At 56.0% G+C, this 56,234-nt stretch carries 57 protein-coding genes and 3 pseudogenes (2 of these 60 running past the window's edge); 34 read left to right on the top strand and 26 right to left on the bottom strand.

The window, feature by feature from the left end:
- A protein-coding gene (locus LOY52_RS08560; protein WP_258679064.1) for a hypothetical protein crosses the window boundary here: on the bottom strand, positions 1-14 show its start. It extends 577 nt beyond the left edge of the window; only the first 14 of its 591 coding nucleotides appear in the window; the start codon lies at positions 12-14; the stop codon falls past the left edge of the window.
- 253 nt (positions 15-267) lie between these two features.
- Positions 268-1,017, bottom strand: a complete 750-nt coding sequence (locus tag LOY52_RS08565; RefSeq protein ID WP_258679065.1) for an XRE family transcriptional regulator — start codon at positions 1,015-1,017, stop codon at positions 268-270.
- A gap of 100 nt (positions 1,018-1,117) precedes the next feature.
- Here LOY52_RS08565 and LOY52_RS08570 point away from each other — a divergent pair, with 100 nt between their 5' ends.
- The 7 genes from LOY52_RS08570 to LOY52_RS08600 all read left to right on the top strand — a co-directional run bounded on the left by LOY52_RS08570 (position 1,118) and on the right by LOY52_RS08600 (position 6,754).
- Positions 1,118-1,342, top strand: coding sequence for a helix-turn-helix transcriptional regulator (locus tag LOY52_RS08570; RefSeq protein WP_045123078.1), 225 nt, complete (start codon positions 1,118-1,120; stop codon positions 1,340-1,342).
- Between the two features lie 320 nt (positions 1,343-1,662).
- On the top strand, positions 1,663-2,181 hold the full coding sequence (locus LOY52_RS08575) for a phage regulatory CII family protein (protein WP_025112490.1): 519 nt from the start codon (positions 1,663-1,665) through the stop codon (positions 2,179-2,181).
- Positions 2,174-2,398 (top strand): TraR/DksA family transcriptional regulator, encoded by a 225-nt coding sequence (locus tag LOY52_RS08580; protein ID WP_008080171.1) that lies wholly within the window; start codon positions 2,174-2,176, stop codon positions 2,396-2,398. The genes LOY52_RS08575 and LOY52_RS08580 overlap by 8 nt, the downstream gene beginning before the upstream one ends.
- Complete coding sequence (locus LOY52_RS08585) at positions 2,388-4,607, top strand: VapE domain-containing protein (protein ID WP_258679066.1); 2,220 nt, start codon at positions 2,388-2,390, stop codon at positions 4,605-4,607. The genes LOY52_RS08580 and LOY52_RS08585 overlap by 11 nt, the downstream gene beginning before the upstream one ends.
- A complete protein-coding gene (locus LOY52_RS08590) occupies positions 4,600-4,959 on the top strand; it encodes a hypothetical protein (RefSeq protein WP_093099975.1) in 360 nt (119 codons plus the stop codon). Before LOY52_RS08585 ends, LOY52_RS08590 begins: the two co-directional genes overlap by 8 nt.
- Positions 4,960-5,488: 529 nt before the next feature.
- Positions 5,489-5,821 (top strand): phage holin family protein, encoded by a 333-nt coding sequence (locus tag LOY52_RS08595; protein WP_008080174.1) that lies wholly within the window; start codon positions 5,489-5,491, stop codon positions 5,819-5,821.
- Positions 5,822-6,151: 330 nt separating this feature from the next.
- On the top strand, positions 6,152-6,754 hold the full coding sequence (locus tag LOY52_RS08600; RefSeq protein WP_258679067.1) for a terminase small subunit: 603 nt from the start codon (positions 6,152-6,154) through the stop codon (positions 6,752-6,754).
- Between the two features lie 159 nt (positions 6,755-6,913).
- Here the strand turns inward: LOY52_RS08600 and LOY52_RS08605 are convergent, their stop codons facing one another.
- From LOY52_RS08605 to LOY52_RS08630, 6 genes are all read right to left on the bottom strand, one after another.
- Positions 6,914-7,276 (bottom strand): AraC family transcriptional regulator, encoded by a 363-nt coding sequence (locus tag LOY52_RS08605; protein WP_258679068.1) that lies wholly within the window; start codon positions 7,274-7,276, stop codon positions 6,914-6,916.
- The gene (locus tag LOY52_RS08610) at positions 7,273-7,743 is read right to left on the bottom strand and encodes an AraC family transcriptional regulator (RefSeq protein ID WP_258679069.1); all 471 of its coding nucleotides are present in this window, start codon (positions 7,741-7,743) and stop codon (positions 7,273-7,275) included. The genes LOY52_RS08605 and LOY52_RS08610 overlap by 4 nt, the downstream gene beginning before the upstream one ends.
- 313 nt (positions 7,744-8,056) lie before the next feature.
- Positions 8,057-8,452, bottom strand: coding sequence for a hypothetical protein (locus LOY52_RS08615; protein ID WP_258679070.1), 396 nt, complete (start codon positions 8,450-8,452; stop codon positions 8,057-8,059).
- 216 nt (positions 8,453-8,668) lie between these two features.
- The gene (locus LOY52_RS08620) at positions 8,669-11,137 is read right to left on the bottom strand and encodes a fimbria/pilus outer membrane usher protein (RefSeq protein ID WP_408980435.1); all 2,469 of its coding nucleotides are present in this window, start codon (positions 11,135-11,137) and stop codon (positions 8,669-8,671) included.
- A 197-nt stretch (positions 11,138-11,334) separates the two neighbouring features.
- The gene (locus tag LOY52_RS08625) at positions 11,335-12,084 is read right to left on the bottom strand and encodes a molecular chaperone (protein ID WP_258679837.1); all 750 of its coding nucleotides are present in this window, start codon (positions 12,082-12,084) and stop codon (positions 11,335-11,337) included.
- 68 nt (positions 12,085-12,152) lie between these two features.
- Positions 12,153-12,755, bottom strand: coding sequence for a fimbrial protein (locus LOY52_RS08630; RefSeq protein ID WP_258679071.1), 603 nt, complete (start codon positions 12,753-12,755; stop codon positions 12,153-12,155).
- Positions 12,756-13,078: 323 nt separating this feature from the next.
- On the opposite strand from LOY52_RS08630, the gene LOY52_RS08635 reads away from it, so the two are divergent.
- From LOY52_RS08635 to LOY52_RS08660, 6 genes are all read left to right on the top strand, one after another.
- Positions 13,079-14,299: an EAL domain-containing protein gene (locus LOY52_RS08635; protein WP_258679072.1), complete on the top strand. Its 1,221-nt coding sequence runs from the start codon at positions 13,079-13,081 to the stop codon at positions 14,297-14,299.
- 173 nt (positions 14,300-14,472) lie between these two features.
- Positions 14,473-15,180, top strand: coding sequence for a response regulator transcription factor (locus LOY52_RS08640; RefSeq protein WP_258679073.1), 708 nt, complete (start codon positions 14,473-14,475; stop codon positions 15,178-15,180).
- 7 nt (positions 15,181-15,187) lie between these two features.
- Positions 15,188-18,820 carry a transporter substrate-binding domain-containing protein gene (locus LOY52_RS08645; protein ID WP_258679074.1) on the top strand — a complete coding sequence of 1,211 codons (3,633 nt, stop codon included), beginning with the start codon at positions 15,188-15,190 and terminating at the stop codon, positions 18,818-18,820.
- A gap of 103 nt (positions 18,821-18,923) precedes the next feature.
- Positions 18,924-19,301: a type 1 fimbrial protein gene (locus LOY52_RS08650; protein ID WP_258679075.1), complete on the top strand. Its 378-nt coding sequence runs from the start codon at positions 18,924-18,926 to the stop codon at positions 19,299-19,301.
- 307 nt (positions 19,302-19,608) lie between these two features.
- Entirely contained in the window at positions 19,609-20,070 is a 462-nt protein-coding gene (locus LOY52_RS08655; protein WP_258679076.1) for a hypothetical protein, read from the top strand.
- A 95-nt stretch (positions 20,071-20,165) separates the two neighbouring features.
- The gene (locus tag LOY52_RS08660; RefSeq protein ID WP_258679077.1) at positions 20,166-21,794 is read left to right on the top strand and encodes a methyl-accepting chemotaxis protein; all 1,629 of its coding nucleotides are present in this window, start codon (positions 20,166-20,168) and stop codon (positions 21,792-21,794) included.
- 74 nt (positions 21,795-21,868) lie between these two features.
- Here the strand turns inward: LOY52_RS08660 and LOY52_RS08665 are convergent, their stop codons facing one another.
- Positions 21,869-22,408 carry a hypothetical protein gene (locus tag LOY52_RS08665; RefSeq protein ID WP_258679078.1) on the bottom strand — a complete coding sequence of 180 codons (540 nt, stop codon included), beginning with the start codon at positions 22,406-22,408 and terminating at the stop codon, positions 21,869-21,871.
- Between the two features lie 1,156 nt (positions 22,409-23,564).
- Between LOY52_RS08665 and LOY52_RS08670 the strand changes: the two are divergent.
- Positions 23,565-23,957, top strand: a pseudogene (locus LOY52_RS08670) (fimbrial protein); the annotation flags it as partial.
- A gap of 310 nt (positions 23,958-24,267) precedes the next feature.
- Here the strand turns inward: LOY52_RS08670 and LOY52_RS08675 are convergent.
- Entirely contained in the window at positions 24,268-24,657 is a 390-nt protein-coding gene (locus LOY52_RS08675; protein WP_258679079.1) for an AraC family transcriptional regulator, read from the bottom strand.
- A 194-nt stretch (positions 24,658-24,851) separates the two neighbouring features.
- Entirely contained in the window at positions 24,852-25,538 is a 687-nt protein-coding gene (locus tag LOY52_RS08680; RefSeq protein ID WP_095135423.1) for a hydrolase, read from the bottom strand.
- 275 nt (positions 25,539-25,813) lie between these two features.
- Here LOY52_RS08680 and LOY52_RS08685 point away from each other — a divergent pair, with 275 nt between their 5' ends.
- Positions 25,814-26,275 (top strand): Rid family hydrolase, encoded by a 462-nt coding sequence (locus LOY52_RS08685; protein ID WP_258679080.1) that lies wholly within the window; start codon positions 25,814-25,816, stop codon positions 26,273-26,275.
- A gap of 19 nt (positions 26,276-26,294) precedes the next feature.
- On the opposite strand, the gene LOY52_RS08690 is transcribed toward LOY52_RS08685, so the two are convergent.
- The 3 genes and pseudogenes from LOY52_RS08690 to LOY52_RS08700 all read right to left on the bottom strand — a co-directional run.
- Positions 26,295-27,272 carry a LysR family transcriptional regulator gene (locus LOY52_RS08690; protein WP_408980425.1) on the bottom strand — a complete coding sequence of 326 codons (978 nt, stop codon included), beginning with the start codon at positions 27,270-27,272 and terminating at the stop codon, positions 26,295-26,297.
- A 306-nt stretch (positions 27,273-27,578) separates the two neighbouring features.
- Positions 27,579-28,118: an AAA family ATPase gene (locus tag LOY52_RS08695; protein WP_258679081.1), complete on the bottom strand. Its 540-nt coding sequence runs from the start codon at positions 28,116-28,118 to the stop codon at positions 27,579-27,581.
- Between the two features lie 157 nt (positions 28,119-28,275).
- Positions 28,276-28,734, bottom strand: a pseudogene (locus LOY52_RS08700) (helix-turn-helix transcriptional regulator); the annotation flags it as partial.
- 314 nt (positions 28,735-29,048) lie between these two features.
- On the opposite strand from LOY52_RS08700, the gene LOY52_RS08705 reads away from it, so the two are divergent.
- The 3 genes and pseudogenes from LOY52_RS08705 (at position 29,049) to LOY52_RS08715 (ending at position 30,868) form a co-directional block, all read left to right on the top strand.
- Complete coding sequence (locus LOY52_RS08705; RefSeq protein ID WP_258679082.1) at positions 29,049-29,222, top strand: hypothetical protein; 174 nt, start codon at positions 29,049-29,051, stop codon at positions 29,220-29,222.
- Positions 29,219-29,924: pseudogene (locus LOY52_RS08710) on the top strand (hypothetical protein). Before LOY52_RS08705 ends, LOY52_RS08710 begins: the two are co-directional and overlap by 4 nt.
- On the top strand, positions 29,897-30,868 hold the full coding sequence (locus LOY52_RS08715) for a DUF2345 domain-containing protein (RefSeq protein WP_258679083.1): 972 nt from the start codon (positions 29,897-29,899) through the stop codon (positions 30,866-30,868). Before LOY52_RS08710 ends, LOY52_RS08715 begins: the two are co-directional and overlap by 28 nt.
- A 32-nt stretch (positions 30,869-30,900) precedes the next feature.
- Here the strand turns inward: LOY52_RS08715 and LOY52_RS08720 are convergent, their stop codons facing one another.
- The 9 genes from LOY52_RS08720 to LOY52_RS08760 all read right to left on the bottom strand — a co-directional run bounded on the left by LOY52_RS08720 (position 30,901) and on the right by LOY52_RS08760 (position 39,123).
- Positions 30,901-31,533 (bottom strand): fimbrial protein, encoded by a 633-nt coding sequence (locus LOY52_RS08720; protein WP_258679084.1) that lies wholly within the window; start codon positions 31,531-31,533, stop codon positions 30,901-30,903.
- A 1,012-nt stretch (positions 31,534-32,545) separates the two neighbouring features.
- Positions 32,546-33,055: a hypothetical protein gene (locus LOY52_RS08725; protein ID WP_258679085.1), complete on the bottom strand. Its 510-nt coding sequence runs from the start codon at positions 33,053-33,055 to the stop codon at positions 32,546-32,548.
- 152 nt (positions 33,056-33,207) lie between these two features.
- Positions 33,208-33,729: a hypothetical protein gene (locus LOY52_RS08730; RefSeq protein ID WP_258679086.1), complete on the bottom strand. Its 522-nt coding sequence runs from the start codon at positions 33,727-33,729 to the stop codon at positions 33,208-33,210.
- A 7-nt stretch (positions 33,730-33,736) separates the two neighbouring features.
- Entirely contained in the window at positions 33,737-34,513 is a 777-nt protein-coding gene (locus tag LOY52_RS08735) for a TIGR04255 family protein (protein ID WP_258679087.1), read from the bottom strand.
- Between the two features lie 241 nt (positions 34,514-34,754).
- Positions 34,755-34,973 (bottom strand): hypothetical protein, encoded by a 219-nt coding sequence (locus LOY52_RS08740; protein ID WP_258679088.1) that lies wholly within the window; start codon positions 34,971-34,973, stop codon positions 34,755-34,757.
- A 954-nt stretch (positions 34,974-35,927) separates the two neighbouring features.
- Positions 35,928-37,040, bottom strand: a complete 1,113-nt coding sequence (locus LOY52_RS08745; RefSeq protein WP_258679089.1) for a hypothetical protein — start codon at positions 37,038-37,040, stop codon at positions 35,928-35,930.
- Between the two features lie 409 nt (positions 37,041-37,449).
- Entirely contained in the window at positions 37,450-38,007 is a 558-nt protein-coding gene (locus LOY52_RS08750; protein WP_095139986.1) for a Smr/MutS family protein, read from the bottom strand.
- A gap of 74 nt (positions 38,008-38,081) precedes the next feature.
- Positions 38,082-38,402: a hypothetical protein gene (locus LOY52_RS08755; protein WP_003223191.1), complete on the bottom strand. Its 321-nt coding sequence runs from the start codon at positions 38,400-38,402 to the stop codon at positions 38,082-38,084.
- A gap of 130 nt (positions 38,403-38,532) precedes the next feature.
- A complete protein-coding gene (locus tag LOY52_RS08760) occupies positions 38,533-39,123 on the bottom strand; it encodes a cysteine hydrolase family protein (RefSeq protein WP_258679090.1) in 591 nt (196 codons plus the stop codon).
- Positions 39,124-39,361: 238 nt separating this feature from the next.
- Here LOY52_RS08760 and prmB point away from each other — a divergent pair, with 238 nt between their 5' ends.
- A complete protein-coding gene (gene prmB, locus LOY52_RS08765; protein ID WP_258679091.1) occupies positions 39,362-40,270 on the top strand; it encodes a 50S ribosomal protein L3 N(5)-glutamine methyltransferase in 909 nt (302 codons plus the stop codon).
- A gap of 99 nt (positions 40,271-40,369) precedes the next feature.
- Here the strand turns inward: prmB and LOY52_RS08770 are convergent, their stop codons facing one another.
- On the bottom strand, positions 40,370-41,161 hold the full coding sequence (locus tag LOY52_RS08770) for a hypothetical protein (protein WP_258679092.1): 792 nt from the start codon (positions 41,159-41,161) through the stop codon (positions 40,370-40,372).
- Positions 41,162-41,260: 99 nt separating this feature from the next.
- Positions 41,261-42,214, bottom strand: a complete 954-nt coding sequence (locus LOY52_RS08775; protein WP_258679093.1) for an alpha/beta hydrolase — start codon at positions 42,212-42,214, stop codon at positions 41,261-41,263.
- Positions 42,215-42,344: 130 nt separating this feature from the next.
- Here LOY52_RS08775 and aroC point away from each other — a divergent pair, with 130 nt between their 5' ends.
- The 5 genes from aroC (at position 42,345) to mtnC (ending at position 46,562) form a co-directional block, all read left to right on the top strand.
- Positions 42,345-43,436, top strand: coding sequence for a chorismate synthase (gene aroC / locus LOY52_RS08780; RefSeq protein WP_097087568.1), 1,092 nt, complete (start codon positions 42,345-42,347; stop codon positions 43,434-43,436).
- Positions 43,437-43,467: 31 nt separating this feature from the next.
- Positions 43,468-44,613, top strand: a complete 1,146-nt coding sequence (locus LOY52_RS08785) for an MFS transporter (RefSeq protein ID WP_150369870.1) — start codon at positions 43,468-43,470, stop codon at positions 44,611-44,613.
- Entirely contained in the window at positions 44,610-45,236 is a 627-nt protein-coding gene (locus LOY52_RS08790; protein ID WP_041068872.1) for a methylthioribulose 1-phosphate dehydratase, read from the top strand. The genes LOY52_RS08785 and LOY52_RS08790 overlap by 4 nt, the downstream gene beginning before the upstream one ends.
- A 92-nt stretch (positions 45,237-45,328) precedes the next feature.
- Positions 45,329-45,874 carry an acireductone dioxygenase gene (locus LOY52_RS08795; protein ID WP_108588908.1) on the top strand — a complete coding sequence of 182 codons (546 nt, stop codon included), beginning with the start codon at positions 45,329-45,331 and terminating at the stop codon, positions 45,872-45,874.
- 4 nt (positions 45,875-45,878) lie between these two features.
- Positions 45,879-46,562 (top strand): acireductone synthase, encoded by a 684-nt coding sequence (gene mtnC / locus LOY52_RS08800; RefSeq protein WP_258679094.1) that lies wholly within the window; start codon positions 45,879-45,881, stop codon positions 46,560-46,562.
- A gap of 177 nt (positions 46,563-46,739) precedes the next feature.
- Here the strand turns inward: mtnC and LOY52_RS27310 are convergent, their stop codons facing one another.
- Positions 46,740-47,018, bottom strand: a complete 279-nt coding sequence (locus tag LOY52_RS27310) for a DUF3509 domain-containing protein (RefSeq protein ID WP_027613327.1) — start codon at positions 47,016-47,018, stop codon at positions 46,740-46,742.
- A gap of 378 nt (positions 47,019-47,396) precedes the next feature.
- Between LOY52_RS27310 and LOY52_RS08810 the strand changes: the two genes are divergently transcribed.
- The 10 genes from LOY52_RS08810 to LOY52_RS08855 form a co-directional block, all read left to right on the top strand.
- Positions 47,397-49,235 (top strand): long-chain-acyl-CoA synthetase, encoded by a 1,839-nt coding sequence (locus tag LOY52_RS08810; protein ID WP_258679096.1) that lies wholly within the window; start codon positions 47,397-47,399, stop codon positions 49,233-49,235.
- 96 nt (positions 49,236-49,331) lie between these two features.
- On the top strand, positions 49,332-49,850 hold the full coding sequence (locus LOY52_RS08815) for an ankyrin repeat domain-containing protein (RefSeq protein WP_258679097.1): 519 nt from the start codon (positions 49,332-49,334) through the stop codon (positions 49,848-49,850).
- A 158-nt stretch (positions 49,851-50,008) separates the two neighbouring features.
- A complete protein-coding gene (locus LOY52_RS08820) occupies positions 50,009-50,539 on the top strand; it encodes a hypothetical protein (protein WP_134785829.1) in 531 nt (176 codons plus the stop codon).
- Positions 50,540-50,610: 71 nt separating this feature from the next.
- Positions 50,611-50,802 (top strand): PLDc N-terminal domain-containing protein, encoded by a 192-nt coding sequence (locus tag LOY52_RS08825; RefSeq protein WP_003223221.1) that lies wholly within the window; start codon positions 50,611-50,613, stop codon positions 50,800-50,802.
- A gap of 238 nt (positions 50,803-51,040) precedes the next feature.
- Positions 51,041-51,916 (top strand): polyamine aminopropyltransferase, encoded by an 876-nt coding sequence (gene speE / locus LOY52_RS08830; protein ID WP_041068886.1) that lies wholly within the window; start codon positions 51,041-51,043, stop codon positions 51,914-51,916.
- A 229-nt stretch (positions 51,917-52,145) separates the two neighbouring features.
- Positions 52,146-52,379, top strand: a complete 234-nt coding sequence (locus LOY52_RS08835) for a hypothetical protein (RefSeq protein WP_027613323.1) — start codon at positions 52,146-52,148, stop codon at positions 52,377-52,379.
- A gap of 212 nt (positions 52,380-52,591) precedes the next feature.
- On the top strand, positions 52,592-52,939 hold the full coding sequence (locus LOY52_RS08840; protein WP_258679098.1) for a ribonuclease E inhibitor RraB: 348 nt from the start codon (positions 52,592-52,594) through the stop codon (positions 52,937-52,939).
- Between the two features lie 536 nt (positions 52,940-53,475).
- Positions 53,476-54,885 (top strand): circularly permuted type 2 ATP-grasp protein, encoded by a 1,410-nt coding sequence (locus tag LOY52_RS08845; protein ID WP_247843009.1) that lies wholly within the window; start codon positions 53,476-53,478, stop codon positions 54,883-54,885.
- Between the two features lie 12 nt (positions 54,886-54,897).
- Positions 54,898-55,848, top strand: a complete 951-nt coding sequence (locus LOY52_RS08850; protein ID WP_027613321.1) for an alpha-E domain-containing protein — start codon at positions 54,898-54,900, stop codon at positions 55,846-55,848.
- Positions 55,845-56,234: the beginning of a transglutaminase family protein gene (locus tag LOY52_RS08855; protein ID WP_027613320.1), read on the top strand. The gene runs 414 nt beyond the window's last position; the window shows 390 of its 804 coding nt (coding positions 1-390); its start codon is at positions 55,845-55,847; its stop codon lies beyond the right edge, outside the window. The genes LOY52_RS08850 and LOY52_RS08855 overlap by 4 nt, the downstream gene beginning before the upstream one ends.

Genomic DNA, 56,234 nt, shown 5'->3' on the forward strand with positions numbered 1-56,234 from the left:
TTGTACTTGATCATGCTGCGTGCCCTCCACCGTTCGGATCGATAGGAGAGGGCTGGCATGACTTGGCGACAAGCTTTGGTTTGCTGTTATGAATGACGACCAGACAGCCCGTGGCGAGCTGCAGCTGTTCGATCAGTTTGCGATTGCTGACGCATGCCGGATGGACATGCAAGGTTGCGGTGGTACGCATTGGTATTGCCTCGCTCTGTGGTAAAGAGTGAGGCAAATATCACGTAATGTGCTTGTTTGTGTCAACACATCATGTGATTAAAATAGCGCGGCACTGTGTAGAAATCGTGATGACTTCAATATTCCGCCTACGAGATGGATTTCCTCCACCTCTTGTTCTGCAATGTGAAGAGTTTCGTGATCGGTATTGACGCTATCCAGCCGGTACATTCCGTCTCGGAGATAAATAAACTCTTTGATCATCGCTTTGCCGGAGGACGTTCGAACTATGACTTCGTCACCGCTACTGAAGCGTTTGTTCGGCTCTATAAGAACGAACTCGCCATTTTTTATGCGGGGCATCAAGCTATCGCCCATGACTCTTATGCCATAGGCATCTGGGTCATCGCTATGTATGTTTAGGTAGCCTTCACCTTGCCCTGGTGGCGGTTCTACCGTGTCGAAGAAGCCCTCATTCCCAAGCTGCGCGTTTGATAGCACAGGCACCTTTCCATCCTTGGCCCAGCCTACAAGGCTGCTGACAGGTTGGTCTTTGTCTTTCGATCTTCCGTAGTCCCTCACAAGACGGTCTTCAGACCGAATCCGACCTTGAATGGCGACTGAGTACGACTCAACGTCGGAACGATTTTTTCCTGCTACCAAGTCTGGAAAAGATACTCCCAGTGCTGTCGCTATCTTTTGCAAGTCGTGGAGATTGGGCTGACGAGCCCCTTTCTCGTAATTGCCTATCCGAGACTGGGATTCCCAACCGCAAGCGAAAGCAAGGGCTTGTTGGCTCATGCCCTTTGCTTTGCGGTATTGCTTAATACGTTCGCCGAGTGTGTTCATGTGCTTTTTTTACCACGCTCTGAAATTATTTATCATCACTTTGCGTGTTGAAATATCTGCGATTCGTGATTAAGATGGCTCCGGCTAATTGGAGGGCATCATGAATCTGATCGCTGAACATCGAGAGAAGGCTGGGATCAAGCAAAAGGAACTCGTTGTAGCTCTTGGATGGACTCAGGCACGAATAAGCAATTACGAAGCAGGACGTCGAATCGCAGGGCTTACGGAGTGCAGAGCCATAGTCAGAGCACTCAATAAGTTAGGAGCGCCGTGCAGTCTTGATGACGTATTTCCTCCGGAAATGGAAGAGTCTCAAGCCGCATAGAAAAAAGGCGACCCAAGGGTCGCCCAGTTTCTCCCGACAGCATCACCACAATGCAGTCGGGTCGCGATGTCAGAAGGCGAGCACACCACATGCTGCCGACCTTCATCGCGTTTCCAAGGCTCGGAAGCCTTGGCGTTGCTGCCGTTCTTACCACAGAGCTGGCAGCTGTTGCGCCAGGGGTGAACAACGGATTGTTCGCCCCGGCACGGTGCCGGTGTTGGTCTAGAGAACCTCGCCGGCTTTTGGGCCATACCAAGCCACGTGACAAATGTATCACCAACGTCTGTCGCGCGGCACTGGCAACTTTTAGGATTAATGCCATGAGCCGAATCGCTCTCAGTTCTCTGGAACGGGCGCAGCGGGAAATCCTGCCGCTCGATTTAGCGCTGTACCACGCCGCTCGCGAATACCCGGGTGGCGCTGCGGCCATCGCCGCCACCACCGGTCGTAACCCGACCACTTTGCAGCACAAGCTGTCGCCGACTCATCCGAGCCACTCGATCAACATTCAGGAGTTTGGCGAGATCCTCGAACTGACCAAGGATCGCCGCATTCTGGATGCGGTGCATGCGCTGGTCGGTGACACGATCTGGCAGGAGCTGGCCGACACCTACACCAACGACATGCCCGAGACCCTTACCACGGGTATCGCCGAATACTTCCGCCAAGTCGCTGATCTGGCCGAGACTTGGGCCAAGAGCATCGGCGACGGTGTGGTGACTGATCAGGAACTGGCGGCGATTCGCCTGCAGGTGTTCCGGGGCATTCAAGGGCTGCTCGGGTTGTTCAACCGTGCCACCTACGTCAACCAGACGACGCGAGGTGCTGACCGTGGCTGACATCGCCGATTTCGCCAACGATCTCGTGCAGGAACGTATCGATCAGGCCATGGCGGCGCGCAGCGCTGCCAAAGCAGAAAGTGCTGCCCATTCCTTGCTGTTCTGTGAAGCCTGCGACGATCCGATCCCGGAAGCACGCCGCCTGGCTCAACCGGGTTGCTCGCAGTGCATCAGCTGCCAATCCCTCTCTGAGCGGGGGATTCAGCATGCTCGATGAGGTATTGGGGCAATTCGCCGATTACGGTCTGGAGCCGGCGCAACCGCTGGTGTTCGGCAAGCTGACCCGCTGCAAGACATCGCAGGACAAGGGCAAGGAAAAGAACGGCTGGTACGTGGTCCACGAGCAGCGCACGGAGAAGGGCGACACGCTGATCTTCGGTGCCTTCGGTGATTGGCGTTCGGGCGAGACGCAGAAGATCAAGGTCAAGGCCGGGCGCATGTCGCCGGAAGAGCGCGAAGTGATGCGCGCTCGCCAGGAGGAAGCCAAGCGCCGCGCCGCGGAAATCGCGAACAACGCTGCCCGGCGGGCCGCGAAAAGGGCGCAGGGGTTGTTCGAGCGCATGCCGACCACAGGGCGCAGCGATTACCTGGACCGTAAGCAGATCGTTGGCATCAACGTGCGTTACGCGCCGCGCACCGGTGCCGTGCTTGTGCCAATGAAGAACGCCCGCGATCAGATCATGGGCCTGCAGGTGATCTTCCCGAACAAGCAGGAAGACACCGGCCGCGACAAGTCCTACTGGCCTTACGGGATGGCGAAGGAGGGCACCTTTCACCTGCTCGGCCCGCACCCGGTACCAGGTGAACCGGTGCTGGTCTGTGAGGGTTACGCCACCGGCGCCAGCCTGCACATGGCGACGTCGCTCGCCGTCGCCGTGGCCTTTGATGCAGGCAACCTGCTGGCCGTGTGCAAGGTCATGCGCGAGCGCTTCGCCGGCTGCCCGCTGATCATCTGCCGCGACGATGACTGGAAGACCACCAAGCCTAATGGCGATGCCTGGAACCCGGGTGAGGAGAAGGCCAGCAACGCCGCGTTGATCGTCGGTGCCCAGGTGGTCGCACCGATCTTCGCGGTCGAGCGTCACGACAAGTGGACCGACTTCAACGACCTGCACGTCGCCGAAGGCCTCGACGCGGTTCGCCGACAAGTGCTCGCCGTGGTCCGCCCACCGGCGGCCGGAGGCTGGAAAGATCAGCTCGCTCGAAGTGAAAGTGGCGCGCTGATCGCGCACATGCAGAACGTCGAATTGATCCTCGCTCACGACGAACGCTGGGCCGGGGTAATCAGCTACTGCGCCTTCAGCTCGAAGATCGTCAAGCTGCGTGCTGCGCCTTATGGGGGTGGCACCGGCGAGTGGGCCGACATCGACGACGTGCGCGTGATGAAGTGGCTCGCACAGCAGTACAACCTGCGTGTGAAGTCGTCGCACGTGATTGAAGCGGTGAGCGTGGTGGCGCACGACCACGCCTTTCACCCGGTGCGTGAGTACCTGAAAAAGCTCGAGTGGGATCGTGTGCCGCGCCTGGAGCATTGGTTGACGGATGTCATGGGGGTGAAGGCAACCGATTACACGTCCAAGGTCGGCAAACGCTGGATGATCTCGGCCGTGGCGCGGGTGATGAAGCCCGGCTGCAAGGCCGACTCGGTGATGATCCTCGAAGGCGTACAAGGCGCCGGTAAGTCGACCGCCATGAGCGTGCTCGGCGGTGAGTGGTTTATGGATACGCCTTTCGCCCTCGGTGACAAGGATGGCTTCCAGGCGATTCGCGGCAAGTGGATTGTCGAGCTGGGCGAGCTGGACAGCTTCAACAAGGCCGAGAGCACCAAGGCCAAGCAGTTCTTCTCCGCGTCGACCGACACCTACCGCGAAAGCTATGGCCGCAGGACTCTGGACGTACCACGCCAGTGTGTTTTCGTCGGTACCACCAATCAGGACGAGTACCTCAAGGACGCCACCGGCAACCGTCGTTATTGGCCGGTGGCTTGTACCAAGGTCGACGTGGCGTTGCTGCGCGAGATCCGCGACCAGTTGTGGGCCGAAGCGATGTTCTGCTTTGAGGCCGGGGACCTGTGGTGGGTCACGCGAGAGGAAGCGCCAATGTTCAGCGAAGAGCAGGACGAACGCTTTGTGGTGGACGAATGGGAAACGCCGATCCTGACCTGGCTCGAAGAGTCGCAGATCGGCGAGACCACCACCGGCAGTGAAGTGATGAGTCAGGCGCTCAAGCTCGATCCCGGTCATTGGGGCAAACCGGAGCAGATGCGCGTGGGTGCGATCTTGCATCGACTGGGCTGGCGACGTTTCCGTCTCGGCGCCTTGAGCAAGAGCGGCCAGCGGCCTTGGGCGTACAAGAAACCGGAGGGTTGGGGTAGGGCGCCGGCGCTGGAACAACCTGAGTTCGAGGAGCCGTGCTTCGATGATTAAGGCAATCGATATGGCCCTCAAGCAATGGGCGCAGGAGCTGCACAGCGATGAGGTCGCCGCCGGTTACTCGGGCGGCAACATGGTCGCGATGATGATGGAAAGCGGTGGCCAGCTTGTGCGCGGAAGGCGCGGGAGCAGGGTGCCGCTGGAGGCCTCCCTGGACATCGAGCGCATCGTCAAGAAACGCCTTGATCCCGAGTTGATGACGGTGGTCCAGGTGCATTACTTCCAGCCTGATGTGCCTCTGACTGCGCGTCTGGCTGAGAGTGGCTGCACACGCAACCTTTACTACCAGCGCCTGCATGACGCTCACATCGTGGTTGAGCACTTCCTCCTGGGGGAAGCGGCTTGATCGTGGGCATTACTCTGGCTCACGCCGTCCCACTGGCCAGCCTCCGTCCCACTGCTTTTTGCGGTGGTGGGACGGGCGCAGGCCCCGTCGTTGTTGGGCTGTCCCACCGTCCCACCTTTGTCATGTCTCCCGCCCGTGTGTGCGTAGCGGGTACAGGTACGCGCGTTTACGCGCACGCGTGCTTTTTAAATTTCTCTCTATACACGAGAAAAGAGAGATAAAAGTAGGACGGTGGGGCAAAGCCCCAATCTACGGGGCTTTCAGACGTCCCACCTTGGTTTACAGAAGTGGGACGCATGGGACGCCAGAAAAGCAAAAGGCAGCCGGGATAGGTATTCACCGACATTCGCCAGCCGTTCGCCGGACGTAAGCCACACATTCACCGGATGGCATTAAAACGGTCTTGCTGCCACCAGAATCGACCTGTAAAAAGGGGCCATCTTCGATGGGTGCGACCGCAAAGCGCGGCAGGCCACCCACTACCTGACCCGGCCATTGCGTCGGGTCTTTTTGTTTAAGGGGCAGGGCAGTGACGAACGAGCAACAGGCACTGGCAGAGATGCCGATCTGGTTGGTGATTGCCCTGTCATTGGTTGGCGGCGTGTCCGGCGAGATGTGGCGCGCTGACAAGGACGGAGCACGGGGCTGGGCGTTACTGCGCCGCCTCGCACTTCGCTCCGGTGCCTGCATCGTCTGCGGCGTGTCAGCGATGATGTTGTTGTTCGGCGCAGGCCTGTCGATCTGGACAGCGGGCGCCCTGGGTTGCCTGACCGCAATGGCCGGCGCCGATGTCGCCATCGGCTTGTACGAGCGCTGGGTGGCCAAGCGGCTGGACCTGAGCGAGGCCGAGCCGAAGGCATGAGCCAGGCAGGCCGGGCGGGCCGTCGAGTTTTACGGGTCCTCCCCGAGGGCCGCCCCCTACACGGGTTAGCGAACTCGCGGAATCTCTCTAGCTGAAACCTTCGCAGGGATGTCCGTCTTTCCAAAGGGATGGGGGCAGGGCATGGCACTCGGATGCCGGCTCGACCGACCGGGCCGGGCAGAAAACCGCCGGGGACCCTGAGGACTTTCAAAGGGCACGGGGTCGGAAACCCGCGGGTTCGTGTTAGTGGGAGACCCGCTAGCTTACTGAAATTTCAATCCTCTGAAATCTTGAAAGGATTCATTGAAAAGCCGCTGAAAAGGAGGGTTTATGAGCACAGCTACCTACCTGTCAAAGAGCGCTTTCGCTGCGCACATCGGCCGATCACCGAGCTACATCACCTGGCTGAAAGAGAATGGCCGGCTGGTGCTGTCGCCCAACGGCAAGCGGGTCGACGTGCTGGCCACTGAAGCGCTGATCCGCGATACCGCTGACCCGAGCAAGGCTGCCGTCGCTGCTCGCCACCAACAGGAGCGGCTTCAGCGTGATGTGTACAGTCACGTCGCAGCTCAATCCGAGCCGACTAACATGGCTGCGCCGTCGCCCGTTGATCCCGCGCAAGGGCAGTCTCCGGACTTTCAGAAAGCGCGTGCACATCGCGAACATTATCTGGCGCGGATGGCTGAGATGGAGTTTCGCAAAGCGCAGGGGGAACTGGTGGAAATCAGCTTTGTGCAGAAAGCCGCTTTTGAAACGGCGAGATCGCTCAATCATTCGTTGATGAGCCTGTCGCCGCAATTGGCGCCACAGCTCGCTGCTCTGTCCGACCCATGGGAAGTGGAACGACAGCTGACCGCTGCACTACGCCAACGGCTCAATGAAGCAGCACAGGTATCAAGCGACGATTTTGGGTTTGCATTGAGTGAGTGCTGAAGATGTCCGCTAACACGCATTTATCGGCTCGCAGCGTAATTGAGTGAGGTTTGCTTTCGGCCAGAAGCAGTCATTCAATACTCTACAAAAGCTATGACGTACTGCTTTCGGCCAGGAGCGGACGGGTCACGACTGGACCGACCGTTTCCTCCGTAAGCATTAGACGTTCACACGTCGCCATTCGCTAGGCGAAATCTTCTCCCACTGCCGGAAGGCCCGGAAGTAAGAGTTGGCGTCCTCGTAACCGAGCAGATAAGCCACCTCTTTCAGGTCAAGGCTTGTATCAGCAAGCAAGTGGAGTCCCACCTGGCGCCGGGCCTCGTTGAGCAACTCGCTGAACGTTGTACCCTCTGCTGCTAACCGCCGTTGTAACGTACGTTCACTTTGCAGCAGCTCTCGGGCCAGATATTGCAGGGTTGGTCGTCCGTCCGCCAGGGCTCGTTTCAGCACTTCAATTACCTGCTCGCGAAAACCAGCTGGCGTCTCGATCTCCTGCAAGGCCGCAGTAATGCCTGGTGTCATGATGTCATGATGTCCAGCATTTCCTGATTATGTTCACGAAACGACAGGCTCAAATCGGTGGCTCTCAGTGTCAGTTGGTCACGCGCTGCGCCATAGCAAATGGGGCAGTCGAAATAATGATCGTGGGTTGGCAGGCTTGGTTCAGGGCGTCGAAGGCTCATTGCCAGCGGCACCACGTGTTTCCCCGTGCCTCTGCGACCGAGTTCAATCACGAAAGCAAAACAGGCCTCCACCGAGAGGTACGGTTCCGTGCCGCTGCTAGGCGGCCAAAGAATAGTGAACGACACCTTGCCGTCACGCTCTTCGACGCAAAGCTGGTCTGGACTGCATAAGCGAATGTAGCGGGAGTACCTCGCCACGCCTTGGCGAAAATCGGCGGCATACAGCGCGGCGAGGAACGCCAGCTTGTGTTTTGCGGTGGGCGTGTCGCGGACCATTTTTATGGCGAAGGCCGGGTCTGCCGACAACGCCATTTTCAGAGGAAGAAGTACCCGATCAATCGACGCCTGTGCATTCCAGAGAGGAAGAGCACAAACGCCTTAAAGACTTTGACAAGGAAGGCATCCCGCCCGGCATCTGCTAATTAGTAGGCACTGGCGCGGGTTACCCACCTTCGGCTCGTCGCTTTACGACGCGCGATGAGGCGCTGGTCCGTGCCAGTGCGGCCATCGGCGGCAGGCTGATGCCAAGGGTTGCAACATCCCGATGCATGACAATTCTCCCGCGGTTTAATCCACTACAAATGATCGTGAGTTGCGAGGAAAGTGTCGTGAGGGGATTTCAAGCGTGTGTGTCGACGCTGAGTGTCATCTGGATCAATGTTGCCTGCAGCGCGTGCAGGTTGCCAGCGCATACAGATATTTGGTTTTGAATCTCAATTGTTCTTTGAGCCTTCTCCTCTTCTGGCATATTCATTCTTTCGGTTTTAGACAGCTCTGCTTTGCGAGTGGCAAGTTGATGCTGTGTCTCAGCAATTTGTTTTTTTATAAGCTCGACTGCACTAGTAGGCTGCTTGACCGCATTAACACCTTCTTCGCTGGAGTCAGTTCTAAGGTTGTCGTCGCTTATGGTTTTTTTAGTGAGTGATAGATGGTTTTGCGAATCTGATCTTATGTATTGGTTGTTCTCTGGTTTGTTGTTATAGGTGGTTACGATAATTGCGTTGATTTTTGGCATGGATAATTCTCTATTTTTCTCGCCTGTTGGCCGTTGGGGCTATTAATCTCACACGGTCGCGTGTGAGTACTCACTAACCCTTTTATAGTAATGAGGCTTTTGCATTTAGATATAAGAATTGTCCTATTTTTATGCACCATGACTTGACGCTCCAGAAACGACAAGGCTCTGAATAAATCAGAGCCTTGATTTTTAAGACTGACGAATAGAGATTCGTTATTTCGATGTGTCTAGGCTGGCTGAACAAGTAAGCCTGTAATGCTCATAATTCAGATCCTTCAGTTTTTCTGGAAGCTTGTAAGGGACGGAGCAATTCTTGCCCTGCCACTTGATTGTGATGATGCCTTGATCTTTGGTGACAAGCGCTAACGCCTTGCCGGTCGGATCAGAAAGTGCCAGTTGTTTACCATCGGCGTCCATCAATACCGCTCCGAATGGAAGGGGATTGCCCTCGGCATCGTAAAGTTCGAACTGGATCCGTCGCCCTTTGCTGCCTTCAAAGCGCGCGAGCACTACTGAACCTCGTCTCGGTACGAGTTGTTGAGTGGCGTTGTCCAACTCAATTTCACCGCCGAGATTTCGCGTGTCCAACGTCACCCAGTTCACCCGATAGGGCTGTGCGTTTGGAAGGACGGCATACCCATTGAGGCCTGTTTTCACGCCGGAGTAGCTGCTGACTTCTACCCCTGACATACCAGGCACTTCTACCAGTGCGAATGTTTCGCCGACGGTCTGGCCCATGTTGATTCCACCCGCGTGGGCCACGATCGATCCGGCCGCGCTCAGGTTCTGTGATTCATAACCGCTGCCTCGGCTGTAGCCCAATCCCAGATCACCCATCGCTGTACGGGTACTCAGGCTAAGTGAGCCGGAGCGATCACCTTGTACACTGCGGCCGGTCTGTACGGAGTAGTAGGTGTCACTGTCTTCAGTCAGATAACCATTGATCCCGGCTTGCGTACTGGTGCCGGTGTTCTGATGATTGCTGGAAATATAGGCGCGAGGTGCGCGAGGTGTGGATCCGAGCGGGAATGAGATCGAAACGCTCAATTGGGTATCGTGAGTGGTGTCACCTCGTGTGACGAATTCCTCGGTTTTACTCAAGCTGATGTTGTAATTCAGGTCGCGCCAATTATTGTTGTAACCGGCAGAAAAGCTTCGCGAGCCACCGCGATCCCAATAGCGCTGATCACTGGCATTCAAATACAACGAGCCGTACTGGCGCGCTTTGCCCAAGGTCTGGTTGACCGTGAGGTCGGTACGGGTTTTGGCGTTACCTGCGCGCCGCGTAGCGCCGGTGCTGGTGTCCTGCACGTGGTCGGTCAGCGTGCGGTAACCCTCGGTTGAATAACGATAGGCGGCGAGGGTGAAGCTGGTATCGGTGCCGGTGAAGGTCTTTGCATAGAGCGCGCGCACGCTGCTGCCCTGGGTCGTTTTGCCGAATGCCTTGCTGGACGATTGCGTGACGTCCAGCGACATCGCGCCAATCGAAGTGTTCTTCGCCGCACCGACTGAAAGCGCCTTGAAACCACTGCTGGCCTGAATGCCGGCAATGCCTGTCAGGTTGCTGGTCAAGCCGTAGGCGAAAGTGCCGCCCAGGAAGGCTGGCTTGTCGTAGCCTTCGCTATTGTTGTTGAATTTTCCGCTCGACAGGCTGTACTTCAATTGCCCCTCACGCACCATCGTCGGCAAGGCGGAAAACGCCTGTCGGGTGACCTTGCGCCGACCATCTGCCTCGACAATGGTGATCTCCAGATCACCATTGGAGCCCGATGGATAGATATCGCTGATCTCGAACGGACCCGGCGGCACGTTGGTGGTGTAAAGAATGTAGTTATCCTGGCGGACTTCGATTTTTGCATTGGTTTCAGCCACGCCACGAATGATCGGCGCATAGCCGCGCTCACTGTCTGCGCGCATGCCTTCATCAGACGCCACCTTGACGCCTTGATAGCGCACGCTGTCGAACAGATCCGAATCGGAAAATATTTCACCCGCACTCAGTTGCCCCTTGATCTCCGAGAGGTCGCGCTGGATGAACGTGCGGTTGCTGACAAACCGATTGGGCCGACCGGTGGAACTGCTCAGGTTGGACTCGTTGCGCAAACGCCAGGCCCCGAAGTTGATGCCGTTGCGCAGCCCCAGATTATTGGAGATCTGCGTCGAGTATTCGGTTTTGCTACGGGTGCTGCTCAACTGATAGTTGATGAACCCGGCTGCCACGCCTTCGTCCCAAAGCTCTGGATCTACATAGCCGCGCATGCCACGTGCCATTGCGACCTGCGGCACGCTGATATTGAGGCGCAGGCGGTTGGCGTCAAAACTGAGACTGGCTTGCTCGATCATCGCCGCAAGATCGTAGTGATCGGCAGGTTGTTGCTCATCAACCAGACCTTGCTCACGCAGTTTGCGCATGTCCACACCCAGCTGTTGTAACAATTCCAAGGTGATGCGTGGCTCGACTTTGCCGTTGAGCGGATTGGCCGCGAAATCAACGTCGCGACGACCGACCAGCATGCCGTTGCTAAACACGTCAACGCGATATCGGCCCGGCAGAACGCTATTGGCATTCAACAAGGGTTGCAGGTCGACCGCCGATGAACCTTCAAGAAACAATGTATTGAAAGCTTCACCCGCTACCGCGGCCGGGGCTTCGGCACCCATGGCGAATCCACAAATGACCATGTTGATGGCAAAGCACAATGGATGCAGGCAGCCCAACGCCGTTTTGTTTTTATGGCGTGCAACGTGATGCTTTACACAACTTTCAGATGTGTAGTGTTGGGAGGAAAACATGCAATTTGCCTTATCAGTCCGTGTTGCTTCAACCGAAGTCCGGGACGCGTAAATAGCTCGTATATTGGCGGGGGTGGGCAGGGAAGTTACTGGGCAGGGGCATCTTTCACGCGCTCGGCATGACTTTCGGTAGCACTGAGCGGTGCATCGAATAGTTGTTGTGCGCCGTAATCGTTAATCGCCGAAAAGGTCAGGCGTGGAGAATGGGGAACCAACTCTTTCAAGTTAAATGAACGAACTTCGCCCGGAGCGATCATTGTCGAATCGATTACCAACTCTGCTTTTTTTCCTGCAACGACTTTCAGATCGGCCAGCGATACATGGTAATTACTTTGATTTTTTACACTCAGTGTGGACTTGCCCGCTTGAGTGACCAACTGCCATACAAGTTGCTCAGGCGCTTTCGCGACGTCACCGGGCAGTCCTTGCGGGCGAAAGAAAACCTTGATGCGCTGACGCACCGCCAATTGCAGCGTGTTGACATCGGCAGCACTGGCTTGAGGGATTTCCTGCACGTTCAGCCACACTACTGACTCTTTGTCCGCAGGCATGCCACGGCCTTCATACAAGATTCTCAACAGTTGCTGTTGATTGGGCTCAAGTTTGGCCAGTGGTGGGGTGACCGCGAAAGGCGGCGCGCTGCCAACCGCGTCGCCGGAATCCAGCCACGATTGCGCCAAAATGGTTTGCCCGCCATTGCGCACGGTAACGTTGGCCTCTTTGTGCGCGCCATCGAAAATGATCCGGGTTGAACTCAAGGAGATGCTGGCGAATGCCGAGTGCGTCATCAACACCCCGGCAAGCCCCAGGCAAAGTGGAAAATAGCGACTTAACATGGTTTTCACCGATTAATCTGGTCGGGAGGGACGAGGCACGACGGCCCCGTCCGGGTATGGCGCGCTGCTTATTCGTATTCGAGAACGAACGGCAGAGTGGCGTTACCGGTACCTGCAGTAGCGGTGGTCTTGTCACCAGTGGTGACGTAAGCGGCTGCGAACGACAGGGTGCCGTCTCCGCCAGTGGCGGCGTCGCCAGTCAGGTTGGTCTGCACTTTGGCAGTGGCTTCGGAACTGAGATCGATCAGTTGGCCATTGCTGTCCAGCAGCGCGATGCCAACACCTTTGGCCGCATCGGCGCCTTGCAGCTTGAGAACTTTCTTGCCATCAACCAGGCCCGAACCGCCATTGATGGTTGGTTTGAACAGCATCGAAACCTTGGTGCCAGCGTTGCAGTTCACTTTCAGGTTGAAATCGTTGGCAGCCACACGACCAGCACCCGGGGCAGAATCGGTGCCCATGTCTTTGATCGACACGCTGCCCATATCTACGGCAATCATCTTGTCTTTGCCCGAAGCACCATCTACCGAGCAAGCATCGTTATTGATGACACCGGTGAAGCTGATTTGCCCACTGCCGCCCTTGACAGCTTTAGCGGCTTCTTCAGCCAGTGCGCCAGTGGAGGCGGCCAGTACGGAAAGAGTGAGTACTGCGAAAGCGAACTTTTTCATATTTATATCCGAAGTTATTGTGAAGTGCTGCATTAAAATGCCAGGCAATATTAGGCCGGTGTTGTTGGTGAGTCTTTGGGATTTGTCTTAAAGCGTGGAAGGTGCGATAAAGTCAGCAGTATCGAAGTGCGTATCTATATTTTCAGTAAGGTGTGCGTCGGACTAAATGAGACAATTCTCAAGGTTGCACGGCCTCTGTCTAGTTAGTATTCGCGCATGCAGGAATTCTCAGCCAATGAAAAATTATTTATCGGGCGTCGTGTTTGAAAGATAGATTCCCCGCATTTCGCTGTTAATGGCTGATAGAAAGAGGTTCTCGGTTTGTGAACACGCTTCGTATATTGGTATTGGAAGATCACGCCTTCCAGCGCACGGCCGCGGTCAGCGCGCTTAATAGTTTGGGTTACAAAAATATCTTTCAGGCGGCTGACGGAAAGGACGCGCTGGCTATGATCTCCCAAGCGGGGGGTGTGGACGTTGCGCTATGTGACTTGAGCATGCCTGGTATGGATGGTTTAACCTTTTTGCGCCTGGCGAGAGAGGCCGGTTTGATTCGCGCAGTGATCATTTGCAGTTCACTGCCTGACGATTTGTTACGCACGGTTGATCGAATTGTCACGTTGCAGGGCTTGGAACTGCTTGGAAGTGTCGGCAAGCCGTTGATGATCGATGTGCTTGAGCCATTGCTGGCTCGCTATAGGTCGCACAGCCAGAACGATTCCAAAGTGGCGGAAAGTCATCTCGATCAGCCTTCGGAGAATGAAGTGCTTGAAGCGATACGCAGGCAGGAATTTCGCGCGTACTTCCAGCCCAAGTTTCATCTGCGCAGTGGAGAGGTGGATGGCGCTGAGGTGCTGGTGCGATGGCAAAGCCCCAGTCGCGGGTTGCTTTCACCGGGTGTGTTCTTGCCCACGATCGAGCGTTGCGGGCTGCTCGACGAAATGTTTTTCAGCCTGCTCACGCAAGGACTGAGTCTGCAGCGTTTCGTACAGTCCCACGGCAAGCCATTCAAACTTGCGTTCAATCTCGACGTGACGCAGATGGCAAACCCGAATCTTGTCGACCGGATCAAGGCGCTGTTGCGCATCCATGGCGCCTCCCCAGCTGGGCTCATATTCGAGCTGACGGAAACCGGTCTGCTGCAGATGCCCGAAATCAGCATGGAAAACATGGTGCGTCTGCGCATGCTTGGCTTCAGCCTGGCAATCGACGATTTTGGTGTCGGCTATTCTTCGCTGGAGCGGTTGTGTCAGATGCCCTTCAACGAAATCAAGCTGGACGCTGGATTCGTGCAGAATTTCCAGCAGGCTCGCTACAGTGCGGTCATTCACGGTGCGCTTGCCTTGGCGCGCGAGCTGGACATGCGTGTGGTGGCGGAAGGTATTGAAACCGCAGATCAAGCTCATCACTTGGCTCGACTCGGTTGTCTGTGGGGCCAAGGATTCTTCTATGCTCGGCCTATGAATTGGGCGCATCTGGTAGATTGGCGTTTCGAGGGGCAAAAGTCGTCCTGGCGCCGCGCGATAGGCGCCTCCGATCTCTGATGAGCGCTGCGGACTGACTTTTGGGACAAAGCCCTATTTCGTTGCGTCTTCAAAAAAACCATGCTGTGCCGAGAAATCAATCAGATGCACATGAATGCTATGGCAATGCTCGGGATTTGCTGCGATTGCCAAGTGCTGATGGTTTTCCAACCCTCCTCACCATGGAGTTGTTCATGCATTGGTCAGTCGTGAATCCGTTACGCGTTGCCATCCTTGACGATCATTCGCTCATACGTCTGGCGATGAAGTCGCGTCTAGCACGCGAAGCTGAGTTCAGTGTCGTGGGCGTGTACGGGAGTAGCGCACAGTTGCTCGCCGGATTGCGCGAGATCGAAATCGACCTGCTGATACTTGACTACAAGCTGCACGAAGGGGAGCTGGATGGACTTAATCTGATTCGCCTGCTGCGCAAGCAGTATCCGGGCATGCTCATTCTCGTCTCGTCCTCTGAAGAGCGACCGGCAGTGGTGAGCATGGCCGTCGGCGCGGGCGTCAGTGGATTTTTCGGCAAGTCGCAGCCAGTCGATGACCTGATCACCGCTATTCGATGTGCTGCGTCCGGCCAGTTGTACCTGTCGCCGGCAATGGCCTTCGAACTTGATGTGCTGCCTGTGTCGGTCGATGAGCCTTCTGGTGCCGGTGATGACGGCGCGACGCACAGCGATGATTTCCTGAGTAATCCTCTGCTGTCGCCGAAAGAGAAAGAAGTCTTGCGCTGCTGCCTTGAGGGTATGGGGGTGACCCAGATCGCTTTGAAGTTTTCGCGCAGTCGCAAAACCATCAGTGGGCAAAAGCAGGCCGCTTTCAAAAAGCTTGGCATTCGTGGCGATGCAGAGCTGTTCAAGTTGCATCACAGCCTGACAGTCGACAACCAGGGTTAACACGCTTATGTTTCATCTGTTGCGCGATGTTTTGCTAGTCAGTGTGCTTTTCGTCTTCGGTAGCGGGTCGTTGTGGGCAACTGAACCGCGCACTCTGCAGGTATTCGGTCGATCAGACTGCAAGGAGCCGCAGGTCGATCTGGCCAACGAGGACTGGAGTTGGCTGCGGCAAAAGCGCAGCATCGTACTGGGTTCGGCGCTTCCGGATTTCCCGCCTTATGTCATGACCGCAAGCGGTACTCGTTATGAGGGGATTGCCGCGGACATTGCCTGCATTATCGGCCAGGCCTTGCATGTCGAAGTTACCGTCAAGGCTTATCCTGACCGTCGCGACGCCATGGCGGCGCTTGAGCGCGGCGACATCGATATGTTGGGCAGCTCTAACAGTTTCGAGTTGATCGACGGCCTCGTCACACTCAGCAAACCTTATGTCGAAGACGTGCCGGCGATGTTCATGCGCGGCGATGATCGGCGACCGATGCCGGCCAATCTGGCCGGTCTGCGTATTGCGGTTGCCGACGATTACCTGCCATCCAGTCAGTTGCATGGGTTGTATCCCAACGCCGAGTTCGTGCTTTTTCCGTCAAACGAGTTAGCACTGGCTGCGCTGGCGTTTGGCAAAGTCGATCTGTTTCTGGGCGATACGGTGTCCAGCAATTATCTGATCAACCTCAACTACTTCAACTTTGTGCGCCTGCACTCGTTCGTGAAAACGCAAACCAGCGGTTTCAGCTTTGCCCTACGCCGAGGTAACGATCAATTGCTGCGTTTGGTCGACTCGGTCATCGTGTCGATGGGTGAGGGCAAGATAGCCGAAATCTCCAAGCGCTGGTCCGGTGGCGGGGGAGCGCTGACACCCAAACGTATCGATCTTACACCCGGCGAAGCGCGCTGGCTGGAGCAGCACCCGGTCGCGCGGTTCGTGATCAATGACGATCAGGCGCCGTTTGCATTCTTCGATGGCGATGGCAATTTTGGCGGGATCGGCGCCGATCTGCTGGAGCTGATTCAGCGGCGCACTGGTTTGCAGATCGACGTAGAGCGCACCGACAGTTTTTCCAGCTTGAGCACACGCCTGCTTGATGGCAGCGCCGATATCTCGTTACTGACGCCAACCGTCTCCCGTGAAGTCGGTATGCGTTTTACCCATCCGTTCCTTGCCAGTCCCTTTGTGATCGTCACCGCCAAGGACGCAGGCGCGCCTTCAAGCCTGCAGGAGCTTCGCGGCAAGCGCGTCGCCGTCCCCGAGAGTTCGGCGGAGCGTGAGCTACTCAAGGATTATCCCGACATCGAGATTGTCGACAGCGAAACAGTGCTGGGTGCGCTGGCTGACGTGAAGGATGGGCGAGCGGACGCGATGATTACCACGTTGCATGGTGCGCGCTACTACATCGCTCACATCTACAGCGACAGTTTGCGCATCTCCAACATCGTCGGCATGAACAAGGGTTTCCTCGCCTTTGCCGCCCGGCGTGCCGATACCGAACTGGTCAGCATTCTGAACAAGGCTTTGCTGAGCATTCCACCAGACGAGCTTGACGTGATTCTCAATCGTTGGCGTCCCATTGCAGCGTTCTCGGGACTGTCGTGGCGCGATTACAAGGTGTTGATCTACCAAATCAGCGCTGGCGCCTTCTTGATTATCCTGGGATCGCTGGCGTGGAATTTCTATATTCGCCGGCAGATCCGTGAGCGCAGTCGAGCAGAGCGCTTGCTCGGCGATCAGCTGAAGTTCATGGGGGCGCTAATCAACGGCACACCGCACCCCATTTACGTGCGCGATCGGGAAGGCCGGCTTGTCACCTGCAATAACAATTATCTGCAGACGTTTGGCTTGTCGGAAAAGGACGTGATCGGTAAGACCGTGCTCGAAAGCGGCAAGCGTAATCGCCAGGAAGCGTTGCAATTTCACGATGACTATCTGCGCGTCGTCGAGCGGGACGAACCTTACGAGGTGGATCGCACGCTGCATGTCGGTGATACGCGGCTGATCATTTATCACTGGATCCAGCCCTATCACGACACGACGGGGGAAGTCAGAGGCGTGATCTGCGGCTGGATCGACATCAGCGAACGCCGCGAACTGATCGAGGAGTTGCGTTCGGCGAAAGAGTTGGCCGATGAGTCGAGCCGCGCCAAAACCACGTTCCTCGCGACCATGAGCCACGAGATCCGTACTCCGATGAGTGCCGTGATCGGCATGCTCGAACTCACGCTCAAGCGTGCCGAGCAGGGGCACTTCGATCGGCCGGCGATTGAAGTGGCCTACGACTCGGCGAAAGGCCTGCTGGAATTGATCGGCGATATCCTTGATGTGGTTCGCATCGAGTCAGGGCATGTCAGTCTTTCGCCGAAACGTGCCAACCTGCGCGAACTGGTGGAATCCGTGGCGCGGGTATTCGACGGATTGGCTAGGCAGAAGAGTCTGGTATTGAAGCTCGACATCGACGCCACTGTCGGCTGTGACGTACTGGTTGATCCGATGCGCTTCCAGCAGGTGCTATCAAACCTGGTCGGAAACGCCATCAAGTTTACCGATACCGGACATGTCAGTGTCTCGATCCGCGGCCAACGCCTTGCTGACGAACGTTTGCAAGTCGACCTCAAAGTCGAGGACACCGGCATCGGCATTTCCAGCGCTGATTTGCAGAACCTGTTCCAGCCGTTTTCTCAGGCCAATCATGGCCCCTCGAACAGGGGCGGCACCGGTCTGGGATTGGCGATTTCACGTTCGCTGTGTGAGTTGATGGGCGGGCGACTGAACATAACCAGTACTTTGGGCAAAGGCACCTGTCTGGAAGTGTCGCTGTTCTTCAATATTCTAAGTCCGCTCGGCGGTAAGGTACTGCCTGTTTCGGTTGTCCAGGACAAACCGGTTCCTACGCTGCGGATTCTGGTAGTGGATGACCAAAGCGCAAATCGTTTGTTGCTGACTCAGCAGCTCAGCTTCCTTGGCCAAGTAGTGCGTGATGCTGCAGATGGTGCTGAGGCGTTGGTACTGTGGCGCTCGGAGCCATTCGACATTGTGATAACGGACTGCAACATGCCGGTTATGAACGGCTATGAACTGGCCCGCACCATTCGCCAGGACGAACGCGACAGCGGTGCAGAACCGTGCATCGTGCTGGGCTTTACAGCTAACGCGCAGCCTGAAGAAAAAGTGAAATGCCGAGAAGCGGGCATGGATGACTGTCTGTTCAAGCCAATCAGCCTCAGTACTTTGTCGACCATGCTTGCAGGCTGGGAAAAGAGTGTCGAAAACGAGCAGTTTGATAGTCCGCCTGCGGCGACGAACAAGGAGCTGGGTTCGATTCGCGAGCGTCTGAACGAGCTCACCGGAGGCGATCTCGACATGATGAAAGAACTGCTCCGCGAAGCACTGTCGAGTTGTGAAAAGGATTTAGAGGAGTTGCATTCGCTGATACCTGAGAGCGATCCCGGGCTGCTGGCGGACTTGGCACACCGGATCAAGGGCGCGGCGCGCATCGTTGCCGAACATGAAGTCGTCGAGGCGTGTAATGCCCTTGAGGCCGAGTGCGAAGCGCCCGTCATTGATCCATCCAATATTAACCGCAACGTATTGAAGCTGGAGCATGCACAGGCTGATCTGATCAAGAAAATCAAACGGGTCGAGTTGTAACCGTAACGGGGCAGGGTGGTGCTGAGTGGCCCTGCCTCGGAGGGGACGTTAAAGATCATTTCGCAACGGGCGATACCTTGGTTAATAACCATGGAGTTTCGCGATGATCATTCGACGTCCTTTATTGATTGCCTGTGTTTGCCTGCTTGGTTTTGACACTGTCAGCGCGGCCCAGTCTGCGCCCGTTAGCGGAGTGATTCGTTTCAGCGGAACGATTGTTGAAGCAAGTTGCATGGCGGGTGGCGCCAGCCATGCTTCTGTCGAGCTGCTTGATTGTCCGCACGCGAGCACCGGTCAGGCTTTCTCAGTGACTGACGTCAGTGCGGCAGGGCGGGGTGAGTCGCACCAGCAAGTGTTCGTTAAGATGATTGCCGATACCCATGAGCATGATAATTATTACGACCAGCGTCTGCTACTCACGGACAACAAGGGCCACCCGATAACAACTGGTAATTACGTCGTGACGCTGACGCTGCCTTGAAGGCCTTAGAAAGAATGAATCAGCGCCCCTTGTTTTAAGGTTACTGACAAAAAGGGGCGTTAATAATGAGAATTGTCTGGTTCGTACTCAACCGCCCGTGCTTCTGGCTTTGCGCCGCCCTCCACCGTTGCAAAATCCCTCCCTCCAAAGATCTTGAATCGGCCCATGCCCGCTAGTCCGCGCTCGCCATCACAGTGTGATTTTCGTTGAGCGATCCCTTGTCGCCATTTTGAGACAAGTCTCATATCGGACAGGTTAGCCCTTGGTTATTTTCTGAAAGGAAGAATGGAGCTGCCAAAGGTGTCCGATGTTTCTTGAAAATAACCGAAGTCGATCTCTGCGGATCCTGATCGCCGATAGCGACGTGCGAAGAGGTCTGTCGATTGAGCAACAGTTCAACAAACTTGGTTGTCTCAGTGTATTGAACGTGTGTACTTATCGTGACCTGAGAGTACTGACGTATTACTGCCCTCAGCGGTTGAGCCTGGTCGTCGTCAATGCTGAGCTGCTACACGAGATGGGGATGGATCCCCTCGACTTTTTCGGGGAAAACCCGCTGATTCGCTATCTGCTGATTTTCAACCCTAGTGATGACCATCAGTGGTCGAAAACCTTCTTCAACCCGCATCCGCAGCGCTGGATGCGTCTGGTCTCGAATATCAATCTGCCACGATTGGCGGATTTTCTGATGCTGGCTGATCCCGCGCTTAATGAAAGTGCGGAGCTGGCCGTAAGTGATCCCACGATTTCTTCGTGTGCAAACCGCTAGCTGCACGCTTGCGCGGTGACGGCTGACTGTCTGCGCCAGCTTTCCTGCCAGTTCGTAAACCCCATTGTCTTGAACACATTCTAAGGTAAGGCATCATGCTGCTTCGTAAACTCAATCTCGCGCCGCGTTCGGCGCTGTGTTTTGGCTTATTCTGTTTCATGATTATCGCGATCGGACTGATCGCCTTGCAGCAAGTCGACTTGCTCAACAAGGCAGAGACTTATGTCGAGACGACCATCGTGCCAAGCATCAAGCTGCTCGGCCAACTGGATCGTGAGTTCATCGAAATCAAGGGCAATAACGCCCGCTTGCGCAACCCTATTGAGACCCCTGAGCGCAAAGCTCAGGCCCTGATGGATATTCAGCAATCACGTCAACTCATCAAAAATCATCAACGAGCGCTCATTGATCTGCTGGCAACTGACGCTGGGCGTGAGGCGTTCGAGGCGTTCGCCAAAGCACAGGCGGTCAATGATCAGGCGCAGGACCAATACCTTGAAACCGTGGCGAAAGGGCAGCTTGAAGCGGCCATTGCGCTGTCAAAGAATCAGATGCGTGCCGCCTCGGACGGCGTGCAGGTCGCGCTCAAGAAGCTGATTGCTCTCAACGAGATCGAAGCTTATGAAGCGGGCAAGCAGGCCGACAAGGTCTACGAACACACGCTGTTGATCGTCAGTGTGTTCATTATCATTGCCATCGGTGCTTCCTTGGCCCTGGCAGTGTTGTACACCCGCAGTCTGACGGTTCCGATTGCAGGCTCGCTGAGGGTAGCGGAATGCATCGCCGCCAACGATTTGAGTGAAACCATCGCGCTGGATGGTTCCGATGAGGCGGCGCAGATGCTGTCGTCGTTGGCCGCGATGCAGACCAGTTTGCGTGATGCGCTGATCATGATCCGTGACTCGTCGACGCAATTGGCCGAAACCTCGGAAGCCATGCACGGCGTTACCGAAGATATTTCGCGTATCACTCAGCGTCAGAGTCATGAAATCGAAATGGCCGCCACTGCCGTGACTGAAATGAGTGCAGCGGTGGAGCAGGTTGCTGACAATGCCGCATCGACTTCGCAACTGACATCGGAATCAAGTGCGGCAGCCATTGCCGGTAAAACCCAGGTCAGCGAAACGGTCGCGGCAATCAACCTGATGGTTTCCAGCGTGCACAGCACTTCGGCAGAAGTGCAGGCGCTTTCTACGATGGCGAGCGATATCAGCAGCGTGCTGGACGTGATCCGAGAAGTCGCCGAACAAACCAATCTGCTCGCTTTGAACGCGGCCATCGAAGCAGCGCGAGCGGGGGAGGCGGGCCGTGGCTTTGCCGTGGTTGCAGATGAGGTGAGAGGGCTGGCGCAGCGTACTCAGAAATCGACCGAGGACATTGAATCCATGGTCAGCTCCATTCAGTCGGGTACCAGCAGGGCAGTTTCCTCCATGAACCACACCCGCGCTCAGGCTGAAAGAACACTCGAGATGGCCAATATCGCCGGCGAAGTGCTGACTGACATCACTGGGTCTCTGAATCTTATCAATGAGCGAAATCTGCTGATGGCGACCGCTGCCGAAGAGCAGGCTCAGGTCGCGCGCGAAGTGGATCGAAGCCTGATCAGTATTCGGGATCTGTCTTGCGAAACCGCAGAAGGTTCGAAACAGACGGCAGCTGCATCTGCGGAGCTTTCGCAATTGGCGGCCTCGCTGAATAAGTTGACCAAGGAATTCAAGCTTTAAAAAATTGACGGCAAGCCCTGTTTTCCAGGGCTTTTTTGGTCCGTGATCAATCGTATTGCGCAACGAGTGCAGACTCATTTCTGGGCTGGCAACGCGGTTTGTGCCGTCAACTGTTCAATGCAATGGGCGAGTTGTTTTTCATAGTTTTCCAGCACGGCTTCAGCATCAGCTTCACGCTCATCACGCAAGCGGAAGAAATCGTCGCGCTTGAGCTGGTCCGAGACGAGTCGGATATTTTGCTCGATGATCGCGCACAGTGAGTCTTCGTCCTCTGACGCGGCGCTGGTATTCGCCTCGCGTTGATTGTTTTCCAATTCGGTCTTTGCCGCCTCGGCGGCCTTCGCTTGTTCCTTCGCGGTAAGCAGGTCGGATTCCAGGGCCTGCTTTTGTTCCGCCAGTTGCTTGAGTTCTGCGGTCATTGACTGGATAGCCTCGGCGCGCTGCTTGAGCTGGATCTCCTGTTGTTGCACCACAGCCTTTAGTGGAAACAAGCTGTTGAGCTCATGACCGGCGACGACAATCATGGCGATCAGCGCCAGTGCCAAAATCGTCAGGCAGTAGATAGCGGCGTTGCTCTGGGGATTTGGGCTATTGAGGGTATCGAGGGTTCTCACGGAATCGTATCTCCTATCAGGAGTAGCCAGCTTAATGGCTGAGTTCCGTTGCGTCTTTAAGAAGAGTCTTAAATTGACTGTTTGGTTATTTGCGCTGGTAAAGCCGCCGCACGCAACTCTCCATCGCCGACTACAAGTATGTACAGGCTAGAGGCATTGGATAAATAAATGTACACCCCGCCTAGTACACCGTGTGAAAAAAAATTTCTCTCTTTTAGGAGAAGCATCACCACAATCACGCTTATGTTTACTCAGTCAATCGCTATTGGGAGGCATTTCAAAAAATAACCATAACCCGCCAATCTCAAAATAAGACAATTCTCATGTGTTAACGAGGGTTGTAGTCGTGCAGTTTATAATGTTTAGCCGACCCCTCAAGATCTGTAATAGGTAAATTTTTGTCATATTTCAGTACCGTCAAACTAATTTCATAAGCAATAAATTCGGGCGCTTCGATGGTTGGAAATCAAAAGCATCACATTAATTAGGTACTTAATAATAAAGAAAAAGCCTAGGTTGGCAAAATGCCCGCGAAACTCAAGACTAGAGATTTTAGATTCTTTAAGTAAGCTGTAAAAATACCATCACCAAAAAACGGTAGGCTGTTTGCATATGAGACTTAGAAAAAATTAATAATTTTTGTAGTGCTATGTTTAACGTCGATAGCAGCAAATGCTACATGTGAGTTTAAGCCGGAAAATGGCTTAAGCGACATACCATTCAATTTGCCTGCAAGTATTTCCGTTCCCAGAGATACCCCAAACGGAACATAATCTACACCAACTCAGTTGTCAAAACCGTCTGGAGTACTTACAAATGCTCTACGCCATTTTATTTAGGCTCAGTTGATGCTACAGGAAAAAATCAGACCTCCGGGATCTACCCTATTGGCGATACAGGCATTGCTTGGCAGCTTATAAATAGGGACACTGTATTGCAGTATCCCGGTTACCTTGATAACCGCACGGATCGTTGGCTGAGCTTTGTTGACACAAAAATAGGTTTTAATTTGATCAAGATCGGTGACATCAAGGCGGGAGCAGTTATACCTTCAAGAACGTTAGGGTATTCTGTCGCCGACGCGCTGAAACTGATCTCTGTATCAGTAACAGGTTCGAATATTATTGCATAATCCTGCGGCTCACCTAACAATGTAGAAGTCGACTTGGGAAAGCCAACACTTAGAGAAATATTCGATGATTCCATAAGCTGGTCAACAATAGGAATCCAGCTTAGAAACTGCCCCAAAGGTATCAATAATATAAATATAAGTCTAATGCCGACAGCCTCTTCTCCTGCCTTGGATGAACAAGCGGGCGTTATAAGATCAAATCCAAGCTCTACAGCTAAAGGCGTTGCTGTACAAATCCAAAAACGCGGCAATGGGAATTTTGATTTTACAAAAAAATACGCGGTAGAATATTTCTCACCAGGATCAGAAGGCGTTTGGATTGAGCTGCAAGCCAAATATGTTCAGCGTGGACTAGGGAGCAATATGCGAGCTGGTACCGCGAATGCGGAAATAATGTACGTTCTTGAATACTTGTAGTGCTTTTTAGACTTGCAGAAGCCTGAGTTTTTATTTGACTTATAGAAATAATTATCAATGGCCCGAGTCTCAAGGCAAGCGCAAGATAGAAATCAATTAGCCGGCCGTACATATATCACACTTGATTTGGAAGGTTTGAAATAATCGCCATTCCTATCCTTCAGCGCCATGCTCGGTTGAGAGGCTGTGGTTCTGGATTGATCAACGAGGTCATTGCCTGCTATGCCCGAAATCAGGATCCCGTGACCGGTTGAATCCACAGCCATTTGCAGTCTTTCGAATTGAAAAACGTCTTTAAAAAGATTGGTTATTAGGCGGCAGCTCGAGCAACGCGCTTCCAAGCCAGGGGCGTCATACCTTCAGTCTTTGAGAACACTCTGCAAAAGTGCGCCTGATCACAGAACCCGCATGCCATTGCGATCTGGGTCAGCGTCATTATTGAGGAGTCGAGCAGCTGTTTGCTCTTTAGGACCCGTTGTTGACGTAGCCATTGCGTAGGGGACAAGCGTGTGCTTGCTTTGAATTTTCGGCTGAAATGACTGCGAGAGAGTGCACAGGCGTCCGCAAGCGTCGACACTGAAACTCCAGTCTCCAGGCTTTCCAGCATCAATTGTTTTGCAGCTGTCTCCTGCCACAGTTTGAGTTTCCCCGTGGGCAGAAGTACGACATTGCTGAGTGCAGTGCTTTCGACACCTTTCATGGTGATTCCTTTTTTCAACATGAACGACCGGAAGACTCGGTAAAGTCGGGACGGGACATTGCCCAGGGACAGCAGGCGGATCAGTCAGCGCAGCGTCGCAGGCGCGCGGACGACGCTGATATAGCCTCTGTCGCCGTTCCGGTTCAAATGGATAGCAATGGGGACGGCCCCCATTTAATGAGGGCCAGTGAGGTTCAAACAGAGGCAGCCACAGGTGCCAGAGTCGGGCCATGGTCTACACGCTCGGGAGCCTTGTGCACCATGGTGTAGGCATAGTCGACGCCCATGCCGTAAGCACCGGAGTGCTCCTTTACCAGATTCATGACGGCGTCGTAGGTGTCGCGGTTATTCCAGTCACGCTGCCACTCCAGCAGCACCTGCTGCCAGGTGACCGGCACCACGCCGGCCTGAATCATGCGCTGCATGGCGTAATCGTGAGCCTCCTTCGTAGTGCCACCGGAAGCATCGGCGACCATGTAGATCTCGTAGCCGGCATCGTGCATGGCGGAAAGTGCAAACGTGGTATTGCACACTTCAGTCCAAAGGCCAGAGACGATGATTTTGTTGCGGCCATTGGTCTTCAGCGCGTCACGGACTTTCTGGTCGTCCCACGAGTTCATCGAGGTGCGTTCCAGCAGAGGCGCGTCAGGGAACACAGCGAGTAATTCGGGGTATGTGTGGCCGGAAAAGCTATTGGTCTCAACCGTGGTGATAGTGGTTGGCACGTTGAAAATTTTTGCGGCCTTCGCCAGAGCGACCGTGTTGTTCTTCAGCGTCTGGCGGTCGATGCTTTGCACGCCAAAGGCCATCTGGGGCTGCTGATCAATGAAAATCAGTTGGCTGTTCTGAGGGGTCAGTACTTCGAGTTTTGGATTGTTCATGGTGGTTCCCTTTAGTGAAATGATGGTCTTCAAATCTCTTTGCGGGCCGGGCCAATCTTCTGTCTGCTGAAAATCGCGGAAGGTTGTTGGCGGTAGCTGCGGCGCCGAATTCGAGTTCAAGGTAACCGATCATTCTCAATTTTAGGGGCGCATTAATGCCTCTCCAGTGGCGCATTAATGCGCCCTTGCAAGATCATTTGCGGTGCTAGTCTCTGGCCTCCCACAACTCTGATTGCCGCTGTGCGAGCAGTCTGTTCTACGCCAGGAGAAAGCAAATGTCTGCTTCGCAACCGTTCGGAAAGAAAACCGCTTACTGGGGTGTCGCATGGGAAGAAAGCTACGGCTACCCGCAGGCCAGAAAAGTTGGAAACGACATCTATATCTCCGGCCAATTCAACCATGATGAAGACGGCAATCTGGTGGCTCCGGCTCCACTCAATAGCGAAGGCAAGCCCAGTGATTTCTCTTCCATGGGTCAGCAAATGCGCGCCTCCTACGACAACATCTCCAAGTTGCTTGCCCTGTATGGCGCAACACTGGAAGACGTGGTCGAAGAGACGCTTTATGTGCTGGACATGGACGCGGCGTTTGCCGTGGTAGGGAGTGTGCGCAAGGCTGCGTTTGGCACTGAGCGGCCGCAGTGCGCGAGCAATATCATCGGTGTATCGAGGCTCGCACAGCGTTCGCAGTTGATCGAAATTGTCTGCAAGGCGGTCATTGGCTCCGGCACCCGCTAAGACGTGCTTCCGGTTTCGTCTACGAAACCGGAAAAGCTCGCTGGCCTTCGATCAAGGGCTTGAGTTCGGCAACCGCCGCTGCGCAAAACGTCATGAACGCCTTGACTCGCCATGACTTTCGAATGTCCTGGTGAGTCAACAGCCAAAGCCCATCTTGAAGTTCAGGCACAACCGGGCCGATACGCACCAGACCGGGCGTGACGTCACCCAGCATGCAGGGAAGGAATCCAAAACCAAGACCCGCCGCAATCGCAGCGCTGGCCGCGGCGACGGAATCGGTGCGATAGGAAATGCAATCGGGGTCAACCCTGCTGTCGACGTAGCTCGTTGCTTTGAGGCCGCATAAAGCTGCCGAGTAGGACACCCACGCCTGGCCTTCTGCGAAAGGCGTCGAGGTCGGTGAGTTTTTATCACTGCCGTATGGCGCCCAGGCAATCGTCGCGAGTTTGCGTCCGACCAGACTTTCAGCGGGTTTATTGGTCGCCCTCACTGCAATATCCGACTCATCGCGGGCAAGACTCAGTGTCTGATTGGCTACCAGTACCTCAATTGCTATCCCTTCATTAAGAGCTTTGAATTGCGCAATGATGGGCGTGAGGAAGTACAGCAGCAGCGAATCACTGGTGGTGATGCGCAGCTTTCCAAGTGGCCCCTTACCTGCGCGTGATACTCGTCGTGCAACACTGACAATATCCAGCTCGACCCGCTCTGCGAGCGCTCGCAGCTCTGCGCCTTCAGCAGTGAGCATGTATCCCGAGCGGCGGTGATCGAACAGTGCGACGCCAAGTGTTTTCTCAACCTGGGTCACTCGACGCGATACGGTGGACACGTTGATTCCCAGCTTCTTTGCAGCATCGGTGCGATTGGCACATTCGCTGAGCGTTTTGATGATGCGTAAGTCGTCCCACGAAAGCTGAGCCGCAGAGTCACTGAAATCCAATTTCACGCCACTTTCCACAGCCTGGCGCAATGAACCAATTTTAGGTGATGAATTCACGCGAGGTATTCCGGATACCATGTTCGCTCATCATACGAAAAGGCTAACGTGGAACAAAGGAAAACTGGTCGGGCAGAAATCCCCACTTCGACTCAGAGATATCTGGGCCCTCCGGGTGAGGTTTCAAATTGCAGGGCTGGAGAGCACATTTCGATATCTGGAAATTGAACTCGATGACGCCTTGGAGATTGCGCAGCAGACTGGGGTTGAATATGCCTGGCGACGGTCGAATCCTGACCGTCGCTAACTGGCCAAAAGCAGCCACTCGTGACCGGCAGTTTGCGCAGTGAATCAGGCAACCGTCGGTCAATCTCGCGGAGTCTGGACAGTCGAATTACCAATGCTCGCGAGAAAAATGCCGAGATCCCGATCAGAACGCAGACAAACCACGCGGCAAGCTGATGGCGCTGCGGCAACAAGTCGCTGCATCTTTTCTCGCGCTGTTTTTTTCGTCCGCCACATGAATCTAAAAAACTCCGGCAGGTTCATCAGCAGTTCGGGGCAGTTCTCCGGCAAGTCAGGCCGAGACTGACCGCGTTGGAGCAGCGTTCTGCGCAGTACGCGCAAGAATCGAAGCGTCGCCGAACGATCAATCCATATCAAAAGATCTGCACGGGCCAGCCGGTTGTCCCAAGTGGCTGAATGGCCACCTTCGAATATCCAGCAATCTCGGGCTTCTACATCGAGACAAAGCTGTGTCTTCTCGTCCCGACTTCGTTCGATCCACCCTGGCTTCCAGTGAATAGTGTCGATATGAACGACCGGCAAGCCCGTACGCTGACCAAGCTCACGCGCCAAAGTGCTTTTGCCTGACCCAGGTTGACCAACAATCATCACCCGTTGCATCGAAGCTCCTTCTCGCTGTGCAAGCTAATTTTTTGGGGGGGCGATTTTACGTCAATGCCTATCTCGGTCAACAACAAGCGGTCAGCATGACAGACAGCTTTTGGCCGTAAGCTGCCTGACGCATAGACAGTGCAAAGCCGCCGACTCCTGCTCGGCGTCAGGAAGCAGCGGACTGCCTCGACTGTCGACTTAATCCAGGTGTCTTGCCCGTAATACGTTTGAATGCGCGACTGAAAGCGGCCTGAGAGGTATAGCCCAAACGCTGAGCCACTTCTTCAATGGGCAGCCTTTCAAGCGTCAGCCACTGGCTTGCAAGCCGCATCCGCAACTCAGTGACGTAGCGTAGCGGGGTCATGCCAATAGTCACCTGGAAACGGTCCGCAAAGACTGAGCGCGACGTATTGCATTGCTCCGCCAGCTGCGCAACGGTCCAGTTGCGCCCCGGTTGTTGGTGGAGCGCAAGAAGCGCATTTGCCAAGCGTGGATCGCGCAATGCGGCGACCAAGCCTGAGGCATTACCGCAGGCGCACTCCACCCAGCCGCGAACGACCATAGCAGCCACCACGTCGGCCAGTCGCGCGAGGATGCCGGCGAAGCCGATACGTGCGGCGCTGATTGCCGGCGGCGTTCCCGATGACGATGCTGTGATCTGGCGGCTGTTACGGCGGATGGTAATTCTCGAGTTTGACTTCGAAGCTACGTCTCCAATCACCAGGACGTATGGACTTGCGCTAGCACGGATGGCGCTTTGTGACGAGGACGTTAATCGTGCAGAAGCGCTTTGGAGTCGGCTGGTCGACTTGTCAATTAAGATCGGTACTACCGGTGGTGAAGTCGACAGAAAAAACATAGGGGCCAATCTGGCCGACGCAGGTTTCCGACTTGCTGGCGACCGTGAATATGGTCCAGCACGCATCAAACTCGCGGAGCTTGTACAGAACACGCGCCGGCAACAAGGTAGACGCTCAAGGCGCCCCGGGCAGTACGGTCGGCGAAGGCGGCGCCGGCAACGGTGATGGAACCAGCGATAACCCCGCGCTGAGCGGCTTTGAAAAAGTGCTGGGGCGTATGGATAAGTGGCTGGGCGGGAGTGAGCAGACGTGAAACTGCACAAGATACTTTCCATCAACGGCTCCCCGATCGCTCTCATCAAGGAGGACGTCAGGCTGGACGCTTCCAGCCCCGGCCGGGCGAACTTCACCGTTCAATCCCCTGTGCCGCTGAAAGGGCTGGTGACGCTGGATATCGGCTACAACGAGGGCACGCTGCAACGGCACTTTATCGGCTACGTCGAGCGCTGCACGGCCGCCAACGCGGTCGAACAGGTCTTGTTTTGCCGTGAGCTGGCCGCCGTGCTGGCCAACTCGTTGCCGTTGAACCTGCGTCATGTGGATCTGCGCGCAGTGTTGACCCAGGTCAGCGAACAGACCGGGCTGCGCTTTCGTGTCCCCGATCGGCCTTATGCCAGCGTGAAGGCACCGTATTTCTACAGCCTCGCTGCCGGTTATCAGGCTATGGACAGTTTGCCCCGAGTGTTCAGCATTCCCGACTTCACCTAGCACCAGCTGGGCAACGGAGAAGTGTTCGCCGGCAGTTGGGCCGATAGTTTTTTTCGGCGCCCGTGCGCCGCTGCAAATCCCCACGGAGCTGTTCGACGGCTACCAGGGCAACCAGAGCGCGATGGTCGCGGCCCTTCCCGGCGTGCGCCCAGGTGCAACGATCAACAACGGCGAGCGCATCACCACGGTGGCACTCGCCAATGACCAGATGGCCATCCGATGGACGACGCAATCCGCCGCGCTGTAGAGCGCCAATTCCCCGAACTCACCGGAGGTTACCACCTGCCGCGTTTTGCCCGCGTCACCGCAGTGGCCGACGCGCCGGCGGACGCCGGGCTGTGCGACGACTTCCGTCCGCGCTACGCCGTTGACATTGTCGTACTCGGTCCGGATGACGAGCCAGATCCGGCCATGCCGCCGCTCACTGGCGTTCCTTTACCGCTGCCCACCGGTGGCGAGGAAATGGGTATTTACGCCTTTCCAGAGGAGGGGACGCGAGTGGTGGTGTGCTTCGCCTACGGTTTGCCAAACAAACCTTACATCCAATCTATTTTGCCGCATGGTCTGAGCATGCCGAAGGTGCCGAAAGGTGATCAGGTGTGGCAGCACAGCGAAGCCGTACAGCAGCGTGTCGACGCAGACGGCAACTGGTTACGCCAGACCGATGGCAAAATCCGGGATCAGGCGATCGAGCGCGAAGTTGAAGCCTTGAACAACCGCGAGCAGTTCCAGAGCCACACGCAGACGATTGATGACCACTCAATCGAGACGGTGGGTGGTGTGAAAACGATCGAGGCGCTGGGCGCACTTAAGCTGTTGTCAGGCGGATCCGCGAGTCTGGCCGCGGTTGATGATTTGCACCAAGCGACCGGCCGGGATCTTAATTTGGTTGTAGGGCAGCAGCACAACGCCACGGTGGGAGGCGATATGCAGGAGCAAATCGAGGGGGGGCGCAGAAGTATTGCCGCGAAGGAGCAGCAACTATTGGCACCAAGGAATTGGATTGGGTCGGAATCGATTAACTTATTCCAGGTTGTTTGCGATTTACTTAAATTAATTGAGGATATAAATATCCAAATCGCTGTGCACAATCATGGAGTCACACCCGCACCTAACAATGCGGGCGATTTTACCTCGAATGCCTCAAAAGTCTCTGCCAGTACGCTGCAGCTCCGGCGAATCACGCTGTAGCCCAAAATTTCACATCGGTAGGTTTGGTTTCATCATAAATACTCAAGCACATACATGATTTCCGCCTTGACGGTGCCAGGTGTAACCTCTGCTCCATTCGAAAGCGGATACAGCTGTGCTTGTAACTCAACCAAGACGCTCGCTGATCCGGGGTCGTAATGGGCGACTACATATCTTTTAGAGAAATCAAAATCGGAGTTGTCTTGGTTTTTTATTCGAATTGCGATCCCTTTAGCCGTTGAGCTTGAGTTTAGACCTATTACGCCAGTGCTTGGCGAGATGGCAGGCGATGAGGCTGTAGGTTTTAAACTTAATGCTATGTTTTTAATGACTTTGGGGCAGTTTGTTATTTGAATTCTAATCGGCGACCATTTGTTATATTTTTCATACTTAAATTCGCTCGCGCTTGGCTTGCCGAGGTCTACAGTTATGTTCTCGGGCGACTGGCAGGAGGCAGCTACAACATTCATGGGCGTGACTGAAATGCTCATAACTCGGAGGTCACCAACCCGGAAATAACCAAGCGGGCCTGCTGGAACCACCGCCCCCGGTTCAATAGCACCTATTTTCACCAGCTTAATTCCGTGTCTTGTTCCGTCCCAACCAGCAGTTCCCGGATTATTGAGACCGGAGGGATACGGTGCTGAAGCATTGTCTCCCCACATCCACTTCCACGCGAGACCCGAGTCGCCTATGGGGTACACACCCACCTGACTTTTCTGTCCTCGTGCATCTTCTGAGCCTTGAGAGTACGAACTTGTGCAGGTAAAGGAATTCTGGGGCGAGCTGAGTACTTTACTTGTCTGGTATACTATCGAGCCGTTTGGAGTGTCACTAGGTATTGAGAGGTTCGAGGGTAATGTGAACGGTATATCCCGCATCTGATGGTTGGTAACGAATGAACATGTGGCCGCCGCGCTGCAGGAATATAAGTAGAGGGGGAGTAGTACTGCACAATACCTTGAGAAATACATTTTTATTAACTCATCGCTAACTTGGCTAATTATGGCTTCAAGCCATTAAAGCGTTCGAGTGAAGCAGTCACTCTCTGATTCGCCTAGCTAAAAGCTTTTCAGATCCAGTCAATATAGGAATTGTCTGCTTTCGCGGTTTCTTCTGACGACAGGTGCAAGTCCCCACAGCTATCGGCTGGTGGGGGCTTTTTCGTTCAAGTCGAGGTAGCCGTCTGGGCCTGAAAGATTCGTGGGTAAAGAAAAAACTAACGAAAAAGCACTTATCCCCCTCCCGCCGGCGGGCTTTGCGTGGTTTCTTTTTGCAAATGAGGGTGATGGTGAAATCGGATGGCCCAGGTAGGGCTGGTGCGGGTGCCGCTAGGTATAGAGCGCTTTCAATGAGTGCAAGGTTTTGCAAAGAGTCGCTAAAATTTCTTATGAGGACAGGAGACGGTTGGCTAGATTGGCATTCTCTAGAATGGCGTTTTACACGGGTATGGCTATTGAAAACGTGCGTTTAAGCAGTTTTTTAAAATCAATAAGATCTTCTTTCACTGCCTAACGCAGACGGTTAAATAAAGCTTCAGTCTGTCGGAGAGCCACAGTGGTGCTGGCTTTCAGCGTGAAACCTGCTTTTGAATACTTTTCAACGATGTGCGGAAGATGATGATTATGACTTGTCGCTAGACGAAAGTAGGAGAACGCGTTTTAGGTCAGCGCTTTTTTATTTTAATTCCCGCACACGAAGCAATGGCTTCGAACCGGTGTTGTTTTGGATGAAGGTCTCAATGGTCTTTATTTCGTCATCTATGATCTTAATCTCACTGTCATAGACATCAGCGGTAATTTTATTATTCTGGAGGAGTTTTAATATTTCTGGTTTTTGATTTTCTAGGGCTGTCAAGTTGACTGCGGCCATTTTTAAAACTTGAAATGTGGTCTTTCGATATTCTACCTGAATAGGGTCATTTAGTTGTAAAAGTTCTTCGGTGTACTCGCCGAATTTAGTGCGTGTTGCCATAGTGCCGTTGGTCGATTCAAACCTCAGGTGCTGGCTCATAACATAATCGCACGGATTTACAATGTAGGGGCCCTTGGCTTCATCCTTCGGCCAGGCGTTATTTTTACGAGAGTTGCAGCTTCCGCAGCAGTAATAAAGATTTTGATAGTCGCGCTCTAAGATGGCAAATTTTGCGATGCCTTTGGGGCGATAATGGTCAACGCCAAAATTCAAGTTTGGTGCGCTGCTATCGGGCTGTCTGCAATAGACACAAGTCCTCGAGAATTCGTGCTGTAGATAACGCTTGTACGTTTGATAGCGCTTAAATAGTCTTGGAGTCAAAGACCTCGTGTGCTTCGACTTTGGATACTGGAAGACAGTAAAATTCAAGTCGGTAGCCCCAGCCTTTTTGCGCGATCAAGTATTGATTGCTCCACAGATTTTATGGAGTCAATAGACGCTTCTAGGTGGCTTATCTGTTCAACAGAAACTCTCGGGGCACGTTCGATTAATCGAGAATTGAGAATTTCAAGACGTGCTATCATTTCCGCTGAGAAAGAGTCATTTGCGTATTTTATCGCAAGAAGTTTTATACGGTCTTCAGCGATTTTGCTGATTTCTAGATCTCTTCCTTGAACTTGTCGTTCATTAGCGAGAGATCGAATTGGTCGAACGTCCGCGCTCTTAGGAAGAAGAGAGGTAGAATCATTCTGTACAGAAGCTTTTGGTACCTTTTCTGTACTATCAATATCGGCGCTGGCAGAGTTTAAATCGGTGTACTTATTGGTTAAAAACTGAGTGGCGCCGAAGTCGAAATTTTCTCTGGGAGGATTTCGCCCCAAAGCTGCTTGTGATGCATAAAAAATTGACGGTGCTGGCGCTGGTGTAACATCTACGTAAAAGTCCATGATTAAATCATCCTTTCCGTGTCTTGTTATCTGCGGATAAAGCGTTTCTAGCTTTATCGGTGATAGACCAGTCGAACAGATCAAATGCTTGGCGATGCATGATGTCGAGAGCAGCAGCAGTATCCTTTAGTGATACCTCTGAGCGATATGTATCAATGTCTATTAAGTAGTCAGGCTTAGGCGGTGAACCGTTGGAGCGATTTAGCTGGATTCCATGTTGAAATAAGCATCCGCCGTCCTCAGTCAATAACTGCATTCTGCCGCCAAAGTCATTTATCCCTGCGAAGAGTTCAGACGTTATGGGGGCAGTTAGGGCAGGATTTATCCAGCTTATAATTTCTTCGTCTTCACTTTTCAGTACGTTAATATACCGAAGTCCAATTCGAGTGAAGAAGTCTGAGTCTATTACTTTTTCAGCAGCTTCTAGAACTTGAAGAACACGCTCCCGCAGGTTGTCAAAGCCCGAGTAAGAAGTGGTCTCAATTGATAGAGCGTTCTCTTTTAGTGAGATGCTCCAGTTGCCTTTGGTGGATCGTAATATGTGTATGTTGCTAGAGGTGTTTCCGGCTCCAATACCAAGAGTGAACTCATTATTCAGCTCTAGCAATGGATAATCTTTACGCAGCGCTTTAACGAACGATGCAGGTGCACGTTGTTCGCCTAGTTCCATAAGGGTTGGAAAACGTAGCTCGCAAACAGCCTGTTTCAAAAAATTACGCGTGTAGCGTTTTTCATTGTCAGACCGAGTACGTACTAATTCGTCAGCTTTCCAACTTGCGCTCATGATGGACTCATCGCTAGGTACAAAAGGCGGCCATGATGGCATGGATTCACAGTAGTGTCAGTACTGCATAGGTTCACGCTCACACCAGTCATCGAAAATCAAGCCTGTCTTGGCAGTATAGACGCCCGTTCCCAAAAGGAACGGTAGGCCCTAGGTGCGATCACGAGCCTGGCCTCGTGGCTAGCAACACTCGATGGCTTACTCACGCTTGCAGCAATGCTGTGATTGACCTGGTGTGTCGTCATAAATCCTGCTCCTTAGCTATTAGCCGTGCCAAACCTTGTTTGATGAAACCAGCGTTTTCACCAATTCGCTCCAGCGCGCAACGGGCGTTTTCTCCTATAGCTTCGTTTCCCTGATGCTCTGTCAAAAGTACCAACTCCATCAACGCGGCCTCTAAGGCAAGCTGATTTTCGTAGATTTTTTCTAGAACCACGGGGAGTGAGTACTCACTGGGCATACTTTCGACTCCATTCGGAAAGCAGGAAGCATAGCAGGCACCTGCGAGGGGCTAATTTCAGTTTGAGGCTGGGAAAAGGGTAATTTTGGTAAGCCGATGCGAGAAATTGGCTGCAGCCCTTATAGGACGTGGCTTTGACGTATTACCTTTGGAGGTAATATTTGGTAATGCGGGAGGTAATATTTTTTCAAGTTACTGATTTTAAAGGGTTTTACTGGTTGGTGAAATTACTACGCCTAAAGGTAATGTTCTAACCTTTTTCTTACCCTATTATTACCTTTGAGGAATCTACCTAACCTGCTGAATTCATTGTGTTTTTATGGCATTAAAAAAGAAAATTACCAAAATTACCTTTTTCCCAGGGGTCAACCTGAAAACGGGGTGAGGCAGAAATGCGGAGATCGGCCTGCCTTCCACGCACGCTGTTTAACTCTCACAAAACTCGCCGGAACCGACGATAGACAGTGCCTGGATTGGAGCCGAGAACCGTTGCTTACAATTCGCTAAAGCTGTCTGCAGAAGGGATGGGAGGAGGAGGGAGGAAGACAGAGCTGGTACGCAACTGGTACGCAACTGGTACGCGGGTTGTCGGCGAGGCGTTTGGGCCTTTATCTGCGGGAGGTCAAAGAGGGGTCAGTCCGATCCATCATAGGAATGACTGAGCTGCCAGTGCGTCCAGGAGCAATTGTTGGCGAACGTCAGCTTTCGGCCGAGGCTGTGTAAAAACGTTTTCCAGCGTGACAGGTACTCAAAACCGGACTGGAAATCGCGCTTCTACGTAAAATCCACATCTGCTGACGTGCCGATAAATTTCAGATTTAACGTAGACGCGCACACTGCAATTTTGGCGAAACGTTTTTACACACTCTGGGCCAGAAGCATTCACTCGTTGCCATTAGGGTCATCCTAGGCGCCCCCGCCAGCATCAATATCGTGATATGTCCCCGGTACTTTTTACCGCTGAATTTGGTTATCAATCAAAAGCTGGTCATTGACAGGCTGGTTGAGGGTGCCGGTGGCAGCAAGGGCGATGTTTCTTGCCACAGCGTCAACTGGATCATCTAGCGTGCCAAGGAGTTGAAACTCAGATGCGCCAACGTAGCGGGCCTTCTGTTCATCCTTGCCAGTGAAGGACTGCTCTGCTCCCGTCTGCCATGACTGCCTAGATCGAATCTGGCGCAACGTGCTTGTATCTAATAACTTTGCCAACAGCAATACGTTCTTCCGGTTTCCAATTCTATTTAAGAGATAGCCCGTCCCAAGATTTTTGTCCCAGATGGGCTTCACCATTATCATGTGCAGCGTCTTGATTCCTCGACGTGCTAAATCCTGCATTACTTGCAACTGACCATTGTTAATGCCAAAAAAAAGTTTCCCGGAGTATTTCTCAATACGCGGGTACTTGTGCTTCACCTCTAACTGCATTAGAGAGTTGTCTGGCCATCGCGCCAAGCTGTCAATGTCCCAGACACCATCGAAAAAAGGTTGTATCGCACAGTTTTTAAACAGCCGATGAAGGACGACCTGCTTAAAGAGTTCATCGCTATAGTGGCTGGAAAGACCGGCCCAGAAGGCTTGCTGAGATCGATTCTCGTCAATCACCGCCTCCGCTGGAATCCTAAACCGTGGAGTCGACTGCTTTCGCTTTTTCATCATGAAAGACTGAATAGGGATGTCGGTTTGTTCTCCCCATTTCTTCATGAAGAAATCTCGGCTCATCTCGTCGTAGTAGCAATCAAACAGGAACTCACCCTGACCGGACGAAGGAGCCAGAAGATGGCGCAGGTCCGCTGCTGCTTGACCGGTCTCGGAGTGGTCCCACACCCACCAAGAGTTTACGAATTTCTTTTGTGGGTTTTCCTTTACCGTCAAAGTCCTTACGAGAGAAACCGGTAAAATATCGATTCCTTGAGCAATCAGCTTGCCGAGGTACTCATTGAACACAGCCTCAATGACCAATCCTTCAAGCATTCTGCTCTTGTCAGACCGGATAAGTATTTCCTTTAGCTGCTCGATGTTGTCTAGGGGGATATCTCGGAGAGGCCCAAAAGTGGTCAGCAAGCTCATTTAGTGTGTCCTTGTACTAGACATCAAAGCCGATTCCGGCGAGGACTGCTGTCGGTCGAAAGACGGCAGTCCAGGGCGGTTGCTTTTGGCCGATAGCCGCCGTTCGTTACGGTCAGGCATGATTCACAATGAAAAAGCCCCGCATCGTTTCAAGCAATGCGGGGCTTTTTCGATGTATATAGGATATGAATCCCGTACCAATTTCTGTACCAATAACTGTGAATTGGCATGAAACTCTGGGTTTTCCTTGGTGCTAAGCCCCTGATTTCATTAACCCTGAGAACCTACTGAGTACCCCTAAACATGGCGGTGTAATTCTGTTCCAGGGACATGAAACTACCTGTGGGGATTTTCGCAAAGGGCAAGGGTACGGTGGCGGACACAACCCTGCAAGTTCGGTGTGACGCGATTATTCGTCGCGGCCTTCCATCATGGTGCGTTTGAGCATCACGTACACCGCGCCGGCGCCGCCATGTCTGGCCTGGCACGAGCAGAAACCGAGCACTTGCGGATGCTGGCGCAGCCAGGTGTTGACGTGGCTTTTGATCATCGGCCGCTTGCCGTCCAGGCGCACGGCCTTGCCGTGGGTGACGCGCACGCAGCGGATTTCGAATTTGGTCGCCTCGGCGAGAAAGGCCCAGAGGGTCTCGCGGGCTTTTTCGACGTTCATGCCGTGCAGGTCGAGGCTGCCTTCGAACGGGATCTGGCCGATCTTGAGCTTGCGCATCTGGCTTTCCTGCACCCCGTCGCGGGCCCACATCAACTCGTCTTCGGGGCCGACGTCGATCACGAACTGATCGGACAGGCCATCCACGGTGGTGGTGTCGGTGCGCACAGTGGCGGACTGGCGCAGTTTGGCGATCTGCGCGCGGTCAGCCTTGGGTTTGCCAGTGTCGGCGCGGTCGTGCTTGATCGGCTTGACGCCTTGGATCGCACTTTTGAACAGGGAAAAATCGTCGTCTTGCATGTCAGCCTCCGCGAAGGGCGGCCAGTTTACCCAAGTCGAAACAAAACGGCCCGGCAAAAAGCCAGGCCGTGCAGTCAGTCGTGTTTTTTCATCAGGTGCGGGGACATGTTCAGTTCCCGCGATTGCCTGGCGCGACGCCGGCATCGACGCCACAGCGCCACACCGAAATACAGGAACAACAAGCCGACCGCGAGAATGATCGCCGACCCCGTCGGCGTGGCATTCAAATCGCCGAGCGCCGGCGGGCGCCCCAGCAGGCTGGCGGCACCGGCCATCGCCAGCAGCACACCGAACGTCGCCAGAATGGCGGCGATCGCTGCGCCGAATCGAAAACGCCAGTTGCTTTGGCCTTTGGGCCGCAAGCGGCGTGCGTCAAATCCATCGGATAACTTCATTCCGACCTTCCTCAATGGGTATCGGCCCTTCGACCGGGAGTTGACCGGGTTGTTCCTGAGGCTAAGGCAATTGAAGCAAATGCGAGGCTTTTGCGGATGAGCGGCGCGCTGAGCCGCTCATCAGAGCAGATCAGATCAGATCTTGCGTCAGGGCAAGGGTGGCGAAGTTGTCGGCCATGATCGCCATTTCCGCTTCCTGCACCACGGCGGCGCTGAGCACGCGGCCCTTGAACGGCAGATCACGGGTGGCGCAGGCGTCTTCGACCAGAGTGCAACGGAAGCCCAGGTTCTTCGCCGCGCGCACGGTGGTGCTGACGCTGGAGTGGCTCATGAAGCCGCAGACGATCAGGTCCAGCGAGCCAAGATTCTGCAAACGGTCCAGCAGTTCGGTGCCGTGGAACGCACTCGGCAGCAGTTTGCCGATGATGGTTTCATCGCCCTGTGGTTCAAGACCGGGGATGAATTCGCCGCGTTCGCCCTGCGGGTCGAACAGGCCACCGACGGTGCCGAGATGACGCACGTGCACGATCGGCCGACCGGCTGCACGGGCCGCGGCGACCAGTTGTTTGATGTTCGCGACGGCCGCGTCCATGCCGCTCAGGGCCAGCGGGCCACTGAGGTACTCTTTCTGGGCATCGATGATGACCACGGTGGCATGGCTCAGTATGGCCGCTGCGTAACCGCGGCCGCTGAGTTGAAACATCGTTTTTGGAACGGACATTCGGGGCTCCTTGGGGTGGGGCTTTTGCGGCATTGTCCTCTGGCTGAGCGGTTCTGTGAACCGCTACCATCGTAGGCGCCGTCGTTATTGGCCTGCAGCCTTGTCAAGTTACACGTTCTGTTCAATGGCTGATGCAAAAATCAGAAAAGTCCTACTGTCGCGCCACTGATTTTCCTGCGTCGTCGGCGGGCGTTTTGGCTGGTAGAATCGCCAGTCGTTTTTTCTGGAGTTCTGCCCCGTGATCACTTCCCGACTTCGTACCCTGCGCGACCACATCCGTTGGGCCGTCAGCCGCTTCCATGGGGAGGATCTGTTTTTCGGCCATGGCACCGACAACGCCTGGGATGAAGCCCGGCAGTTGGTGCTCGGTGCCTTGCACCTGCCTTGGGAGATCGCCGACAGCTACCTCGACTGTGCGCTGGAAGACGACGAACTGGTCAACCTGCAACGCCTGCTCAAGCGCCGCATTGAAGAGCGCATCCCGACTGCGTACCTGTTGGGCGAGGCGTGGTTCTGCGGCATGTCGTTCATCGTCGATGAGCGCGTGCTGATCCCGCGTTCGCCGATTGGCGAACTGATCGAAAACCGCTTCGCACCGTGGATCGGCGACGAGCCGGCACGCATCCTCGACCTGTGCACCGGCTCCGGCTGCATCGGCATTGCCTGCGCCTACGAGTTCCAGAACGCTGAAGTGGTGCTGGCGGACCTGTCGTTCGAAGCGCTGGAAGTCGCCAATCAGAACATCGAGCGTCATGGCGTCGATGAGCGCGTGTACACCGTGCAGGGCGATGGTTTCGAGGGTCTGCCGGGGCAGCGTTTCGACCTGATCGTGTCGAACCCGCCGTACGTTGACGCAGAAGATTTTGCCGACATGCCGGATGAATACCAGCACGAACCGGAGCTGGGCCTGGCCTGCGGTGATGACGGTCTGAACCTGGTACGACGGATGCTCGCTGAAGCGGCGGATCACCTGACCGAGAAGGGGCTGTTGATCGTTGAGGTGGGCAACAGCCAGGTGCACGTCGAAGCGTTGTACCCGGAAGTCGACTTCGCCTGGCTCGATTTCGAGCGCGGCGGGCATGGCGTGTTCATGCTGACGGCGGAGCAGTGCCGCGATCATCAGGCGCTGTTCGCTTCCCGCATTTAAAGGCTAAAAGCTTCGCGAGCAGGCTCGCTCCCACAGGGAAGTGCATTCCAAGGTGGGAGCGAGCCTGCTCGCGAATAGCCGCGCCTCGCTTTCAAGCCTTTACCGGTGCGTGGCAATCCAGATCAGCAAACCTGCCTGAAACACCGCAAACGCCACCAGACAGGTAATGGTGAAGCGCAAACCAGCGTCTTCACGCTTGAACTTGCTGACCTGCTCTTCCTGCTTCTTCAGCTTCACTTCCTGCTCGGCCAGGTTCTGCTCGGCCTGTTGCAGCATCTGCGCCGCTTCAAGAATCTCGACGATCTGCAGCTTTTCGCTGTTCCAGTCGCCCAGCAGGTCACCGACCTGCACCTCTTTGACGCTGCCCTTCAGATGCTGGGCATCGGCGTACACCACATCAAAACCATGCACGCGCAAGAAGTGATCGCGACGCAGGCGGGTGTCTTCGTTCAGCGCGTCCTTGTTGTTCAGGTCCATGCCGTCGACGGTGTAGGCGGGCCAGCGTTTTTTCGCCCAATTGATGCCTTGCGCGGCCATGAAACGACCGATCCCACGGTTCAGCGGTTCGATCTGCAAGCCGCTGTCGGGGCCGAAGTGCACACGTTTGCTGGTGTGATTGACCCACACATCCAGATGGTTCTGCTCTTTGCGCACGCGCTGACCGGGCAGCTTGATCGCCATGCGCATCAGGCTGTGTTCTTTGCTGTTGCGCTCGGCATAGCCGAATTCGACAAAGCGCAACGGCCGGCCACCGGTGTGACGGTCAGTCTGCAGCGGGGCCAGGCGGAGCATCTTGTGGTGCTCGACGCTGACGTCCGCCCATGGCAGCTCGACCGCTGGCGGTGCGTCTTTTTCAGCGGTGGTGTCAGGTGAAGTCGGGGTATCAGTCATAACGGCGAGATCCTGTCCAAGCTCTGCTTGTCGCCAGCCAGTACGCTGGCGACAAAGGCTTATCGGCCGCTTTTTGCAGGACTAGAGGGTAAACGCCGTTTAACGGGTGTGAAGTCCGTCAATAAACTCGATGAGTTTGCCGCCCAGTTCCGCCGCCAGTGGCAAATTCGGGTCCTTATAGGAGGCCAATTGCCGCTTCACATCGGCGGGGACGATGCGCATCACGTGGTTCATGCCGTCGATCACCACCAGTTCGGCGTCGGGTTTGGCGGCTTTCAGCGCCTGCGCATCGCCGACGCCGACCTGCATGTCGTTGCTGCCCTGGACGATCAGCGCCGGCATCTTCAACTGCGCAAAGGCCTTGGCCGGGTCTTGGCGGAACAGCGAAATCAGGTATGGCTGCACACTCGGGCGGAAGATCGGTTGCAACGGCGCCGGCACGTCGGCATCGGTGTGACCGGCCTTGAGGCTGTCGAGAATCTGGTTGCTGCGCAGCATCAACGGTGGCGGCAGGCTGCGCGCCAGTTGCTCGCGGATCACCTGATCCACCGGGCGGGCGCTGCCGGACAGCGAAATCAGCGCAGCGGCGTCGGCACGCGGAGCGGCGAGGGTAGCAATCAGTGCCCCTTCGCTGTGACCGAGCAGAATCAACGGGCCGAAACGCGGATCGCTTTTCAGCTTCTGGCTCCACGCCACGGCGTCGTCGACGTAGCCTTCCACCGACAGATTGCGCTCGTCAGGTGTGGCCGGCCGGCTCGCAGCCACCCCGCGCTTGTCGTAGCGCACGCTGGCGATGTTGTGTTTGGCCAGCACCCAGGCCAGCCGCTTGAGGCTGTCATTGCGCCCGCCATCGGGGTTATTGCCGTCACGATCTGTAGGACCGGAGCCGGCAAGGATCAGGACAACCGGCACTGGGTTGTCGGATTTTGGCAGCAACAGCGAGCCGAAAAGTTCACCGCTCCCGGTATCCAGAGAGATCGGGCGCTGCAGGACAGTCGCGTGGGCAAAACCGGTAAACAGGGTAAGACTCAAGATCAGAACTCGCAGCATCATCACGCCATCATTCGCCAAGGTGCCGGTTGGACTCACCAACACCACTAAGGTTCGAGGATGAACTACTCGGTTAGCCTGCGTATACTGGCGCGCATCACGAATTCGGGTTTGATTTCACGGAGCGTCCTGCATGTCCGGCAATACCTACGGCAAGTTGTTCACTGTCACCACCGCTGGCGAGAGCCATGGTCCGGCGTTGGTCGCCATTGTCGACGGCTGCCCGCCGGGCCTGGAGATCTCCCTCGAAGACCTGCAGCGCGACCTCGATCGGCGCAAGCCAGGCACCAGCCGCCACACCACCCAGCGTCAGGAAGCCGATGAAGTCGAAATCCTTTCCGGCGTGTTCGAGGGCCGCACCACCGGTTGCTCGATCGGCCTGCTGATCCGCAACACCGACCAGAAGTCCAAGGACTACTCGGCGATCAAGGATCTGTTCCGCCCGGCGCACGCCGACTACACCTACCACCACAAATACGGCGAGCGTGACTATCGTGGTGGCGGTCGCAGCTCGGCGCGGGAAACCGCGATGCGTGTGGCGGCAGGTGCGATTGCCAAAAAGTATCTGGCCAGCCAAGGCATCGTCATCCGTGGCTACATGAGCCAGCTCGGCCCGATCGAAATTCCGTTCAAGACCTGGGATTCAGTGGAAGAGAACGCGTTCTTCAGCCCGGATCCGGACAAGGTCCCGGAACTGGAAGCCTACATGGACCAGTTGCGCCGCGATCAGGACTCGGTCGGGGCGAAGATCACCGTAGTCGCCGAAGGCGTGATGCCGGGCCTCGGCGAGCCGATTTTCGACCGCCTCGACGCTGAACTGGCGCATGCGCTGATGAGCATCAACGCCGTGAAAGGCGTGGAAATCGGCGCCGGTTTCGCCTGCGTCGCCCAGCGCGGCACCGAGCATCGCGATGAACTGACCCCGCAAGGTTTCCTCAGCAACAACGCTGGCGGCATTCTCGGTGGCATCTCGTCTGGTCAGCCGATCGTCGCGCACCTGGCGTTGAAGCCGACGTCGAGCATCACCACCCCGGGCCGTTCGATCGACATCCACGGCAACCCGGTGGACGTGATCACCAAGGGCCGTCACGACCCGTGCGTCGGCATCCGCGCCACGCCGATTGCCGAAGCGATGATGGCCATCGTGCTGATGGATCACCTGCTGCGTCATCGTGGGCAGAACGCCGACGTGCGCGTCAGCACCCCGGTGCTGGGTCAGCTTTGATGGTTGATCGCCAAGCCGTCGCGGTCTGACCGTGGCGGCGCTCCCGTACTGGCGGCTGTCCAGTTTCTATCTGTTCTATTTCGCCTTGCTCGGTTCGACAGCGCCGTTTCTGGCGCTGTACTTCGATCACCTCGGGTTCAGCGCTGCGCGCATCGGCGAGCTGGTGGCGATCCCGATGCTGATGCGCTGTGTGGCGCCGAACATCTGGGGCTGGCTCGGCGACTACACCGGCAAACGCCTGGCCATCGTGCGCTTTGGCGCGGTGTGCACGCTGCTGACGTTCTCACTGATTTTCGTCAGCAAGACCTACGCCTGGCTGGCGATGGTCATGGCGTTACACGCGTTCTTCTGGCACGCGGTGTTGCCGCAATTCGAAGTCATCACCCTCGCGCACTTGCAGGGACAAACCTCGCGCTACAGCCAGATTCGCCTGTGGGGCTCGATCGGTTTCATCATCACCGTGGTTGCGCTGGGCCGTTTGTTCGAATGGCTGAGTCTCGACATCTACCCGGCGGCGCTGGTGCTGATCATGGCCGGCATCGTCCTCAGCAGCCTGTGGGTGCCGAACGCGCAGCCACCGCAAGGTAATCGGCCGAGCGGGGAGGGCTTTCTCAAGCAGCTGCGCAGCCCCGGTGTGCTGGCGTTTTACGCCTGTGTCGCGCTGATGCAGATGAGCCACGGCCCGTATTACACCTTTCTGACCTTGCACCTTGAACGCCTCGGTTACACACGCGGCACAATCGGCATGCTCTGGGCCGTGGGCGTGGTCGCCGAAGTGCTGATGTTCATGGCGATGAGCCGGATTCTCGTGCGCTTTTCCTTGCGTCGGGTGCTGATGGCGAGTTTTCTGCTGGCGGCGCTGCGCTGGTTGCTGCTAGGTTCGTTCGCCGAATTCCTCTGGGTTCTGTTGTTGGCCCAGGTGCTGCACGCGGCGACCTTCGGCAGCTTTCATGCGGCTGCCATCGCGTTCGTGCAACGTAGCTTCGGTGCGCGTCAGCAAGGTCAGGGTCAGGCGCTGTATGCGGCGCTGGCCGGCACCGGTGGCGCGCTGGGCGCGTTGTATTCCGGTTACAGCTGGAATGCCCTCGGTGCGACATTGACCTTTAGTATTGCCAGTCTCGCGGCGCTCGCTGCTGCCGTTATCATTGCCACACGTATGCAAGAGGACAGGCCATGAGCCTTACGCGTGAACAGCTCGCCCAGCAGATCGTCGACGCCGGGCGTTTCCTTTATGGTCGCGGCTGGTCGCCGGCCACCAGCAGCAATTACTCGACGCGTCTGTCGCCGAGCGAAGCGCTGCTGACCGTGTCCGGCAAGCACAAGGGCCAGTTGGGCCTGGACGACGTGCTCGCCACGGATTTGTCCGGCAACAGCCTGGAACCGGGCAAAAAGCCCTCCGCCGAAACCCTGCTGCACACCCAGCTCTACAGCTGGCGCGCGGAGATTGGTGCGGTGCTGCACACCCACTCGGTGAACGCCACGGTGCTGTCGCGTCTGACGCCGCAAGACTTTATCGAGTTCGAAGACTACGAACTGCAAAAAGCCTTCAGCGGCATTTCCACCCACGAATCCCGGGTGCGCGTGCCGATCTTCGACAACGATCAGGACATTGCGCGCCTTGCCGCCAAGGTGCAGCCTTGGCTCGACGCCCATCCCGATTGCGTCGGTTATCTGATTCGCGGCCACGGCCTCTACACCTGGGGCGCGCAGATGAGCGATGCCCTGCGGCAGATCGAGGCCTTTGAATTCCTGTTTGAATGCGAGTTGAAAACCCGCAGCGTCATGAACCGCCAAGGCTGACTTCACCAGAAGCCGCCCATTCGCCTGATGAAATGCACTGCCCGACCGGTCTGCAAGAGCCGGACGGCAAGGCCGATACCGAGGAATTGCCCATGAGCAGCCTGTCCGTCTATCACGTATCCAGCCCCGAGATCCCGAACAAGGTGCTGACCCATTTCGAAGACATCGCCTCGACGCTCGCCGAGCAGGGCGTGCGCTTCGATCGCTGGCAAGCCGCCGCGAAGATCCAGCCCGGCGCCAGCCAGGAAGAGGTGATCAGCGCCTATCAGGAGCAGATCGACAAACTGATGACCGAGCGCGGTTACATCACCGTCGATGTGATCAGCCTCAACAGCGATCACCCGCAAAAAGCCGAACTGCGCGCCAGGTTCCTTGAAGAACACCGCCATGGTGAAGACGAAGTGCGCTTTTTTGTCGCCGGTCGTGGCCTGTTTACTCTGCACATCGACGATTACGTCTACGCGGTGTTGTGCGAGAAGAACGACCTGATCTCGGTGCCGGCCGGCACCAAACACTGGTTCGACATGGGCGAGCACCCGCACTTCGTGGCGATTCGTCTGTTCAACAACCCTGAAGGCTGGGTCGCCAACTTCACCGGCGAAGACATCGCCGGGCGCTTCCCGCGACTGGAGGACTGAGCCGATGCCGATCAAAGCCATTGTCACTGACATTGAAGGCACCACCAGCGCGGTGAGTTTTGTTTTTGATGTGTTGTTTCCGTATGCGGCCAAACACCTGCCGGACTTTGTTCGGCAGAACGCCGAGCGCGCCGATGTCGCTGAGCAACTCGACGCCGTGCGCCGCGACAGCAATGCACCGCAGGCCGATGTTGAACGGGTTGTTGAAATTCTCTTGAGCTGGATCGAGGAAGATCGCAAAGCCACGCCGCTCAAAGCCTTGCAAGGCATGGTCTGGGCGCAGGGTTATCACGCCGGGCAGTTGAAGGGCCACGTTTACCCGGATGCCGTTGAAGCGCTCAAGCGCTGGCATCAGGCCGGTTATCAGCTATTTGTGTATTCGTCGGGTTCGATCCAGGCGCAGAAGCTGATCTTCGGCTGCTCCGAGGCGGGGGATCTGACACCGCTGTTCAGCGGTTACTTCGACACCACGTCGGGGCCTAAACGCGAAGAACAGTCCTATCGCAACATCCAACAGGCGATTGGCGTCGAGCCGGGGGAGATTCTGTTTCTGTCGGACATCGTCGAGGAACTGGATGCCGCGCAGGCTGCCGGTTTGCAGACCTGTGGCCTGGCCCGCGAGGGTGGAGAACTGGGAAGCCATATCACCGTCGACAGCTTCACCGGCATCGAACCCGAAGCCTTCTAACCACGCACACCCCCTGTAGGAGCTGTCGAAGGCTGCGATCTTTTGATCTTGATTTGGTATTAAAGATCAAGATCAAAAGATCGCAGCGTTCCGCAGCTCCTACATAAAAGCCGGGTGCAAACAAAAGGCCGTGGAGCAGATGCTCCACGGCCTTTTTTGTTTAATGCGTTTACATTTTTACAGCGAGTGATACGTCGGCAGAGCAAAACGCTGCTGGCTTTGCAGCATTGCAATTTGCGGCAGTTCACTGGCTTCTTCCGCCAGGTCACGACGGATCGCGCTGATCGCCCACGACAGTTGGTCGGCGTTGTGCATTTGCTGATACGTCAGGGCGCGCTTGAACACCTTGCCTTCGCTGCTGCGCAGAGTCAGCAGGATCCCGCCATCGGGACGTGGCGCAGTGGTGACGTTGAAGTTGGAGAACAGCGAGGTAAATTTTTCTTGGATCAGGCTCATGTCTTTCAGCTCCGTATGCACTTGAATGGCAAGCATGCAGAGGAGGTTGCAGCGATTGTGCCAGCACGCGAAAAAATAAAAATCTATATAAATCAATAATTTAAAAATCGTGAAATTTGCAGGGGTCGTGCAATCTGCATGAATGGCCATCGTGCATCCTGCATTTTGCGGGATTCTCTTGAGTTGCACGGAACCAAACGGCAAAGACGCAATCTCCACCGCCAGGCGTGACAGAGCGGATACAAAACATTGCAAAAACCGCGTGTACAGGCCGAGAAGCGCTGACGTATTTTCGATCTTGACCTTGCCCACAGCGCAGGTCATGCCCACAGCCCGAACAATAAAAAACCGGCCGACCAGGCCGACCGGGGAGCTGCCATGCGTCACGCGTCGAGCGACACGATTACCTGGAGCATGATGCTCCGCAAACTGCCGACGATCGCCAAAGCCATCCCGCGGGTGGTCAAGGGCATGAAAGTCGCCAACGTCACGGATCCGACCCAAACGTGTGGCCTCGGCTGGACCTTCGAGCAAGCAACGCTGCGCAATCCAGAGGGGCTGGCGATCTTGCAGGACAACGTTTTGCTCACCTATGCGCAGGTCAACCAGTGGGCCAATCGCATCGCCCACTATCTGAGCGCGCAGGGGATTGGCAAGGGTGACGTGGTCGCGGTGTTCATCGAAAATCGTCCCGAGCTGCTGGTGACCATTCTGGCGCTGGCCAAACTCGGCGCAGTCAGTGCGCTGCTCAATACTTCGCAAACCCGCGACACACTGATTCACAGCGTAAATCTGGTGGCACCGGTGGCGATTGTCCTCGGTGAGGAATTGCAGCCGGCGTTTGCCGCGATCCGCGAGCAGGTGTCGATCCCGGCGCAGCGCACCTGGTTTATCGCCGACCGTGACACCTATAGCCACCCGGGCATTGCGCCTGAGGGCTACGTCAATCTGATCAGCGCCAGTGCTGACGCCTGCGCTGAAAACCCGCCCAGCAGCGGTGAGGTGTTCTTCAACGATCCGTGCTTTTACATCTACACCTCCGGCACCACCGGCCTGCCCAAGGCCGGGGTGTTCAAGCACGGGCGCTGGATGCGCAGCTCCGCCAGCTTCGGCATGATCGCCCTGAACATGACGCCCGACGACGTCGTTTATTGCACCTTGCCGCTGTACCACGCCACCGGCCTCTGTGTTTGCTGGGGCTCGGCGATCAATGGCGCTTCCGGGTTCGCGATCCGCCGCAAGTTCAGCGCCAGCCAGTTCTGGCCGGACGTGCGTCGCTACAACGCGACCACCCTCGGTTATGTCGGCGAATTGTGCCGTTATCTGGTCGATCAACCGGCCAGCGTCGATGACAGCCGTCACGCGGTGCGCAAGATGATCGGCAACGGCTTGCGTCCCGGCGCCTGGGCCGAATTCAAGACCCGGTTTGCCGTCGAGCACATCTGCGAGCTGTACGCGGCGAGCGACGGCAATATCGGCTTCAGCAATATCCTCAACTTCGACAACACCATCGGTTTCTCGCTGATGGCCTGGGAGCTGGTGGCCTACGACCACGACAGCGGGCAGCCGCTGCGCAGCGCTGACGGCTTCATGCGCAAGGTCGGCAAGGGCGAACAGGGTTTGCTGCTGGCACGGATTGACGAAAAGGCCCCGCTGGACGGTTACACCGATCCGCAGAAAACCGCCAAGGTGGTGTTGCACGATGTGTTCAGCAAGGGCGACCGCTTCTTCAACACCGGCGACCTGCTGCGCAATATCGGTTTCGGCCACGCGCAGTTCGTCGATCGACTCGGCGACACCTACCGCTGGAAGGGCGAAAACGTCTCGACCACTGAAGTCGAAAACCTGCTGCTGCAGCATCCGCATATCTCCGAGGCCGTTGCCTACGGCGTCGAAGTGCGCAACACCAACGGTCGCGCCGGTATGGCGGCAATCACGCCCGCCGAGTCACTGGCGACCCTGGATTTCGCCGAATTGCTCGCGTTCGCCCGCCAGCGTATGCCGGCCTATGCGGTGCCGCTGTTCTTGCGGGTGAAGGTGAAAATGGAAACCACCGGGACCTTCAAATACCAGAAGACTCGACTGAAAAACGAAGGTTTCGACCCCGGCCAAACGGGCGATGACCCGATCTACGCGTGGCTGCCTGGCTCGCAAACGTACGTGCAGGTGACGGACGAAATTCTGGCCGATATTCATCAGGGCAAGTACCGTTATTGAGATTGGCTATGGCATGACTTGAGAAAAAGGGGGTGACAGCTATCGTCGCGCTCGGGAAACTGTCGGCTTTGCGAATAACCGAAAGTGGAGTTGCCCATGTCTGACCAAAGCCGCCAGATGACCCCTGAAGAAGCTGCCGAATTCACCGAGCAGGTGTTCAACAAGGCGCGCGAGGGAGATGCCGAGATGCTTGATCGGCTGATCAGCGCTGGTTTGCCGGTGAACCTGAAAAACAGCAAGGGCGACACGCTGCTGATGCTCGCCAGTTACTACGGCCACGTTGACGCGGTGCAGGTGCTGCTCAAGCATAAGGCCGACCCTGAAATGCGTAACGGCAACGGCCAGAGCCCGATTGCCGGCGCCGCGTTCAAGGGCGATCTGGCGGTGGTCAAGGCGCTGGTGGAAGCGGGCGCCGAGATCGAAGGCTCGTCCTTTGATGGCCGTACCGCGCTGATGATGGCGGCGATGTTCAACCGCGTTGAAATCGTTGATTACCTGATCGGCAAAGGTGCGAACCCGCAAGCCAAGGATGCCAACGGCATCACCGCGCTGGATGCGGCCCGCACCATGGGCGCGGTCGATACCACGGCGCAGCTGGAAAAACTGCTGGCCTGATAAGGTCAAAAGATCGCAGCCTGCGGCAGCTCCTACAGGTCTCACATTCGTTCGCCAAATGGGCGCGGAACTTGTAGGAGCTGCCGCAGGCTGCGATCTTTTGCTTTGTGCGCTATCCTCCGCGCCCTCAAATTCAACCTTCCACAGGATCCGCCCTCATGAAAGCCGCACTCGTCGAACTCATCAGCAAAATCAGCTCCGGCTGCATGGGCGAGGACGAGATCCTGAACGTGGCGGACGAAGCGGCGCAGGCCTACGCTGATGCCGATGCCTTCCTGGCGGCCAACCCGGACATCAACTACGACGACACCTTCCCGATCCCGCTGGGCGAGTGGGTGGTGGTCGGCAGTCTGCCGGAAACCGTGCTGTTCCAGGCTGACACCTACGTCGATCTGTTCGCGCAGATCGTCGCTTCATTCGGGCCGGGCGTGGATTTCAACCTCAAGCCCAAGCAACTGGCCAAGACCGAAGCGCTGACCGCACTCAACCGCATTCAGGTGCAGATGAGCAGCCTGAACAAGGAAAACGGCGGTTACACGCTGATGAACTTCAGCCAGTTGCTCGACGACGAGCTGCAAGTGGTGCTGGTCTATGGCAACGACGTGCCACGGGTGCTGGAGCTGTGCGCCGAAGTCGGCATCGCTGCGGCGCCATCGCTGGAAGCGCTGAAAGTCGCCGTTCACGTCTGAACGCAATAAAAGGGAACCCTGCGCGCGACCGTCTATCCTAAAAGTGCATGCCACTATTCTGGAGTGACACCATGGGTTCCACGTTCAACGGTCTGATTGGCCTGATCATCCTTGCCCTCGATATCTGGGCCATCATCAACGTGCTGAAAAGCGGCGCCGAGACCGGGATGAAAATCCTCTGGGTCCTGCTGATCATCCTCCTGCCGGTACTGGGGCTGATCATCTGGGCGATCGCCGGGCCACGGGGCAATGTGCGCATCTAAAGAACAGCCTGACCTTCTGTAGGAGCTGCCGAAGGCTGCGATCTTTTGTTCTTGTTTTTACAATCAACAGCAAAAGATCGTCCGAACGCGGCCCGAGCCTTCGGCAGCTCCTACATGGAATTTGGTCAGCCGATGAACAGAGGTTCGACCTGTCATCTTCGGCAACGTAGAATGCGCGCCTTTCCCGGGCAATCGTCCCCCACGATTGGCGCCCGCGCATTCATCGGAGCACTTGACCATGACCGTCACCAAGACCAGCGAGTACCTGGAAACCCTCTACGAAGGCTACGGCCAGCGTTTTCGCATGGAAAAACTGCTGCACGAAGTGCGCACCGAACACCAGCATCTGGTGATTTTCCAGAACCCGCGTATGGGCCGGGTGATGGCGCTGGATGGCGTGATCCAGACCACCGAAGCCGATGAATTCATCTACCACGAAATGCTCACCCACGTGCCGATCCTCGCCCACGGCACTGCCAAGCGCGTGCTGATCATCGGCGGCGGCGACGGTGGCATGCTGCGCGAAGTGACCAAGCACGCCAGTGTCGAGCACATCACCATGGTCGAGATCGACGGCACCGTGGTCGACATGTGCAAGGAATTCCTGCCGAACCACTCCAAGGGCGCCTACGACGATCCACGGCTGAACCTGGTGATCGACGACGGCATGCGTTTCGTCGCCACCACCACAGAAAAATTCGACGTGATCATCTCCGACTCCACCGACCCCATCGGCCCGGGCGAAGTGCTGTTCTCGGAAAACTTCTATCAGGCCTGCCACCGTTGCCTGAACGAAGGCGGGATCCTCGTGACCCAGAACGGCACGCCGTTCATGCAGATCGATGAAGTCAAAACCACTGCCGGTCGCCTGCGCAGCCTGTTCCCGGACTGGCACTTCTATCAGGCGGCCGTGCCGACCTACATCGGCGGTTCGATGACCTTCGCCTGGGGCTCGACCAACCCGGCCTACCGCAAACTGAGCCGTGAAACCCTGCAACAGCGCTTCATCGGCAGCGGCATCGTCACCCGCTACTACAACCCGGAAATCCACATCGGCGCGTTCGCGTTGCCACAGTACGTGCTGCAGGCGATCAACAAGCCAAGCAACGACTAAAAGCCCTGCAAAACCCCTGTAGGAGCTGCCGCAGGCTGCGATCTTTTGACTTTGATTGTTTAAAAAACCAGATCAAAAGATCGTCCGAACGCGGCCCGAGCCTGCGGCAGCTCCTACAGTGGATATAATTTTTTTCATGTTCGTCCGGTGCAATCCTTTTGAACGATCAATCTCGCCAAAAGTCGAGATAGAAGTAAGCCCATTTGCGGGTTTGATCGAGGAGGCACCGATGCAAAAGTGGAAAGTCACTTTCGTGGACGATCATGGTGAAATTGTCGATGAGGTGTTCGAGCGCGCGGAATGCCCCAGCGACGACGAGGCTGCACGCCTGATCAAGGAACGGCTCCTGCCGGTGGCCGCCGAACTGGATATGAACGACCTGGAAGGGCGCACCACCGATGCTGGCGTGAAAAGCCTGAAAACCCAGAACAGCATCGAAATCCGCAGTATCACGCCAATCTGAAATTCTTCCTGTCACTTGAAGCACCAGGCCTTGGCAGCAGCTCTATCTTGGGGCTACTCTGCAAGCGAGATCAGCGAAACAATCGCTAAGGTCTGGTCTTGTCAGCTACATGCTTGTTTCCCGCGTGCAACCACGTTGCCGAAGTACTTTGGCCTGTAAGGCCCGGGGCGGGAATACGGAAAGTCTATCCATCTATCCGAGGGGGACGATTCATGAGCACAGCCTATCAAGAAGACATCAGCAGCAATGTTCTGCGCCGCATGAAAGAAGGCGGTTTCGACTTTTCCCGGTTCCATCCCATCGAGTTCTACGCCATTTTCCCGGACGAGGAGCGGGCGCGCAGGGCGGCAGGCAAATTTCGTGGTGAATCCATCAATGCCCAGGTCAGTGCGCGCGACGATGGCGCCTGGTCGTTGGAACTGAGCAAAGTGATGTACGCGACTTATGATGACATTGGCGATTTCGAGCAGGGCTTCTCTGCCGTGGTCGAGCCGCTGGGCGGCATCATTGAGGGCTGGGGTGTCAAGCAGGAGGTGCGCAGCCGGCATCGTTTGAACTGATCTTCTGGTTTCAGGCAGTGAGCAACGGCTGACCTTCGGGTTGGCCGTTGTCGTTTTCAAAGATCAAAAGATCGCAGCCTTCGGCAGCTCCTACAGGTGATTGGTGCAGGAGCTGCCGGAGGCTGCGATCTTTTGCTTTTGCTTTCAAAACATTTCAGAAAGGCAAAAAAAAGCCACCGGAGAGGGTGGCTAAAAGGGAAGACCGATAAGGAGAGGAAACCGGTCAGGGTTACGGCCTGCGGGGACTGCGCGGGCAGTCCGGATCAGTGGAGCTGAAACCTTCACCGGGGGAAGTTTTCAGCGAATGCGCCGATTATCCGTAGCGCGGGACGAGCGGTGAAATCAACTCTGACTATGCTGGTGATAGGCGATGCAATGCGTCGCAATGAAGCGGGGGCAATCCGGTTGGGGCCATTGCCGCACAGGAATGGTGCGGTGTTTGCGGCGTGATTATCCAACCGATTGAAATAAAAGCGTTTATGCCGATGGCACGGGCCTTGCGAAGGCCTGTAGGTCCGGGTGACAAGGAGTACGGCATGATCCGCACCTATTTTGATGAAATGTACGATGCCGGCGGCCAGATCCGCCCGCATTACCGCGAGTTCGCCCGCTGGCTGGCCGACACGCCTGACGAGTTGCTGGCACAACGGCGACGCGAGGCTGATTTGCTGTTCCACCGGGCCGGCATCACCTTCACGCTCTATGGGGACGAGCAGGGCACCGAGCGCCTGATTCCTTTCGACACCATTCCGCGCAGCATTCCCGCCAGCGAGTGGCGGATCGTCGAGCGCGGCTGCATCCAGCGGGTCAAGGCGTTGAACATGTTCCTCGCCGACCTTTATCACGAGCAGCGCATCATCAAGGCCGGGATCATCCCCGCCGAACAGGTGCTGGCCAACGAGCAGTACCAGTTGGCGATGCAGGGTCTGGATCTGCACCGCGACATCTATTCGCACATCTCCGGCGTCGATCTGGTGCGTGATGGCGACGGCACTTACTACGTGCTCGAAGACAACCTGCGCACGCCGAGCGGCGTGAGCTACATGCTCGAAGACCGCAAAATGATGATGCGTCTGTTCCCGGAGCTGTTCGCCGCCCAGCGCATCGCGCCCATCGACCATTACCCGAACCTGTTGCTCGACACCCTGAAAAGCTCCAGCCCGATCGACGACCCGAGCGTGGTAGTACTGACGCCGGGGCGCTTCAACAGTGCGTTCTTCGAACACGCTTTCCTGGCGCGGGAAATGGGCGTTGAACTGGTGGAGGGCGCGGACCTGTTCGTGCGTGACGACAAGGTGTACATGCGCACCACCGACGGGCCGAAAGCGGTGGATGTGATCTACCGCCGTCTCGACGACGCGTTCCTCGATCCGCTGGCATTCAACCCCGATTCGATGCTCGGTGTACCGGGGCTGCTGTCGTCCTATCGCTCGGGCAATGTAGTGCTGGCCAATGCCATCGGCACTGGGGTGGCGGATGACAAATCGGTGTATCCGTTTGTCACCGAGATGATCCGTTTCTACCTCGACGAAGAACCGATCCTGAAGAATGTGCCGACCTGGCAGTGCCGCAACCCCTCGGAACTTTCCCATGTACTGGCCAATCTTCCGGATCTGGTGGTCAAGGAAACTCAGGGCTCCGGCGGTTACGGGATGCTGGTGGGGCCGGCGTCAACCACGGCGCAGATCGATGCGTTCCGTGAGCGGATCAAGGCCAAGCCCCACGCATACATCGCGCAGCCGACGTTGTCGCTGTCGACCTGTCCGACCTTTGTCGAAAACGGCATTGCGCCGCGCCATATCGATCTGCGTCCGTTTGTACTGTCTGGCCGCGAAACCCGGGTCGTGCCCGGTGGTTTGACCCGTGTCGCCCTGCGTGAAGGCTCCCTGGTGGTGAACTCCTCCCAGGGCGGCGGCACCAAGGACACCTGGGTGGTCGAGGATTGAAGGAAGCTTGCCATGTTAAGTAGAACTGCCTCGGATCTGTACTGGATGTCGCGTTACCTGGAGCGGGCGGAAAACCTCGCGCGGATGCTCGATATCAGCTATTCGCTGTCGCTGATGCCGCAGGACGGTCGCGGCGACGGTTTGCACGAATTGGCCATGCCGCTGTTGATCACCGGCACCCTCGACGATTATCTGGAGCGTCACGGCGAACTGCATGCCGAACGCCTGTTGCATTTCTTCGCCCTCGACGCGGCCAACCCGGCGAGCATCTACAGCTGCCTCGGCGCAGCGCGGGCCAGTGCGCATGCGGTGCGCGGGCGCATCACCGCGGACATGTGGGAGAACATCAACGCTACCTGGCTGGAGATTCGCGGCATTGCCGAACAGGGCCTCAGCCGTTACGGCATGAGCCGTTTCTGCGAGTGGATCAAGGAGCGCTCGCACCTGTTCCGGGGCGCGTCCTACGGCACGATCATGCGCAACGATGCGTTCCGCTTCATTCGCCTCGGCACCTTCATCGAGCGCGCGGATAACACGCTGCGCCTGCTCGATGCGCGCTATGAAATGGCTGGCGATCAGGCCGAGGCCGTCAGTGACGGTACGGCGCACGCCTATTACCAGTGGAGTGCGCTGCTGCGGGCGCTGTCATCGTTCGAGGCCTACACCGAGATCTACCGCGACGCACCCGGCGCCCGGCATGTCGCCGAGCTGCTGCTGTTGCGCGCCGATGTACCGCGCTCGCTGCGCGCCTGCACCGAGGAAATCGACCAGATCCTCGCCCAGTTGCCTGGGGCCAACGGCCGTCCGGCGCAACGTCTTGCCGCCGAAATGGACGCACGTCTGCGTTACACCGGCATCAACGAAATCCTCGCCGAAGGCCTGCACGCCTGGCTCACCGAATTCATCCCGCTGGTGCGCCAGCTGGGCAACGCGATTCACAGTTCATACCTGGAGGCTGCATGAGACTTTCCATTAGCCACGAGACCACCTATCACTATGAAGATCAGGTGCGGGCGAGCATCCAGTATCTGCGCCTGACCCCGCACGACAGCGAGCGTCAACACGTGTTGAGCTGGCAGCTCGATCTGCCGCGTCCGGTACGCGCCCAGCTCGATCCGTTCGGCAACATCCTGCACGTGCTGACCATGGACGAACCGCACGAAGCGATCATCATCGGCGCCCGTGGCCAGGTCGATATCGACGAACTGCGCGAGGCTGAGCATGAGAGTCAGTCGGCGCTGCCGTTCCTGCGTTTCACCCGGCTGACCGAGGCGGATGAGGCGCTACGGGCGTTTGCCGACAAGTCCTGCAAGCAGCGACGTGATCGCACCGCACTGATCGACTTGATG

This window comes from Pseudomonas sp. B21-051 (assembly GCF_024748795.1).
Taxonomy (GTDB): domain Bacteria; phylum Pseudomonadota; class Gammaproteobacteria; order Pseudomonadales; family Pseudomonadaceae; genus Aquipseudomonas; species Aquipseudomonas putida_A.

What these genes read in the sequence shown, in the direction of transcription:
- LOY52_RS08730 (WP_258679086.1), bottom strand. Translation starts at nt 33,729, where the DNA reads ATGGACTTTTACGTAGATGTTACACCAGCGCCAGCACCGTCAATTTTT.
- LOY52_RS08835 (WP_027613323.1), top strand. Translation starts at nt 52,146, where the DNA reads ATGCAAAAGTGGAAAGTCACTTTCGTGGACGATCATGGTGAAATTGTC.
- LOY52_RS08645 (WP_258679074.1), top strand. Translation starts at nt 15,188, where the DNA reads ATGTTTCATCTGTTGCGCGATGTTTTGCTAGTCAGTGTGCTTTTCGTC.
- LOY52_RS08790 (WP_041068872.1), top strand. Translation starts at nt 44,610, where the DNA reads ATGAGCCTTACGCGTGAACAGCTCGCCCAGCAGATCGTCGACGCCGGG.
- speE (WP_041068886.1), top strand. Translation starts at nt 51,041, where the DNA reads ATGACCGTCACCAAGACCAGCGAGTACCTGGAAACCCTCTACGAAGGC.
- LOY52_RS08715 (WP_258679083.1), top strand. Translation starts at nt 29,897, where the DNA reads ATGGACGACGCAATCCGCCGCGCTGTAGAGCGCCAATTCCCCGAACTC.
- LOY52_RS08615 (WP_258679070.1), bottom strand. Translation starts at nt 8,452, where the DNA reads ATGCCAAAAATCAACGCAATTATCGTAACCACCTATAACAACAAACCA.
- LOY52_RS08570 (WP_045123078.1), top strand. Translation starts at nt 1,118, where the DNA reads ATGAATCTGATCGCTGAACATCGAGAGAAGGCTGGGATCAAGCAAAAG.
- LOY52_RS08565 (WP_258679065.1), bottom strand. Translation starts at nt 1,017, where the DNA reads ATGAACACACTCGGCGAACGTATTAAGCAATACCGCAAAGCAAAGGGC.
- mtnC (WP_258679094.1), top strand. Translation starts at nt 45,879, where the DNA reads ATGCCGATCAAAGCCATTGTCACTGACATTGAAGGCACCACCAGCGCG.
- LOY52_RS08770 (WP_258679092.1), bottom strand. Translation starts at nt 41,161, where the DNA reads ATGACTGATACCCCGACTTCACCTGACACCACCGCTGAAAAAGACGCA.
- LOY52_RS08625 (WP_258679837.1), bottom strand. Translation starts at nt 12,084, where the DNA reads ATGTTAAGTCGCTATTTTCCACTTTGCCTGGGGCTTGCCGGGGTGTTG.
- LOY52_RS08585 (WP_258679066.1), top strand. Translation starts at nt 2,388, where the DNA reads ATGCTCGATGAGGTATTGGGGCAATTCGCCGATTACGGTCTGGAGCCG.
- LOY52_RS08695 (WP_258679081.1), bottom strand. Translation starts at nt 28,118, where the DNA reads ATGCAACGGGTGATGATTGTTGGTCAACCTGGGTCAGGCAAAAGCACT.
- LOY52_RS08760 (WP_258679090.1), bottom strand. Translation starts at nt 39,123, where the DNA reads ATGTCCGTTCCAAAAACGATGTTTCAACTCAGCGGCCGCGGTTACGCA.
- LOY52_RS08740 (WP_258679088.1), bottom strand. Translation starts at nt 34,973, where the DNA reads ATGCCCAGTGAGTACTCACTCCCCGTGGTTCTAGAAAAAATCTACGAA.
- LOY52_RS08685 (WP_258679080.1), top strand. Translation starts at nt 25,814, where the DNA reads ATGTCTGCTTCGCAACCGTTCGGAAAGAAAACCGCTTACTGGGGTGTC.
- LOY52_RS08810 (WP_258679096.1), top strand. Translation starts at nt 47,397, where the DNA reads ATGCGTCACGCGTCGAGCGACACGATTACCTGGAGCATGATGCTCCGC.
- LOY52_RS08850 (WP_027613321.1), top strand. Translation starts at nt 54,898, where the DNA reads ATGTTAAGTAGAACTGCCTCGGATCTGTACTGGATGTCGCGTTACCTG.
- LOY52_RS08745 (WP_258679089.1), bottom strand. Translation starts at nt 37,040, where the DNA reads ATGAGCTTGCTGACCACTTTTGGGCCTCTCCGAGATATCCCCCTAGAC.
- LOY52_RS08575 (WP_025112490.1), top strand. Translation starts at nt 1,663, where the DNA reads ATGAGCCGAATCGCTCTCAGTTCTCTGGAACGGGCGCAGCGGGAAATC.
- LOY52_RS08590 (WP_093099975.1), top strand. Translation starts at nt 4,600, where the DNA reads ATGATTAAGGCAATCGATATGGCCCTCAAGCAATGGGCGCAGGAGCTG.
- LOY52_RS08675 (WP_258679079.1), bottom strand. Translation starts at nt 24,657, where the DNA reads ATGAAAGGTGTCGAAAGCACTGCACTCAGCAATGTCGTACTTCTGCCC.
- LOY52_RS27310 (WP_027613327.1), bottom strand. Translation starts at nt 47,018, where the DNA reads ATGAGCCTGATCCAAGAAAAATTTACCTCGCTGTTCTCCAACTTCAAC.
- LOY52_RS08720 (WP_258679084.1), bottom strand. Translation starts at nt 31,533, where the DNA reads ATGTGGGGAGACAATGCTTCAGCACCGTATCCCTCCGGTCTCAATAAT.
- LOY52_RS08605 (WP_258679068.1), bottom strand. Translation starts at nt 7,276, where the DNA reads ATGACACCAGGCATTACTGCGGCCTTGCAGGAGATCGAGACGCCAGCT.
- LOY52_RS08660 (WP_258679077.1), top strand. Translation starts at nt 20,166, where the DNA reads ATGCTGCTTCGTAAACTCAATCTCGCGCCGCGTTCGGCGCTGTGTTTT.
- LOY52_RS08640 (WP_258679073.1), top strand. Translation starts at nt 14,473, where the DNA reads ATGCATTGGTCAGTCGTGAATCCGTTACGCGTTGCCATCCTTGACGAT.
- LOY52_RS08735 (WP_258679087.1), bottom strand. Translation starts at nt 34,513, where the DNA reads ATGAGCGCAAGTTGGAAAGCTGACGAATTAGTACGTACTCGGTCTGAC.
- LOY52_RS08680 (WP_095135423.1), bottom strand. Translation starts at nt 25,538, where the DNA reads ATGAACAATCCAAAACTCGAAGTACTGACCCCTCAGAACAGCCAACTG.
- aroC (WP_097087568.1), top strand. Translation starts at nt 42,345, where the DNA reads ATGTCCGGCAATACCTACGGCAAGTTGTTCACTGTCACCACCGCTGGC.
- LOY52_RS08840 (WP_258679098.1), top strand. Translation starts at nt 52,592, where the DNA reads ATGAGCACAGCCTATCAAGAAGACATCAGCAGCAATGTTCTGCGCCGC.
- LOY52_RS08750 (WP_095139986.1), bottom strand. Translation starts at nt 38,007, where the DNA reads ATGCAAGACGACGATTTTTCCCTGTTCAAAAGTGCGATCCAAGGCGTC.
- LOY52_RS08825 (WP_003223221.1), top strand. Translation starts at nt 50,611, where the DNA reads ATGGGTTCCACGTTCAACGGTCTGATTGGCCTGATCATCCTTGCCCTC.
- LOY52_RS08755 (WP_003223191.1), bottom strand. Translation starts at nt 38,402, where the DNA reads ATGAAGTTATCCGATGGATTTGACGCACGCCGCTTGCGGCCCAAAGGC.
- LOY52_RS08630 (WP_258679071.1), bottom strand. Translation starts at nt 12,755, where the DNA reads ATGAAAAAGTTCGCTTTCGCAGTACTCACTCTTTCCGTACTGGCCGCC.
- LOY52_RS08600 (WP_258679067.1), top strand. Translation starts at nt 6,152, where the DNA reads ATGAGCACAGCTACCTACCTGTCAAAGAGCGCTTTCGCTGCGCACATC.
- LOY52_RS08820 (WP_134785829.1), top strand. Translation starts at nt 50,009, where the DNA reads ATGAAAGCCGCACTCGTCGAACTCATCAGCAAAATCAGCTCCGGCTGC.
- LOY52_RS08775 (WP_258679093.1), bottom strand. Translation starts at nt 42,214, where the DNA reads ATGATGCTGCGAGTTCTGATCTTGAGTCTTACCCTGTTTACCGGTTTT.
- LOY52_RS08655 (WP_258679076.1), top strand. Translation starts at nt 19,609, where the DNA reads ATGTTTCTTGAAAATAACCGAAGTCGATCTCTGCGGATCCTGATCGCC.
- LOY52_RS08620 (WP_408980435.1), bottom strand. Translation starts at nt 11,137, where the DNA reads ATGGTCATTTGTGGATTCGCCATGGGTGCCGAAGCCCCGGCCGCGGTA.
- LOY52_RS08815 (WP_258679097.1), top strand. Translation starts at nt 49,332, where the DNA reads ATGTCTGACCAAAGCCGCCAGATGACCCCTGAAGAAGCTGCCGAATTC.
- LOY52_RS08845 (WP_247843009.1), top strand. Translation starts at nt 53,476, where the DNA reads ATGATCCGCACCTATTTTGATGAAATGTACGATGCCGGCGGCCAGATC.
- LOY52_RS08650 (WP_258679075.1), top strand. Translation starts at nt 18,924, where the DNA reads ATGATCATTCGACGTCCTTTATTGATTGCCTGTGTTTGCCTGCTTGGT.
- LOY52_RS08795 (WP_108588908.1), top strand. Translation starts at nt 45,329, where the DNA reads ATGAGCAGCCTGTCCGTCTATCACGTATCCAGCCCCGAGATCCCGAAC.